Source organism: Frankia sp. CoBUL1 (genome assembly GCF_978021245.1).
This window is the reverse complement of record NZ_CDXDOS010000006.1, coordinates 1-45,686: the sequence shown is the minus strand read 5'-3', so window position 1 is coordinate 45,686 and position 45,686 is coordinate 1. Positions and strand designations below refer to the sequence as shown.

The window sequence follows — 45,686 nt, the reverse complement described above, 5'->3', positions numbered from 1 at the left end:
TTAGGTTCGCAGGATGCGTAGTCGAGACTACGGGCCGGACGTCCTGGCTCCCGCCGCCCGTCCGCGCCCGGTGCGCCCGCCGGAGGTCGAGCTCGAGCGTGACCTCGTTGTCGAGGACGTGGCCACCGGTTTCTGCGGGGCCGTGGTAGGCAGCGAGAACGGTGGGGTGACGCTGGAGGACCGCCACGGCATCCGGAGGGTCTTCCCCCTGGAACCCGGCGCCTTCCTGATCGAGGGCGCGCGGGTGACCCTCGTGCGTCCCCGCCGCGGGACCCCGGCCCCCGCGGCGCGCACCGCGTCCGGGTCCGTGGCGGTGCCCCGCCACCGGGCCAGGGTCGCGCGGGCGAGCCGTATCTACGTGGAGGGTCTGCACGACGCCGCCTTGGTCGAGCGGGTCTGGGGTGACGACCTGCGCATCGAGGGGGTGGTGGTGGAGAGCTTGGACGGGGTCGACGACCTGCCGTCGGTGGTCGCGGGGTTCCGCCCGGGGCCCGGCCGCCGGCTCGGCGTGTTGGTGGACCATCTCGTCCCGGGGTCGAAGGAGAGCCGGATCGCCGCCTCCGTCGCCGGTGACCACGTCCTGGTGACCGGTCATCCCTACATCGACATCTGGCAGGCGGTGAAGCCGGCGTCGGTCGGCATTCCCCGCTGGCCCGAGATTCCCCGCGGCCAGCCCTGGAAGGAAGGGGTCTGTCAGGCCCTCGGTGTGGAGGACCCGGCGCAGATGTGGCGCCGGATCCTGGCCTCGGTGGACAGCTACACCGACCTTGAGGTGGGCCTGCTCGGCGCGGTGGAACGACTGATCGACTTCGTCACCGGCTGACGGCCGGGCCCGGGCGGCCCCCGTACGCGCGCCGCGCAGCCGACCGCGTACGGTCACTTCCGGCGGGGACGGGCCCCCTCCGTAGGCGGGAGACACCGAATGCCGGCACGGATCAGACCATCGATCCTGCTTCGGATCGTCGGTGCGGCCGTCGTGGCCCTGGTCGCCGTGGCCCTGGTCGCCGGGGTGGCTCTGCATCTCGTGGTGGGCGGGTCCGCCGGGGCGGGCGCACCCGGCCTCCGGCCCGGCGTGGACGGGACCTCACCAACCGCCCTGTCCGGCCGGAAGGTCGTCCTCGATCCCGGGCACAACGGAGGAAACGGCGCCGCCGCGGGGTCGATCAACCGGCGGGTTCCGGCCGGCGGTTTCGACAAGGAATGCGACACCGTCGGCGCCGAGACCGACAGTGGTTACCCGGAGCACGCCTTCACCTTCGACGTCGCTGGGCGGGCGGCGGCCATTCTGCGCTCCCGGGGCGCGAGCGTGATCCTGACGCGCGACAACGACTCCGGGGTGGGCCCGTGCATCGACGAGCGGGCCCGCATCGGCAACCGGACCTCGGCTGACGCGGTGGTGTCGATACATGCCGACGGGGGACCGGCGGACGGGCGCGGCTTTCATGTCATCGCGCCCGCGCTCAGCCCGGACCGGGCCAACGCACCGATCCTAGCCCCGTCGGCACGTCTCGCGGCGATGGTACGATCCGCCTTCGGCCGGGCCACCGGGCAGCCACTGGCGGACTACCTGGGCGAGGATGGTATGACAATCCGCTCCGATCTCGGTGGGCTCAACCTCTCGCGGGTGCCGAAGGTCTTCCTGGAGTGCGGCAACATGCGCAACCGCACCGATGCGGCCGAGCTCGCCAACCCGGCCTGGCGGGCCCGGGCGGCGGCGGGCCTTGTGGACGGGATCACGTCGTTCCTGCTGGGGGACGAGGCGTCCTCGCCCGGCCCGGGCTGACCCGGCTTCGTCCGGCGATGGGCGCGGCGGGCGGCCGGGCCCATCGCCGGATTTCCGGGCGGCCCACCGCCCACCGGCCGTCGCACACGCAGAGGGCCACCCGTGACGGGCGGCCCTCATAGGACGGTCAGAATGTGTCTCGCGGTGGGCGATACTGGGATTGAACCAGTGACCTCTACCGTGTCAAGGTAGCGCTCTCCCACTGAGCTAATCGCCCGCGAAAGGATCAGAGGCGGAGGCGGGAATCGAACCCGCGTACAGGGCTTTGCAGGCCCTTGCCTAAACCACTCGGCCACTCCGCCGTGGGAGGCCGCTGGGGACGGACCTCAAGCCTCTCTGTTCCCGAGCGGACGACGGGATTCGAACCCGCGACCCTCACCTTGGCAAGGTGATGCTCTACCAACTGAGCCACGTCCGCGCTGCTCCGCGCTTCTCGGCGGTGCAGGTAGCACTCTAGCGGACGATCGGGCCAGACGTCGAACCGTCCGGCGGGCGTCGCTGAGATGTTGCGTTGGGTCAAGTTTCTCCGGATGAACACCGGCTTTCGCCCACGGCACGTCCATGCGGCCGGCGGCCGTCGAGGGGCTGGTCCATGCCCTGGGCGGCGGGTCACCTCGGGCGGCGGTAGCGTGATCGGAATGAGCGAGACGAACGTGGCGGCTCGGGAGACGAGCCCTCTCGGGCGTGTGGCACCGTCACCCCCGTGGGATGCCTCCTCGTTCCTGCTCGCCGGCGGCCGGTTCGCGACCGAGGTCGTGGAGATCAGCGATGACGCCGCGGTGCTGGATCGAGATGGCTTCTGGGCGGTCGTCGTCGACTTCAAGGGGGCCGTCCGTTGCATCCGGTTCGCCGACGTGCGGCCGGCACCTCCCGGTGGTGTCGCGGCGCTGCGGCGTGGCCCCTGGCTCGGACCGTCGCGAGCCGCATGGGCGACGACCATGAACCGGGCAGCCTACCTTGACGGGGTTGCGGCGATCCGTGAGCGTATCGCGGCGGGGGAGGTCTACCAGGTCAATCTCTGCCGATTGCTGTCGGCGCCCCTGTCGGCGCCCGCGGCGGAAGGCGCGGGGGGTCCCGGTGTCGGTGCTGCCGGTGTCGATCTTGGTGCCCTGGCGGCCGTCGTCGCCGCCGGCAATCCCGCGCCGTACGCGGTCGTCCTGGACGTGCCGGAGGCCGGGGTGCGCATCGTCGGCGCCTCCCCGGAGCTGTTCCTCTCCCGCCAGGGCGACGTCGTGAGCTCCAGGCCCATCAAGGGAACCGGTCGGACGGCGGCGGATCTGCGGGAGAAGGACGTCGCCGAGAACATCATGATTGTCGATCTTGTTCGCAACGATCTCGGGCGGGTTGCCCGCCCGGGAGGCGTGACGGTGCCTTCACTCTGCGCTGTGGAGAAACACCCCGGTCTCGTGCACCTCGTCTCGACCGTCCGGGCCCGGCTGCGGCCGGGAGTGGGCTGGCGGGACCTCCTGGCGGCGACCTGCCCGCCTGGTTCCGTCTCCGGTGCGCCGAAGTCGAGTGCGCTGCGGATCATCCGAGAACTGGAACCGGCCTCTCGGGGCTACTACTGCGGGGGGATCGGCTGGGTGGATGCCGACCGGAACGTGGGTTGGCTGTCTGTTGGTATTCGTACGTTCTGGATCGAGGACGACCGGATCTGGTTCGGTACCGGCGCTGGTATCACGTGGGGGAGTGATCCGGACTCGGAGTGGCGTGAGACCGAGCTGAAGGCCGACCGGCTGGTGGGGCTGGCGAGCCGATCGGACGATAAGCCGGGCACCGGCGGTGGGCCGAGGACAAAAGAACCCGCCTGGCGGCGCTAGGCCGGCCAGGCGGGCGGGTGCTCTGTGTGTGACTGGTCTGTGTGTGACCGGGTGGAAGCTACCTCGGATGCAGGTGGGGAAGGGCCTCCCCTGGTCGCAAAATGCCCGCACCGGCTTACCGGGATCGGGCAGCGGTCCCGACCCCGGTGAGATCACCGCTCGGGGCCGCCCCAGATGAGGAGGGCGAGTTCGGCGTCAAGATCGATGATGTCGCTCTCCCCGCCGAGGGGGACGGCTGAATACGTCCGCCGTAGGAAGGCCAGCACCTCGGACCGCGGCATCTCGAACAGTGCATGCCCGGACGGGCTGGACAGGGACAGGCAGACGATCCGTCCCCCGGACTGGGCGGCAGGCCACACCTGCACGTCGCCATCCCCGGCAGGTCGGCGCACACCGTCGCTGAGGAGCTGGCGTGCGAATGTCCACTCCACGACCTCGTCCGCACCGGTGCGGAAGCCGATGCTGATCGCGTACGGATCGGCCGGCTCGTACCGGACGGTGGCGGCGACCGGCACGGGCGCCCCGCCGGGAACGACAAGGCGGAGGGCGAGTTCTGCGGTGATTGAATCGTGACGAATAGTCATCGGGTGGCCTCTCATGGTGCGATGGTGCGGGCGAGCACCCGTGTAACGGGATAGTTCCCTCTCCGAGTCCCGTTGGAAACAAGATTATGCCAAGACAACATCCGTTACGGTAGTTCGGGCGAGTTGCCTGGCCCGGAAGGGTGAACCTGCTTCGAGTGATCATGGTTCGGTCGACTATCGGACGGATCTTCTACTTAAATCCTATAGATGATTACTGTCCGTAGCGTCCGAGCGTCCCCGGGCGCCAGGTCATCCCGCCAAGGCCGTTCCCCCCTGAGTCTTCCCCATCGGGACCCTTCCCAACCACGGCCAGTCGCGGCGAACCTGGTCCAGTCCGGCCACCGGACAGGACGGTGGACATTGCCCCATCCGTCCGTCGACCCCCCGCTGCCGACCCCTTCGTCGGCCCGTATCCCCGGCGTGTAGGGTGGTCCCACCAGCAAGGGCGTATAGCTCAGTGGTAGAGCGCTGCCTTCACACGGCAGAGGTCCGTGGTTCGAAACCACGTACGCCCACGCGATTGGGCTTGCCATGCTCCGCTCCCGGGTCGGGAGCTTGTTGTGCTCCCATGAGATATCTGTCCAGTGGATGATCTTCGCGCCCCTCGCGATGCGGCGTTTTTCCTGGTCCGGGCGGTTTTGTCGGTGCCTGGGAGGGGCTACCCCAAACGGGTGGTGCAGCTCGGCGGTGTCCTCTCCCGCCGGCGGGACTCGGCACGTTTCCCCCGGTAGCAGGCCGTCTCGGTCCCGTCCGAGGTCTGCCCGGGTGTGCCCCCGGCCCTCGCGGCGTGCTGTGGCTCGAAGGGTGGTCGGAGCTGTCCGCTGCCGGTGGGGCGCCTGCCTCAGGGAGTGGTGCGAAATATCCCCGATTGGCCGGTTTCTGGGTGTCTGGGCCGCGACGTCGTGGGCTGGCGACGAATCGACATCTACCCCCACTTTGGTGGGGACATCGCCGATGGAGGCGGATCCCGGAGGGGGTCCCGGCCGATGCTCCAGCCCGGGCGACAGTGTGGGCGACGAGCGCGTCGATACCTCGACCCGGGGTCGGCTCCGAGCCTCGTTCTTCACGGAAAGTGACGTCCAAGCCCGCGTCGCGGTGCCCCCGGGTGCATCGCGCGAGCCGCCGCCGCGATGCATCGCGGCCCTTGGGGGCGGGACTGCCCATCTTTCGGGCGCATGCTGTTGATTCGTGGTGCCCGTGGAGTTCCGCGCGCTGGGGATGGTCGACGCCGTGCGTCGCCGTGGAACGATTCCGGTGGTCGTTGATATACCGGTTGGCCCATGGTTGATCGGCATCGTTGTGCGTCCCGCCCCTTTCCGCAGGTCAGGTCACTGGTTTGCGAGCTGGGTCCACGCCGGGTCCGATTAGCGTTTTCCCCCATGAAGGTGCCGCTGACGCTGTACAGATTGGCTTAACGTCCGCTAAGCTGGCCGGGCAGGGCGTAACGGGCTCGGGCTGTCGCAAGGTTGTCGCGATGGCTTCTCGCGGGGTTGCGCCGGGAGGGCTCCTCTCGGTCGCGGACCCCTCGTGCGCATCATCCGCGCGTCAGATCCAGGGCGCCGTGGTTCGAAACCGATTACGTCACTCGAGGGAGACCGGCGGCGACCCCCCCACGCCGTCAGTCTCCCTCTTCATGCGCCGGACCGCACCCGCACGCGAGCCTCCTCGCCTACCGGGGGCGTCTCTCGTCGCTCAGATCCTGATAAATTGACGAGATGATATTGCTCCCCCCTGGGGAGCTCGTCCCGGGGAGGCAGCGCCCTTGCTGATGGCCGAGCAGGTTCCGGTATCCATGGCCCGCTCGATGGGCGCTGCCTGCATGTTCACTCGGCTCGGCCGGGGCGGTGCCGTGGCGGTCGCCCCGTGACGGCCGAGCTCTCACCCGAGGGGGTTCCCCTGGAGGAGCAGGCGGGGGTCGGCGGTCCGGATGCTTTCCAGCGGCTCTACACCCCGCATCGCATGGCTTATATCAGGGGTGAGGGCCGCTCCCGTGACGATGAATGCCCATTCTGCTCCATTGTCGGGATGTCCGACGAGGACGGCCTCGTGGTTGCCCGGGGTAAAAGCGTCTACGCGGTCCTCAACCTGTACCCCTACAATGCCGGGCACCTTCTCGTCGTGCCCTATCGCCACGTCGCGGACTACGCCGACATGGACCCCGAAGAGATCGTCGAGATGGCATTCTTCGTTCAGCACGCGCTCCGTGCGCTGCGGGCCGCCAGCGGGGCCCACGGGTTCAACACCGGCATGAACCTGGGGGATGTCGCCGGCGCCGGGATCGCCTCGCACGTGCATCAGCACGTGGTGCCGCGGTGGGGCGGTGACACGAACTTCATGCCCGTGGTGGGCGCGACCAGGGTGCTGCCCGCCCTGCTCGGGCAGACCAGGCAGATGCTCGCCCAGGCCTGGGCGCAGACCGCGTCCGACGAGCAGGGCGGGTAGCACCGGGCCCGGTGGAGGCCGCAGCCGGGTCGGGGCACCACCGTCGGGGCTGCCCGCCGCACCGGGTCCCGCCCGGCGTCCTGCCCGGTGCGGCGGGTGTGCGGTCGCGGATGTCTCCCGTCGGCGATCCTTCCTGAACTGGGCCGAAGGTTGCCGATTGTTCGCCTTTACTACTTTATGTATGATTCCTGCTTTATGCTGTTTTTTCGCTTCACGCCGACAGGGCATCCCCAAGCTGTGGTGGCATCGGCTCGTAGCCGCGATGGTTCCGCGTGAAGCTACCCGTGCCGTGGCTCAAGGACCGTAGTTCAATCGCATATCGGATCATTTCGCTCGCAGGGACCTCTGCGTGAATGACCGCCCGGGGGGTGGCCCCGGGCCTGCCAGGGACGGGTTCCATCCCGACGACCCGTCCTCGGCGAGTGGACAGGTCGCCCATCACGGCCCCGACGTACTCGTCGGGTACCAGGACGTCAACGGCCAGGATCGGCTCGAGCACGACGACGCCGGCGGCCCGGGCCGCGTCCTTGAGCGCCAGTGCGCCGGCGATCTGAAAGGCCATGTCCGAGGAGTCGACGCTGTGCGCCTTGCCGTCAACGAGGCGGACCCGTAGATCAACCATGGGATGGCCGGTGCGGACGCCCTGCGCCATCTGCGCCCGGACGCCCTTCTCCACCGACGGGATGAAGGCCCGGGGAACCGCGCCGCCGACCACCTCATCGACGAACTCGAAGCCCCCACCCGCCGGGAGTGGTTCGACCTCGATCTGGCATACCGCGAACTGACCGTGCCCACCGGACTGCTTGACCTGACGGCCGAGTCCGCGTGCCGGGGCACGCAGTGTCTCCCGCAGCGGGATCCGGGGCGCGATCCGGTCCACCGCGGCGCCGTAGCGCTGGGCGAGCCGTTCCAGGACCGTGTCGCTGTGGGCCTCGCCCATGCACCACAGGACGAGTTGGGCGGTCTCGGGGTTCTGCTCGATCCGTAGCGTCGGGTCCTCCACGGCCAGCCGGCCGAGTGCGGTCGACAGCCTGTCCTCGTCCGCGCGGCTTCGGGCACTGATCGCGACGGGGAGCTGCGGTTCGGGCATCGACCATGCGGGCAGGTAGCGCGGGTCGTCGCGATCGGAGAGGGTGTCGCCGGTCTCGGCGGTGCTGAGCTTCGTCACCACGCAGATGCCGCCGGCCGGGCACTCGCCCACCGTGTGCAGAACCGAGCCGTACGGCCGGGAGAGCGCCCCGACCTGCTCGTCGTCGTCGTGGTCGGCGTGCCTGGCCGTGGCTCTGCCGTGCCCGCTGACGTGCCCGCTGACGTGCACCGCATCGTCGGGATGCAGCGTGCCGGAGAACACCCGAACCACCGACATCCGGCCCACGTAAGGGTCCGTGGTCGTCTTCACGACCTCGGCCACGAGCGGCCCGGCCGGATTGCCGTGGCTCTGCTCGCAGGGGGAGCCGTCAGGGCGGCTCACCGGCGGCAGGAGATGCTCCCGCGGCGAGGGGAACCCCTGCACGAACAGGTCCAGCAGTTCGACGGAGCCGAAACCGCCGGCCCGCCCGCCGCCCCGATCGCTCCCTGCACCGGCGCCCGGACCCGAGGTCGAACCCGGAAGCAGACCGGCCGGCAACACCGGGAAGAACGTCCCGCGGGCGACCGCGGTCTCCAGATCGCCGAGCAGGAGCTTGGTGTCGGGCTCATCACCGGACAGGTACCGGTCGAGGAGGGCCTCGTCCTCGCTCTCAGCGATGATCCCCTCGACCAGGGCGGCGTGGGCGGAGGCGTACCGGCCGGTGAGGTCGGCCGGGGTCGCGAGTTCCCGGCAGCCGCCGTCCGGGTACTCCCGCACCCGCCCGGACAGCAGATCCACCAGCCGCATCGAGGCGCCGGCCTCCCGCTCGGGCAGGTAGGCCGGCAGCACGCCGGCCCCGAAGGCCCGTTGGCAGCCCTCGACGGCCGCCGCGAAATCGGCCCGGGGATGGTCGAGATGGGTGAGCACGATCGCGCGGGGCATGCCGACCCCGGCGCACTCCGCCCACACCATGCCGGTCGCGCCATCCACCCCGTCGATCGCGCTGACGACGAACAGAGCGGCGTCGGCGGCCCGCAGGCCCGCCCGCAGCTCGCCCACGAAGTCGGGATAGCCCGGGGTGTCCAGAAGATTGATCGTGAGACCGCGATGACTGACCGAACACAGGGTGAGGCTGACCGACCGTGCCGGGCGACGCTCGGGATCGGCATGGCCGACGTAGCTGGTCTGGGTAGTCTGACGGTCGCCGTTCTGGCGGTCCGGCGGCCCGTCGGTGGCGAGCAGACGGTCCACCAGAGCCGTCTTGCCCGCGCCGGTGTGGCCTACCAGGACGACGTTGCGCACATCGCACGAGGCTGATGACATCCTCGCCTCCTTGACTGGGAGGTAACGGCCTGTTCGGTAACGGCAGAGTCCTCCCCTGTTACCTGGGACACAAGCCCGAGGGCGGCCGTGGTCGGGAATGCGCGGATCGTGGCGGCTGTACTGTGAAGACCGCCCGAAGTCGGGCGCACGCGGGACGACCACGCGGGACGACGGGACGGACATGCTCGCTAGCAAGGCACGACCGCAGATCCAGAAGTTGCTCGACCCGGTGAGCCAGTGGGCCGCCCGGTCGTCGGTGTCGCCGGATGTCGTGACGATCATCGGCATGGTCGGGGTCGCGGGCGGGGCTCTGGGGTTCTTCACCCGCGGGGTGTTCTTCCTCGGCACCGTGGTGATCACGCTGTTCGTCTTCTCGGACCTGCTCGACGGGGTCATCGCCCGCGCCCGCGGTATCTCCTCCAAGTGGGGGGCCTTTCTCGACTCCACGTCCGACCGGGTCGGCGACGGCGCGATCTTCGGATCGCTCGTCCTCTGGTACGCTGGCGACGGCGATTCCCTGCCGTTGGCGGGTGCGGCCCTGATCTGCCTGGTCGCCGGGTCGATCACCTCGTACGTCAAGGCCCGCGCCGAGGGACTCGGCTTCACCTGTGACGTGGGGTTCGCCGAACGGGGCGAGCGGTTGCTGATCCTGCTGGTCGCCGCCGGGCTGTACGGCCTCGGGGTGCCTTACCTCCTGCCCGCGGCGCTGTGGTTCCTCGTCGGTGCCACCACGCTGACGGTCGTCCAACGGGTCGTCCACGTCTACCGGCAGTGGTACCGCGCGGGGGACCCTCCCTCCCCGTTGACGTCAAGGGCGGCCCCGACCACCGCGTCCCGGACCGCGGCTGCGTCCCGGACCGCGACCACCTTCGGCCCCGGCCGCAACGGCCGCTGAGCGGTCATCGAGACGACCCGACGAAGAGCCGAGCGTTGACGACGGGCGGGCGGGCGGCGGCAGCCGGGCGGTTCACCGACCTCGCCTACGCGCTGGGCTGGCGCGGCGTCCGGCTGCTCCCGCAGCCCGTGGCCGCCGCGGCGTTCCGGTTCGGCGCCGACCTGGCCTACCGCCGCGACGGGCGGGGGGTGCGCCGGCTGCGGTCGAATCTCGCCCGGGTGGCGCCGCCGGGAACCGATCTGGACCGGTTGACCCGGGCGGCGATGCGCTCCTACGCGCGGTACTGGCTGGAGGTGTTCCGCTTCCGGGAGATCGGTCTGGACCGTGTCGTCGGCCGGCTGCGGCTGCTGGACCAGTATCGGTTGTGGGATGCGCACGCCCGCGGGAAAGGGACCATCGTGGCGCTGCCGCACATGGGCAACTGGGAGCAGGCGGGCGCCTGGCTGGTGGCGAATGGCGTGCCGTTCACGACCGTCGCCGAACGCCTGCGGCCGGAGGCGCTCTTCGAGCGGTTCTTGGCCTTCCGCTCGGAACTCGGCATGGAGGTCGTCCCGCTGACCGGCGGGCAGGCTCCTCCGTTCGACCTGCTTACCGACCGCCTGCTGGCCGGGGGGATGCTCTGCCTGCTCGCGGACCGGGATCTCTCCCGCGGCGGGATCCCGGTGAGGTTCTTCGGCGCCACGGTCACCATGCCCGGCGGGCCCGCGGCGCTCGCGTTGCGCACCGGAGCGGCGCTGCTGCCCGCCACGCTCTGGTTCGACCATGACGGGTGGAGCGGGCGGATCCATCCCGCCGTCGAGCCGAGCGACATCCCGACGATGACGCAGGGACTCGCAGACGCCTTCGCTGCCGGCGTTGCCGCGCACCCCGCGGACTGGCACATGCTCCAGCGGATCTGGCGCGACGACGGATGACGCCGCCGTGAAGATCGGTCTGGCCTGCCCCTACGCCTGGGACGTACCGGGTGGGGTCCAGGCGCACGTGCGTGACCTCGCCGAGACCCTGATCGCCGCCGGTCACGAGGTGTCCGTCATCACCCCGGTGGACGACGAACGGACCCTGCCGCCCTACGCGGTGGACGCGGGTCGGGCGTTACCGCTGCCCTACAACGGCTCCGTCGCCCGGCTCCTGATGGGCCCGGTCTCGGCCGCCCGGGTCCGCCGTTGGCTGCGTGAGCACGACTTCGATGTCCTGCACGCCCACGAACCGACCGCGCCCAGCGTCAGCCTCCTGGCCTGCATGCTGGCCGACGGACCGATCGTCGCCACCTTCCACACCGCCAACCCCCGGTCGCGGTTCCTCACCGCGGCCCAGGGCGCGCTGCAGCCGTCGTTCGAGAAGCTGCGGGCTCGGATCGCGGTCTCCGAGGCGGCCCGGCGCACCCTCGTCGAGCATCTGGGCGCCGACGCCATCCTGATCCCGAACGGGGTGGCGGTGCAGAACTTCGCCGGCGCCCGGCCCCTGCCCGACTACGACAACGGGCGGCCCACCGTCGTGTTCCTCGGGCGCATCGACGAGCCGCGCAAGGGCCTTGACGTGCTGCTCGCAGCCCTGCCGGCGCTCGCCGCCGAGATCGACGGTGTCCGGCTGCTGGTGGCGGGGCCCGGTGACGGGGCGGCGGTGCGGGCCCGGCTGGAGCCCACCCTGCGCTCGCGGGTCGACCTCGTCGGCATGGTCTCCGACGCTGACAAGCCCCGGGTCTTCGCCTCCGGGCAGGTCTACTGCGCCCCGAACACCGGTCAGGAGAGCTTCGGGATCGTGCTGCTCGAGGCGATGGCGACCGGGACCCCGGTGGTGGCCAGCGACATCGACGCCTTCCGCCGGGTCCTCGATGACGGGCGCGCCGGCAGGCTGTTCGATGTCGGCGATCCCGCGCGGCTGGCCGCGACCCTGGCCCAGGTGCTGCGTGATCCCGCCGGCGCCGCGCGGCTGGTGGAACGCGGTCGCGCCGTCGTCGCCGCCTACGACTGGCGGGCCATCGCCGAGCGGATCGTCGGGGTGTACCAGATGGTCTCCGGGGACATGCGGGTGTCGGTCGCGACGGCGACGCGGTTGCCGGTCCGGGGCGACGCGAGGAGTGGGGACTGACCTGCCCCGGTAACTGACCTGCCCCGGTACCAGAGCCACGTCATATTCGGCCGTTGGTTACGCTGCGCGGGATGACCGTCGTCGTGGTGGTGGTCGCCCTGGTGGTGGCGATCGCGACCTATCTGACCTGGCTGGCCACTCGGCTCGACCGACTCGCGGCCCGGGTCGCGGACGCCCGCGGTGGGCTGGTGGCGCACCTGGTCGCCCGCGCCGACGCCGCGCGCGAGCTGGCCCTGCGGTGTGAGCTGGCCGAGCTGGGCGAGAGCGTGGCCCGGGCCCGAACGGCCTATCCGGACCTGCTCGCCGGGGGGGCGTTGGACGCCGCGGTCGAGCAGAGCGAGAATGCCCTGAGCCGGGCGTTACGGTCCGCCGAGGTCGCCGCGGCCGGCCAGCACCACCCCGCCGAGCTGCATGCGGTCGACTCCTGCGCGGCCCGGGTCGCGCTCGCCCGGCAGTTCCACAACGACGCGGTCCGCGACCTGCGGGCACTTGCCGGCCGACGCGTGGTGCGGATGGCGCACCTGGCCGGCCGCCGGCCGCCGGCCGGCTACTTCGAGATCGACGACGCCCTGCCGATCCGTGGCGAGGGCGTCCCTCACGACGACCTGCCGGGGCTGGCCTCCTGACGGCCCGGCCGGTCGCGAGATCGCCGTACCATGGAAAACCGACCCACCCGTACGGGAACCATCCGGTGGGGTAGCCGACATGCAGGTGCCAGACATGCCGGTACCCCGCGGCCCTGGCGACCCGACCCAGTGAAAAGAGACGGCACATCATGTCCGAGGGCCAGACTGCCCCCGCCGCCGGCCCGGCGACCGACTCCGCCCGGCATGCCGGTACCGCCCGCGTCAAGCGCGGCATGGCGGAGATGCTCAAGGGCGGTGTGATCATGGATGTGGTCACCGCCGAGCAGGCCCGCATCGCCGAGGACGCCGGCGCCGTCGCGGTGATGGCGCTGGAGCGGGTTCCCGCCGACATCCGGGCGCAGGGTGGGGTGGCGCGGATGAGTGATCCCGACATGATCTCGGAGATCATCGAGGCGGTCTCCATCCCGGTCATGGCCAAGGCCCGGATCGGGCATTTCGTCGAGGCACAGGTGCTGCAGGCGCTCGGGGTGGACTACGTCGACGAGTCCGAGGTTCTCACGCCTGCCGACCCGCACCACCACATCGACAAGTGGCGCTTCACGGTGCCGTTCGTCTGCGGAGCCACCAACCTGGGGGAGGCGCTGCGCCGGATCGCCGAGGGCGCGGCGATGATCCGTTCCAAGGGTGAGGCGGGCACCGGCGAGGTGTCCAACGCCGTGGTGCACATGCGTACCATCCGGGCGGAGATCGCCCGGCTGTCGGGGCTGCCCGCCGAGGAGCTCTACGCGGCGGCCAAGGAGCTGCGCGCCCCGATCGAGCTGGTCGCCGAGGTGGCCCGGCTCGGTCGGCTGCCCGTCGTGCTGTTCACCGCCGGCGGTATCGCCACCCCGGCGGACGCGGCGCTGATGATGCAGCTCGGCGCGGACGGGGTGTTCGTCGGGTCCGGGATCTTCAAGTCCGGGGACCCGGCGCGCCGCGCTCGGTCCATCGTCGAGGCGACCACCATGTTCAAGGACCCCGACGTTCTGGTGAAGGTCTCCCGGGGCCTCGGCGAGGCGATGGTGGGCATCAACGTCACCGAGCTTCCCCCGGAAGCCCGCTACGCCGACCGCGGCTGGTGAGTGGCCCGCGGATCGGCATCCTCGCGTTGCAGGGGGATGTGCGCGAGCACGCCCGGGCGCTCACCGAGGCCGGCGCGCGGCCGGTGGCGGTGCGCCACGCGGTGGAGCTCGCCGAGGTCGACGGGCTCGTCCTGCCCGGAGGTGAATCCACCACGATCGGCCGGTTGCTGCGCGTGTTCGAGCTGTTGGAGCCGTTGCGGGCGGCGGTGGCCGCGAGGTTGCCCGTGTTCGGTTCATGTGCTGGCATGATCCTGCTTGCGCGGGACGTCGTGGGCGGTCGGCCGGATCAACCACTGATCGGCGGGCTGGACATCGTCGTCCGGCGTAACGCCTTCGGCCGGCAGGTGGACTCGTTCGAGGCACACCTCGAGGTCGTCGGGGTGACGGGGCCACCTGTGCACGCGGTCTTCATCCGGGCACCATGGGTAGAAAAGGCAGGAGACGCGGTCGAGGTCCTGGCCCGTGTCGCCGAGGCGCCGGTGACGGTCCGCCAAGGACCGCTGCTGGCCACCGCGTTCCATCCGGAGCTGACCGGTGATGCCCGGGTGCACCGGCTATTCGTCGACAGCGTCCGATCGTCCGGGTCCGGTCGATGATCGGGCGCAAGAGAGGCAGGTCATGAGCGGCCACTCCAAGTGGGCGACCACCAAGCACAAGAAGGCGGTCATCGATGCCCGCCGGGGCAAGCTGTTCGCCAAACTGATCAAGACGGTCGAGGTGGCGGCCAAGACGGGCGGCGGAGACCCCGCGGGCAACCCGACGCTCGCCGACGCCATCGCCAAGGCGAAGTCGCAGTCCGTGCCGAACGACAACATCGAACGGGCCGTCAAGCGGGGTTCCGGCGAGCTCGCCGGTGGGGTGAACTACGAGGACATCACCTATGAGGCGTACGGCCCGGGCGGGGTGGCGATCCTCGTGGAGTGCCTGACCGACAACCGTAACCGGGCGGCGTCGGATGTCCGGGTGGCGATCACCCGTAACGGCGGCACGGTGGCCGACCCGGGGTCGGTGTCGTACCTGTTCAACCGCAAGGGTGTCGTGCTTATCGAGAAGACCGCCGGCCTCACCGAGGACGACGTACTGCTCGCAGTGCTCGACGCCGGCGCGGAGGAGGTCAACGACGTCGGGGAGGCCTTCGAGGTGGTCTCCGAGGCGACCGATCTGCACGCCGTGCGGGTGGCCGCCACCGATGCTGGCCTGGCGGTCACCTCCGCGGACATCTCCTGGCTGCCGAGTGTGAGCGTGTCGCTGGAGGCCGAACCCGCCGCCAAGGTCCTCAAGCTCATCGAGGCGGTCGAGGATCTCGATGACGTCCAGAACGTCTGGTTCAATGCCGACATCTCCGATGACGTGATGGAGCTCGTCGGCAGCTGATCGTCCTCTCGGGCGATCCGTTGGGCGTGTCGTGGATGTCCGGTTGTGTCGCCGCCCCTAGAATCGAACGAATGTTCTTGTGAACGTGCGGTCGGGAGGGTGGATGCGGGTGCTGGGGGTCGATCCGGGGCTGACCCGGTGTGGCCTGGGGGTCGTCGACGGTGGCCTCGGCATCCGGGCCCGCCTGGTCGAGGTGGGGGTGGTGCGCACCCCCGCCACCGCCGAGGTCGCCGAACGGTTGTGCGCCGTGTCCGATGGCATCGACGCCTGGCTCGATCGCACCCGCCCGCAGGCGGTCGCGGTCGAGAAGGTCTTCAGCCAGGCGAACATGCGTACCGTGATGGGTACCGCGCAGGCCGGGGCGGTCGCCATCGTGCTGGCCGCCCGGCGGGGCCTGTCGGTGGGTCTCTACACGCCCAGTGAGGTGAAGGCCGCGGTGACCGGCAGCGGCCGGGCGGACAAAGCGCAGGTCAGTTTTATGATCACCAGATTGCTCGGGCTGACCGAGGCGCCACGCCCGGCCGACGCGGCGGACGCCCTCGCGTTGGCGCTCTGCCACCTGTGGCGCGGGCCGGCGCTGGCCCGGTTCCGTTCCGCCGCGCCGGGCGGACCCACCCGATGATCGCGTCGTTGGCCGGCACGGTCACCGCGCTGACCCCGCTGTCCGCCGTCATCGAGGTCGGCGGGGTGGGCCTGCTCGTCCACTGCTCGCCGTCGACGCTGTCGCGGCTACGGGTGGGGGAGTCCGCCTCCCTCGCCACCACCCTGATCGTGCGCGAGACCGAGCTGACCCTCTACGGCTTCGCCGACGCCGATGCGCGCGACGTCTTCGAGATCCTGCAGAGCGCGGCCGGAGTCGGGCCCAAGCTCGCCCAGGCCGTGCTCGGGGTGCACGATCCCGACACGGTGCGCCGCGCCGTCGCCGAGGAGGATCTCGCGGTGCTGACGAAGGTCCCCGGTATCGGGCGCAAGGGCGCGCAGCGCATCGTCCTGGACCTGCGGGACCGGCTCGGTCCGCCGGGTGACGGTGCGCCGCTGCCCGGCCCGCGCCCGACGCCGGGACCGGAACCGATGCCGGCCGATACCGTCGGGGTCGCGGCGACCGTGCGGGAGGCGCTGGTGGGCCTGGGCTACTCGGGTCGTGAGGCCGACGACGCCGTGTCCCGGGCGCTCGTGGTCCTGGCCGCGCCCGCGGGCGAGGGCGCCGCAGCCGGTGGCGAGCAGGCCGCCCCGGGCAAGGGAGACGTCCCGGGAAAGGAAGGCGCCCCGGGTTCCCGGGCCGGGGCCGACTCGGGAACCGGCGGCGCTCCGCCCGACGCCGCGACCCTGCTGCGCGCAAGTCTTGCCGTGCTACGCAGGTGAGGGCCGTTATGACGCCGCCATGCGGCGCGCGACCGCGTCGGGCGGTGGTCAGCCGGGGCGGTGGTCAGCCGGGGCGGTGGTCAGCCGGGGCGGCGGTCAGCCGGAGCGGCGGTCAGCCGGAGCGGGGGTACGCGGAGGTGGGACATGAGTGACGACGGCCTGGTGTCCGCCGCGGCGAGTCCCGAGGAGCGCGCCTTCGAGGCCGGGCTGCGTCCGCGCACCCTGGCCGAGTTCGTCGGCCAGCGTAAGGTGCGCGAGCAGCTCACAATCATGCTCGAGGGGGCGCGGGCGCGTGGTCGCCCGCCGGACCACGTCCTGCTGTCGGGCCCGCCCGGTCTGGGCAAGACCAGCCTCGCGATGATCATGGCGCAGGAGCTCGAGGTTCCGTTGCGGATGACCAGTGGGCCGGCGATCGAACGCGCCGGGGATCTCGTCGCGATCCTCACTGCCCTCTCCCCGGGAGAGGTCCTGTTCCTCGACGAGATTCACCGGATCGCCCGGCCAGCCGAGGAACTGCTCTACGCCGCGATGGAGGACTTCCGGGTTGACGTCATCCTGGGCAAGGGCCCGGGCGCGACCGCGATCCCCCTCGACGTGTCGCCATTCACGCTGGTCGGGGCTACCACCCGGTCGGGCCTGCTGACCGGCCCGCTGCGGGATCGGTTCGGGTTCACCGCCCATCTGGACTTCTACGACGCCGACGAGCTCGCCCGGGTGCTGACTCGCTCGGCCGGCCTGCTGGGGGTCACCCTCACCGCCGAGGGAGCCGCCGAGGTCGCTGGCCGGTCGCGTGGTACGCCCCGCATCGCCAACCGGTTGCTGCGCCGGGTGCGCGACTACGCGGAGGTGCGGGCCGACGGAGTGGTCACCCGCGAGATCGCCCAGGCGGCGCTGCGGATCTACGACGTCGACGGGCTCGGACTGGACCGTCTCGACCGGGCCGTGCTGGAGGCGCTGGTCACCCGGTTCGGCGGCGGTCCGGTCGGGCTCACCACGCTCGCCGTGTCGGTCGGGGAGGAACCGGAGACGGTGGAGGACGTGGCCGAGCCGTTCCTGCTGCGTGCCGGCCTGCTGATCCGTACCGCCCGGGGCCGGATGGCCACCCCCGCCGCCTTCGAGCACCTCGGTCTGGACCCCGTCACCGATCCGCTCGGTCGTACCCAGGTCTCGCTGTTCACCGAGGGAGAATGACTGTGAGAGGGTCGGTCGGGGAGTAGTCACTGAAGGTGATTAGTCCGTCCGGGGTGAGTCGTCCCCGTAGCATCGGCCATTCCGGCCGGAGGAGGTCCTGAGTGCCGGGCACAACCGCCCTGCCCACCACAGGCATCCGATCGATACGTACGATCGCCGCAACACATCAGGAGGGCAGGACGTGCACGTACTCGTGGCAGCTTCGGTGGCGGCCGGCAAGGACGGGGGCAGTTCGATCAGCGGGCTTCTGTTCCCGCTGATCCTCATCCTGGTGATCGTCTACTTCTTCTCGATGCAGCGGCGCCGCGCCAGGGCGCAACAGCAGCAGATATCGCGGATCGTTCCCGGTACCCTGGTGATGACCACCGCTGGTCTCTACGCCACGGTCGTCGAGATGGAGGACGGCGACCTCCTGCTGGAGGTTGCGCCCGATGTCGTCTGCCGCTTCTCGCGCAGCGCGGTCGCTCGGGTGATCAGTACGCCCGACGGAGCCGGGGACGGCGGGGAGTCCTCCGGGGAACCGCGGTCGCACGACGACGGTTCCGACGGCCCCGGTGGCGCCGAGGCGTCGCATCCCGGCGGTGGCCTCCCCGGTGGGGACGGTGGCACGGGCGGTGAAACGACACACCCGCCCGGCAAGGAGCTGTGATCGCCGGTCACCTGGCCGAGCACTACCGTTCGGGGAGCGGAACGCACCCTCGGTGACATTCGTTCGGATACTTTAGGCACCGCCGGTCCGGGCAGCGGCGAGACGAACGAGCGCCGGCACACCGGCGCGTGAGGAAGGGACTCGCAGGTGGCACGCGGCTCGGCACGGGTACCCAAGGGGATCTCCGTCTGGACCCGGCTGGGGATCCTCGGCGGTCTGATCGTCGTCCTCTACGGCCTCATGGCCGCTACCGGAAACTGGAAGCCCCGGCTCGGGCTCGACCTGCAGGGCGGGACGAGCGTCATCCTCACGCCTCGTGCCACGCAGGGAAACAACGTCGACAGTGGTGCCGTCAACCAGGCCGTCGACATCATCCGGCAGCGCGTTGACGGCTTGGGCGTTGCCGAGTCCGAGGTTCATCGTACCGGCAACCAGATCGAGATCTCGGTGCCCGGCCGCGGCCGCAACGACGTCGTGGATCTGGTCGGGCAGACCGCTGAACTGCGTTTCCGTGAGGTCGCCACGTCCGGCCAGGCCACCCCGGTGCCCACCCCCACTGGTGCGGCCTCCGCATCCACGCCGGGTGCGACGGGCCAGCCGGCCCCGACGGCCGGCCAGAGCACGCCGAGCATCGCGCCGTCATCCCCGGCACCCGCCGCGTCTAACAAACCGGCCGCACTCGGTGACGGCACGGGCCGCGGCCTGATCGCCCAGCCGGTGTCGCTGGCCGCCGCGGGCACACCCGCGGTGGGCGCGGCCTCGGCTTCTCCGGTGGCCTCGGCTTCTCCGGTGGCCTCGGCTTCTCCGGTGGCCTCGGCTTCTCCGGTGGCCTCGGCTTCTCCGGTGGCCTCGGCTTCTCCGGTGGCCTCGGCTTCTCCGGTGGCCTCGGCTTCTCCGGTGGCCTCGGCTTCTCCGGCCCCCGCGCCGGCGGCGACCGGGTCGACCGGGTCGACCGGGGACAGCCCGCCTGCTGACGTGTTCGCTCGCTACGAGTCGCTGACGTGCGCAGCGGCCGACGTCCGCAAAGCCTCGGTCAGCACCGACCGCCCGCAGGACTGGACCGCCGCCTGTGACCGGACCGGGACGACGAAGTACCTGCTCAAGCCGGCCACGGTGGTCGGGACGGATGTGAAGACCGCCTCCGCGGGCCTGCAGGGCGGCGGCGGGACCACGGGCATCACCACCGGGCAGTGGGTCGTGAACGTCGAGTTCACTGGTCCGGGCCAGAACAAGTTCACCAAGCTGACCGAGAGCACGATCGGCAAGCAGGTTGCGATCGTGCTCGACGGGGTGGTGCAGTCCGCGCCGCAGACCAACGAGCGTATCCCCGGATCGGCCCAGATCTCCGGCGGCTTCAGCCAGTCCGACGCCGAGGACCTCGCCAACGTGCTGCGCTACGGTGCCCTTCCCCTGGCCTTCGAGCGCTCCCAGGCCGAGTCCATCTCGCCGACCCTCGGTCGTGACTCGCTGCACGGCGGACTGCTCGCCGGCGCCATCGGACTCGTTCTCGTCATCGCCTACTCCTTCCTGTACTACCGGGCGCTGGGCATGGTCGTGATCATCTCCCTCGCCGTCAGCGGTCTGCTGATCTACGCCTCGGTGGTGCTGCTCGGCGTGGCGATCGGGTTCACGCTGACCCTGGCCGGCATCGCCGGCCTGATCGTGTCGATCGGTGTCACGGCGGACTCGTTCGTGGTCTACTTCGAACGGATCAAAGACGAGGTTCGGGCCGGTCGCACGGTCCGGGCGGCCACGGATCGTGCCTGGCCCGCCGCGCGGCGCACGATGCTCTCCGCGGACACGGTTTCCTTCCTGGCCGCCGCGGTCCTCTACATCCTGTCGATCGGCTCGGTGCGCGGCTTCGCCTTTACGCTCGGGCTGTCGACGTTGAGCGATGTCGTGATCATGTTTATCTTCACCCGGCCGTTGGTGACGTTGCTGGTGCGGCGCAGACTGTTCTCGGTCAGCCGGTACTCGGGCCTGAGTCCGAAGACCCTCGGCGGGCGTGGCGGTGGCGTGGCGCAGGCCGCTTCCACCCGGGCGCGACTGGCCAAGCGGCCGGCGCCGGCCGGGCAGAGGCGGGAGAGCTGAGATGGCACTGGTCGGGCGGATCTACCGCAGCGACTTCAACGTCGACTTCGTCGGCCGGCGCAAGGCCTGGTACGCCGTCTCCGGCGTCGTGGTCGCCGTCTGCATCATCAGCATGATCTTCCGTGGCTTCACCTTCGGTATCGAGTTCTCCGGTGGCGCGGTCTTCCAGCTACCCAGCGGTGGCGGTACCGTCGCGCAGGTCGAGGACACGCTGTCCGGCATCGGGCTCGATCCGGCGGACAGTGTGGTCCAGCAACTGGAGACCTCCCACCAGTTCCGGATCCAGACGCCGACCCTCTCCGACGCCCAGACCCGTGAGCTGACCGGCGCGTTGGCCAAGCGCTTCTCGGTGTCGAACCCGGACCGCGACATCGCCGTGTCGACCGTCGGCTCGTCCTGGGGATCGACGATCACGAACAAGGCCCTCCAGGGCCTGGCCGTCTTCCTCGTGCTCGTTGTGATCTACCTCTCGGTACGGTTCGAGTGGAGGATGGCGCTCGCGGCGATGGCCGCTCTCGTTCACGACCTCGTCGTCACCATGGGTGTCTACTCGCTGGTAGGTTTCGAGGTGACGCCGTCGACGGTCATCGCCGTGCTGACGATCCTCGGATTCTCCCTGTACGACACGGTGGTGGTGTTCGACCGGGTGCGGGAGAACACCGCGGGCATGGGCACGTCGACGCGGCGGACCTACGCGGAGGCGACGAACGACGCGCTCAACGAGACGTTGGTGCGTTCGCTGAACACCTCCCTCATCGCCCTCATCCCGGTCGCATCCCTCCTCTTCGTCGGCGCCGGTCTGCTCGGTGCCGGCACGCTGAAGGACCTCGCGCTCGCCCAGTTCGTCGGTATCGCCTCCGGTACATACTCCTCCCTGTTCTTTGCCACGCCGCTGCTCGTCGACCTCAAGCGCGGCGACCCCGCCGTGCGGGCGCTGGATGCGCGGGTCGCCCGTGAGCGCGCCAGGCGGGTCCGGGCCGCCGCGGGTGTGCCGGGCACGGCTGTTCCCGCCGGCGCGGCGGTCGATCCGGCCGGCTGGGGTGAGGACGCTCCCGTCTCCGGCGCGCGTGAACCGGTTCCGGCCGGGGCGAACCTGGGCGGTGCCGCCCGACGACCGTCGGGCGCGCCCCCCGCTCGGCGCGCCGCGGGGCGCAAACCCGGCCGGCGCGGACGGCCGAGCGGTAAGAAACGCCGGTGAGCCAGGTCGCCGGCCGCGCGGATCTGGGCGGGGCTCCGATCGGGTGGCGGCGGATCTCCGGACGATCTTGATGTCAGGACGATCTTAATGTCCGGGCGACCCTGAAGTCCAGACGACCCTGAAGGTGGGAGAAGCGGCACGATGACGAGCATCGACGACGCACCGCAGCGGTCCGCCGCGCACGACGCGGTCGCCGAGGTCCTACGTGGCCACATCCGCGACATTCCCGACTGGCCGCAGCCAGGGGTCGTGTTCAAGGACATCACCCCGCTGCTCGCGACGCCGACCGCCTTCGGGGTGGTCATCGGTGCGCTGGCGGACGCGGCCCGGGAGCTGGGGGCTACCACGATCGCCGGCATCGAGGCGCGGGGCTTCCTGCTAGCCGCGCCGGTCGCGGACCGGCTGGGCACCGGCCTCGTGCCGATCCGCAAGCAGGGCAAGCTGCCGGGGCCGACCCGAAGCGCCTCCTACGACCTGGAGTACGGCGCCGCCACGATCGAGATCCACGCTGACGCGGTGCACGACGGCGACCGGGTCCTGCTCGTTGACGACGTGTTGGCCACCGGTGGCACCGCGGCCGCCGCACACAGCCTGCTCGCGGCTGGCGGCGGGGAGGTCGTGGGGCTGGCGGTCCTCATGGAGCTGTCCTTCCTGCCGGGCCGTGATCGGGTCGCGCCGCTCGATGTCGTCTCCCTTCTGACGATTTGACCTCGCCCGGGCGAGGTCCGCGGAAGGCTTCTGACCAGTGCGGCGTTAGGCTCGGTGTCTAGTCCTTACGCAGGAGCGGTCCGTGCCCGAGGCAGCGCCGGTGACCACCGGAGTTTCGCCGCCCGCCGTCACTCCCTTCCGGGAGCCCCGGCCGGTGGGCGATGCCGCGCGGGCCACCGCCGGATCGGTGGCGCGTGAGTCGGCAGCCCACGGGCCGGCAGCCCACGGGCCGGCACAGCCGCCGGCTGCGGATGGTGGCGACGTCCGCGGGCAGGAGCCACCGGCTGGATCCCCGGGGGGGTCCGAGCTGGTCACCGCGGTCGGCATGGGACGGCGTCCCGAGGACGGTTCCCCGGTCGTCCCCCGGTTGGGGCACGAGTCGCCGCCGCTGCCGCGTCGGGTGCGCGGTCGGCTCTCCCGCCTTGCGACGCACCGGGCGACGCCTCCCTCGGCTCTCGACCCGGTGCTGCGTGGGCTGCTCGCGAACCACCCGCGCGCCGACATCGCCCAGGTGCAGCAGGCGTTCGAGGTCGCCGACGCCGCGCACGCCGGCCAGGTGCGCTTCTCCGGCCACCCGTACATCACTCATCCGATCGCGGTCGCGAGCATCCTCGCCGATCTGGGGATGGACACCGCGACGCTGTCCGCAGCGTTGCTGCACGACACCCCCGAGGAGACGACGCTTACCGTCGATGCAATCCGGGACACCTTCGGTGACCATATCGCGCTCATCGTCGACGCGGTCAGCAAGCTCAACCGGGTCAAGGTCGGCGAGGCGGCCCAGGCGGAGACCATCCGCCGGATGGTCGTCGCGATGGCCCGCGACCCACGCGCGCTGGTGGTCAAGCTCGCCGACCGCCTGCACAACATGCGTACCCTGCGCTTTCTGCCCGAGCACAAGCAGGAACGCAAGGCTCGGGAGACGCTCGAGGTCTACGCCCCGCTCGCCCACCGGCTCGGCATGAACTCGTTGAAGTGGGAGCTGGAGGACCTCTCGTTCGCCGCGTTGTATCCGAAACGGTACGACGAGATCGTCCGGCTGGTCGCTGACCGGGCCCCGAGCCGGGACGTCTATCTGGCCGAGGTGATCGGGCAGGTGCAGGTCGGCCTGCGGGACGCGCGGATCAAGGCGGTCGTCTCCGGGCGGCCGAAGCACTATTACTCGATCTACCAGAAGATGGTGGTGCGCGGCCGTTCCTTCGACGACATCTATGATCTGGTCGGCATCCGCGTCCTGGTCGACTCGGTCCGGGACTGCTATGCCACGCTGGGTACCGTGCACGCGACCTGGAAGCCGATTCCCGGCCGGTTCAAGGACTACATCGCGATGCCCAAGTTCAACATGTACCAGTCGTTGCACACGACGGTCATCGGTCCCGAGGGCAAACCGGTCGAGCTGCAGATCCGCACGCACGCGATGCACAACCGGGCCGAGTACGGCATTGCCGCGCACTGGAAGTACAAGGAGGACGGGGTTGCGGCCCGGCCCTCGGCGGGGACCCCGGAGGGCGGGCGGGCCGGTCGGCGCAAGGGCGGACCCGATGCGGACCTCATGACCTGGCTGCGTCAGGTGCTCGACTGGCAGCGGGAGACCGCGGACCCGGGAGAGTTCCTCGACAGCCTGCGGTTCGCCGCCGAGACCGACGAGGTTTTCGTCTTCACCCCCAAGGGCGACGTCATCCCGCTGCCTGCCGGGTCGACCTCGGTGGACTTCGCTTACGCGGTGCACACCGACATCGGCCACCAGTGCGTCGGGGCCCGGATCAACGGCCGTCTCGCGGCCCTGGACACCCCGCTGGACAACGGCGACGCGGTCGAGATCTTCACCTCGCGGGCCCATTCGGCCGGCCCGAGCGAGGACTGGTTGATGTTCGTCCGTTCGTCGCGGGCCAGGACGAAGATCCGCCAGTGGCACGCTCGTGGGCGCCGGGAGGACGCGATCGTCGCCGGCCGCGACGCGATCGGCCGCGCGATGCGCCGCCACGGCCTGCCGCTGTCCCGCCTGATGAGCGGGGACGCGCTGTTGAACCTGGCCAAGGACCTGCGCTACGCCGACGTGGCCGCCCTCTACGCGGCCGTGGGGGAGAACCACGTCAGCGCCCAGTTGGTGGTCTCGCGGCTGCTCGTGGCCCTCGGCGGTCCGGAGGGGGCCGAGGAGGACGCGGGTGAGACCGAGCTGCCGATCCGCACGCTGCGTCGCTCGACCGGGGAGGCGGGGGTGCTCGTCACCGGTGCTCCCGACGTGTGGACGAAGCTCGCCCGCTGCTGCACCCCCATGCCCGGCGACGAGATCGCCGGTTTCGTCACCCGGGGCAAGGGAGTGTCGGTCCACCGGACGGACTGCTCCAACCTGTCGGGGCTGCGCGGCGGGCCGCACGACCGCATGATCCAGGTCGAGTGGGCGCCGTCGTCGGGCTCGGTGTTCCTCGTCGTGATCCAGGTCGAGGCGATGGACCGTACCAAACTACTTTCGGATGTCACCCGGGTACTGTCCGACCGGCACGTGAACATCCTGTCGGCGTCGGTGGCCACCACACGGGATCAGGTGGCGGTCAGCCGCTTCACGTTCGAGATGGGAGACGCCAAGCATCTCGGGCACATCCTGAGTGCGGTGCGTGCCATCGAGGGCGTATACGGCTGTTTCCGCGTTACCTCGGGCGTACAGGTCTAACGGGTCGAATCAGGGGGGCGCCGTGGATGCTGAGACCGTGGGTGCGGGTCTGCCGGCCGGCGGCGGTCTGACCCCCGCGCTGTCCCGGGCCGACGGCGGTGCCGACGAGGCCTCCCGGGCCCTGTCGGCGGCCCGGCAGGCGAGCGTGCGTCTCGCCCACCTGGCCAGGCGGATGGCGACACCGCGGATGTCCCAGGTGCCGCCGGAGCTGCGTGACATCGTCGAGGCGCATCGCGACTATCATCCGCGCGCCGACATCGGCCTGCTGGTGCACGCCTACGGCGTCGCCGAGCGGCTGCACGCCGGTCAGATGCGGCGCAGCGGGGATCCGTACATCAGCCATCCCCTCGCCGTCACCGAGGTCCTCGCGGAGCTGGGGGTGGACACGACTACCCTGATCGCTGCCCTGCTGCATGACACGGTCGAGGACACCGGGTACACCCTCGACTCCGTCACCCAGGAGTTCGGCGCGGAGGTGGCCAACCTCGTCGACGGTGTCACCAAGCTGGACAAGATGCGGTTCGGGGAGGCTGCGGAGGCCGAGACGCTGCGCAAGCTGATCGTGGCCCTGGCCCGGGACTACCGAGTACTGGTCATCAAGATCGCTGACCGGCTGCACAACATGCGCACGCTCGCCTTCATGTCCCCTCCCAAACAGGTGAAGATCTCCCGGGTCACGCTTGAGGTCCTGGCCCCGCTGGCCCACCGGCTCGGCGTCAGCGTGATCAAGCGGGAGCTGGAGGACCGGGCGTTCGCCGTGCTCCATCCCGCCGAGCACGCCCGGATTGCCGCCACGGTGGACGAGTTCACCGCCGCTGAGCGCGCGGCCGGAACCGTCGCGGCGCTGGTGGCACGGTTGCGAGCCGGGCTCGCGGGGGCTCGCATCGACGGCGCCGTCTCCATCCGGGTCAGCCACCTGTTCTCGATCTACAAGCGGGCGCAGGAGCGCAACCGGCCCGTCCAGGACTACACCGACCTCGTCCGCGTCCTCGTGCTCGTCGACGAGGTGACGGATTGTTACGCGGCGCTGGGTGTCATCCACGCCCTGTGGCGACCGGTGCCCGGCAGGCTGCGCGACTTCGTGGCTACCCCGAAGTTCAACATGTACCAGTCCCTGCACACGACGGTGACCGACGGCGCCGGCCGCTCCCTCGACATCCAGATCAGGACGCCGTCGATGCACCGGCTGGCCGAGACCGGGATCGTCGCCCGACCGGTCGGCCCCGGCGCGGACGGCGCCCGTCTGGAGGGCCTGTCCTGGTTGCACAGCCTGCTGGACTGGCAGGAGGAGGTCGACTCGGACGAGTTCCTCGAGTCGCTGTACTCAGACCTGGATGCCGACGAAGTGCTGGCGTTCACGCCCAAGGGCAGGATGCTCGCACTGCCGGCCCGGTCCTCCCCGGTGGACGTCGCCTACGCCGTGCACACCGACATCGGGCACCGGGCGATCGGCGCCCGGGTCAACGGTCGGCTCGTCCCGTTGCATACCCGGCTGCGCAACGGCGACGTCGTCGAGATCCTGACCTCCAACCTCCCCGGCGCGGGACCGTCGGAGGACTGGTTGCACTTCGTCAGGACCTCCCGGGCCCGGGTACGTATCCGGCGCCGGCTGGCCCGGCAGCGCAGGGACACCGCGGCCGGGGCGGCCGAGCTGGGCGTCACGACCACCCGGTCCGGGAGCGGCGGCGGGGCGCGGACCGCCGGCGGCGCGGACGGCGCCTCGTCGGGCCCGCCGTCGCCGACCCGTCCGATCGCCCGGCGTGGGGTGCCCAGCCTCGCGGCTGTGGCAGACGACGGGGTGGGTGGTCGGGTGCCGGCGAGGCTGGCGCGATGTTGCCTTCCGCTGCCCGGAGACGTGGTCGTCGGCTTCGCGACGCACGGCAGCACCGTGTCTCTGCACCGCCGGGAGTGCATGAACGCCACCGAGGCGGGGTCGGACCGCGAGCGCGTCGCGGTGGCGACCTGGTCGGCACCACAGGCGCAGATTTTTCCCGCGGAGATCGTCGTCGAGGCGTTCGACCGCTACGGGCTGCTCGCGGACATCACCGAGGTGCTCTCGGAGATCTCGGCGTCCGTCCGCGCGGCCTCGACGACCACATCCGATGATCGGGTCGCGCATGCGCGTTTCACGATCGAGGTCACCGGGCCGGAGCAACTGGACAAGGTGCTCGGCGCGGTGCGCGGCGTCGGCGGTGTCTACGACTGCTACCGCGTGTGCCAGACCCAGGGGTCGTCGGCTCACGGCGCGCCCGCCGGGGACGGGTGAAGCCAGCGCAGGGCGGCGGTGGCACCGACCCGGGCGGGGGACCGCGGCAGCGGTAGGACCAACCGGTGGGTGAGACCAGGCTGGTTACGGGAGCAGGCCGGTCTTCTCCGGTCGGCGTGGGGTGCTGTCTCTTGCGCCCAGCGCGGCCTTTCCGCGCCGGAATGTACCCTCCCGATCAACCGGCGGTAAACGGCTTGCGACTGAACCGCCCATTCCGGGTGGATCCGGGTGGAATGTCACGCGGAGAATACGTCCGATCCTCCCGGGCGCCGTAAATTCAACGGCTACCGCCACTGATCGATGTAGGGTATCTTGCGTATCCATCGTTTTAGAGATGGGAGTGCGCGTGGGTCACCTTCAGGTCATCGTGAGTATCGACTCCCGGGAAAGCGCTGACCGTATCGGCAGGCTCCTGGTGGAGGCGCGTCTGGTCGCCTGTTTCCAGGTGATCGGACCGATGAGCAGCACCTACCGCTGGAAGGGCCAGATCGAGCAGGCCGAGGAATGGCTCTGTCTGGCGAAAACGACCACCGAACGATTCGATGAGCTACATGAGCGGCTCGTGGTCCTCCACCCCTACGAAAATCCCGAGATCATTGCCACGCCGATCGTCGCCGGCCATGCCGACTATCTGGGCTGGATCAGCGCCGAGACGGCACCCACCGTCAGGTGAGTGCCCGCAGCTGCTCATCGAACTCGCGCACGGCCTGGGTGTGCTGCCAGGGCCGCAGGTGCTCCCGGGCGTGGCGGATACGGGCCAGGCCCAGCGAGAAGTCCGTCTGGAGCACGATCGCGAGGGACTCGGCCGCGAAGTGGCAGGCCGCCTCGATCTCCCGCCGCTGGATGTGCACCTCCGCGATGTCGCTCATCAGCAACGACCGCTTCTTCGTCGCACCGGGAGCGGCCGCCCGCAGTGCCTCGGTGGCCGCGGCGTAGGCCGCGGCGGGTCGCCGTAGCCGCGTGTAGGTGGTGACCTTCAGGCCATCGAGCCGGCCCCGGTCGAAGAACTGCGTCCAGACCCGGTCCCCGTCGCTCTCGCCCCGGTCGAAGGCATCCTGGGCACGGTCGAGGGCGGCCAGCGCCGCCCGGCCCTCGCCGCGAGCAGCCTGCTCCTCGGCCTCCCGGGCAGCCAGCCAGGCCCTGGTCATCACCGTGCTGCCCGTGGCGGCTCGCCGCTGGGCTTCACCGAGCAGCGCGCAGGCCTGGTCGTGGCGGCCACGGCTGGCGGTCTGGTAGCTCTCGTAACCGAGTACGCAGGCCCACAGGGCGTTGTCATCGGCCTCGCGGGCGGCCTCGATGGCCACCCGGTAGTAGGCGACGGCCGCGGGCAGGTCGTTCATGTCGAACGAGAGCCATCCGGCGAGCGCCGCCGTCTCCCCGGCGGTGGAGGTCAGCTCACGGCGCACCGGGGACCGGCTTGTGGTCTCCAGCAGCTGACTGAGCCTGTTCAGATGCCCGGTGACCCGCTTTATCAGGATTCGGGCGGGAACGCGTTCCTCCAAGCCGTACAGCCCCGCGGTGAGCTGGCCCAGCTCGTTGACGAGCTCCGGGGTCACCGTGCTACGGCGACGCAGCGCCGCCGAGAGGCGCTCCCAGGGCGGAGTGTCCGTGACGCCGTTCATGGGCACGACGGCGACGCCGCCCGCCGCGGCGAAGAGTCGGAGAAAGTCCCGACGTTCCACGGGAATACCGTTCGTGTCGATCATGTCGGTGCCGGAGTGAAGTACGAGTGTGCCCGCGGCGCCCGTCTCGCAGGCCGCCTGTTCAAGGTTCATCGACGCGGCGACGGCCGTACCCTGACCGGTTCCGCCCCGCAGTGCTCCGACGGCGGCGGGAAGCGCTTCGTCATCCACAAAACCGAGCTCCGCCGACGACCGGCCGAATAGCGCCCGCAACAACCGCTGATAACGCAGGCTTGGTTTCTTGTCGCCCTTCTCCCACTTACAGATCATGTTGCCGGTCACCCCGGCCTCGCGACCCTCGTGGATGACGGAGAACCGACGGATCTCGGTGGCGAGCCGTTCCTGCGACCAGCCCCGTTCCTCCCGACTCAGTCGCAGCCGGGTGTTGGGCGTGCGGGTGTTGGGTGTGCGGGTGTTGGGCGTCCTGTCGCCACCGGATACCTCAGGTGTTGGCGCGGGGGCCACCGGTGCGCGGGGAACTGCCGAAGGACCGGTCGTGAGCTGCATCGGGGCCTCCGAAGTCGATCGGTTGACTCCAGGAGCTTAACCCTCTGTGAGATAAGACGGTCATGCTCGGGCGTGGTCCCTTCGGGACCATCCACGGCAAAAGTGTGGTCATCCCGACGCGCCTGCGGCCGCCAGCGTCTTCGCCGAGTGCCGCCTTCTAGAGTGTGATGGCGTGAGAGCCGGCCCCCTCGACCGAAGCCCTCGTCCACGACGTCCCGTTCCACCAGCCCGACCGCTGCGCGCGTGGCAGCGTGCGGCCCTGGAGATCTACCGGTCACGGTCGTCGTCGGGCGCCCGGGACTTCATGGCGGTCGCCACCCCGGGCGCCGGGAAGACGACCTTCGCCCTGCAGGTGGCCGCCGACCTTCTCACTGCTGGCGAGATCAGTCGGATCACCGTCGTCGCACCCACCGAGCACCTCAAACGCCAGTGGGCCGTGGCCGCGGCGGAGGTTGGTATCGACCTCGATCCGGACTTCCGCAACTCGGCCGGGGCGACATCCTCCGACTACACCGGTGTCGCCGTGACCTACGCCCAGGTGGCGGCGCATCCGGCCCTGCACCGCGCCCGGACCGCCGCGCGCCGCACCCTGATCGTCCTGGACGAGATCCACCACGCCGGCGACGCGCTGTCATGGGGTGAGGCGATCCGGGAGGCGTTCACCCCGGCCGCGCGGCGCCTCGCCCTGACTGGTACTCCGTTCCGCTCCGACGTCAACCCGATCCCTTTCGTCACCTACCTGCCGGGCCCCGACGGGGTGATGCGCAGCATCGCGGACTCCTCCTACGGCTATGCCGAGGCGCTGCGCGACGGGGTCGTCCGCCCGGTGCTCTTCCTCGCCTACTCGGGCGAGATGACCTGGCGGACCAGTGCCGGCGCGGAACTGAGCGCCCGGCTCGGGGAGCCGCTCACCAACGAGCAGACCGCCGCCGCGTGGCGCACTGCGCTCGACCCGGGCGGGGACTGGATGCCGGCGGTGCTCGCCTCCGCCGACACCCGGCTGTCCCAGGTGCGGGCCGGCGGCATGCCCGACGCGGGCGGGCTGGTCATCGCCACGGATCACGCGGCCGCGCGCGCCTACGCCGCGCTGCTCACCCGGATCACCGGCACCTCGCCCGTGCTGATCCTCTCCGACGATCCGACCGCGTCGACCAAGATCGACAACTTTCGCCGGTCGGCCGACCGGTGGATGGTGGCGGTACGGATGGTCAGTGAGGGCGTGGACGTGCCTCGCCTGGCGGTCGGGGTCTATGCGACCTCGGCGTCAACCCCGCTGTTCTTCGCCCAGGCCGTCGGGCGGTTCGTTCGGGGCCGCGGTCGCGGGGAGACGGCATCGGTCTTCCTCCCGAGCGTGCCGTCCCTGCTGGCGCTGGCTGGCGAGATGGAGGTCCAGCGGGACCACGCCCTGGAGAAGTCCCCGCGCGATCCGGACGCCTTCGACGACGACGCGCTGCGGGACGCCAACCGGCGCAAGGATATCCCCGACAAACCGGACACCTTGTTCACGGCGTTGGGATCCTCGGCCCATCTCGACCGAGTGATCTTCGATGGCGGTGAGTTCGGCACTCCGGCGGCCCCCGGGTCCATCGAGGAGGAGGACTTCCTGGGCCTGCCGGGCCTGCTGGAGCCCGATCAGGTCGCGGTTCTGCTGCGCCAGCGGGAGGCCGCCCAGCAGGCCGCCACGCGCCGTGCCGCCGCCCGTGCCGCGGATTCGCCGGCCGTCCCGCTGGCCCGCGAGGGCGTGCAGCCGGCGGCCGAGGCGGCCACCCGGCCCGTGCACGAGGTGATCGGCGAGCTGCGCAAGGAGCTGAACCGGCTTGTCGGCGCACACTTCCACCGCACGGGCAAACCGCACGGGATGATCCACGCCGAGCTGCGCCGGACCTGTGGCGGTCCGCCGAGCGGCCAGGCCACCGCAGCGCAGCTCCAAGCCCGCATCGACACCATCCGTCGCTGGGCCGGTTGACCGGCGGGTCAGCTGCCCTGGGTGATCGTGATCGAAAGAATCTTCGGTTTGCTCGCCGGGGCACCGTCGGAGCCGCCGCCCTCGACGCCGGGCCCGGTGAGCTTGTCGAGCACGCCGAGTCCCTTGGTGATCTTCCCGAAGACGGTGTAATTGCCGGCGAGCGCCGCCGCGCCCTGCGGGGTCGGGTTCTGGTAGTTGATGAAGAACTGACTGCCGTTGCTGTCCGGCAGTTGGCTGTGCGCCATCGCCAGCACGCCTCGGTCGTAGGTCACGCCCTGGGTGTTCTCGTTGGCGTACCCGTACCCCGGGCCGCCGTTGCCGGTTCCGGTGGGATCGCCGCACTGCAGGACTGAGATGCCTGCGTCGGATCCCCCGGTCTGGCGGTGGCACGCGGTGCCGTCGAAGTACCTGGCGTCGGCGAGCGTGCGCAGGGCGTGCACCGTGCATGGTGCCTTCTGGGCGTCCAAGGCGGCCGTGATGGTGCCGGCGTCGGTGATGATCACCATTGTCGCCGGGGACGTGCCGACGGTGGCCGCAGCCGCCGGCAGGGTGGCGCCGCGGGCCGGGGCCTCCCCGTTGGAGGTGTAGGTGCACTGCCCGACCTTGCTGCTCTGACGGGGGGCGGCCGATGGTGCCGGCTTGGTCGCGGTGGGTGCAGTCGCGGTGGGTGCAGTCACAGTGGGTGTCGTCGCGGCACCGGCGGCGGCCACGTCGGGCTGGTCGTCCTTGCCGGTGAGCAGGATCGCGGCGATCGTCGATGCCGCGACGACGATCGCGATGAATCCGGCGACGATCGCAAGCCGCTGCTGACGGCGGCGATGGGCGAGCCGGCGCCGCTGCGCCTGCCGGGCCGCCCGGGCCTCGGCGAGCTTGCGTTGACGTCGCTCCTTCGAACTGGCCACCGTCGCCGGCCTCCCTCGCTTCTGATGTGGTCTGCTGGTTCTGGTGTGGTCTGGTTCTGGTGTGGTCTGTGCACCGTAACCGGTGAGCGGCGGATCGCCCCGCATGGTGCCTGCCGGGGCGGGTGCCCGCCGGGCCGGGAGCGGACCGGTGCGCGGGCCGGACGGCTGGTAGCGTTACCGCAAAGCACAATGCGGTACCGATCAGAGGCTGACGCGATTCCATGCTCGATAAGCGCTTTATCCGGGAGAATCCGCAGGCCGTGAAAGACGCGGTCGCGGCCAAAGGCATTGATCTGGATGTCGATGAACTGCTGCAGCTCGACCGGGACAATCGCAAACTGCAGTTCGAGGTGGACGAGGCGCAGGCTCGGCGTAAGAGCTTCGCGAAGCAGTTCGCCGGGGCCGACGCAGCCCGGCGGGCCGAGCTGCGGGCCGAGCACGAGGCGTTCGACCGCCAGCTGAAGGACCTGCGCGAGCAGCTGGCCCGGACCGGGGGCCGGCTGTCCGAGCTGATGCTGCTGGTACCGGGCATCCCGTGGTCGGGTGCGCCGGTGGGAGCCGACGAGTCGGCCAACGTGGTGTTGCGGACCGTCGGCGAGCCGCCGGAGTTCGACTTCACCCCGCTCGACCACACGGCATTGGCCGAGAAACGAGGGTGGGCGGAGTTCGCCCGGGCCCGGCGGGTTGCGGGGGAGCGGGCGTACGCCCTCGCCGGTGACATGGTCATGCTGGAGCGCGCGGTGCATTCCTATGCGCTCGATCTGCTGCGCGGGCTGGACTTCACCCCCGTGTCGGTGCCCGCCCTGGTCCGGGAGGAGCCGCTCGTCGGCACCGGGATGCTACCCAAGGCCCGCGAGGAGATCTATGCGATCCCCGCCGACGACCTTTACCTGGCGGGGACTGCCGAGGTGGCTCTTGTCGGCCTGCATGCCGGGGAGATTCTCGATGTGGGCCGCCTGCCGATCCGCTACGCCGGCATCTCGCCGTGCTTTCGCCGGGAGATCGGCAGCGCCAGCCGGGACGTCCGCGGTCTGCTGCGCGTCCACCAGTTCGAGAAGGTCGAACAGTTTGTGCTGTGCGCCGCTGACGAGGCCGAGTCGGCCCGCTGGCATGCCGAGTTGCTGGCCACTGCCGAGCGGATCCTGTCCGACCTCGGGCTGTGTTACGAGGTCGTCGAATGCGCCACCGGGGACATGGGCGTCGGCAAGTTCCGGATGAACGACATCAACACCTGGTTCCCCTCGCTCGGTCGATTCCGCGAGACGCACAGCTGCTCGACGCTGCACGACTGGCAGGCGCGCCGGGCGAACCTGCGCTACCGCGACACCGACGGCACCGTGCGTTTCGCGCACACGCTCAACAACACCGCCGTAGCGACCCCACGGCTGCTGGCGGCGTTGCTGGAGAACTTCCAGACCGCCGACGGCGAGGTACGCGTTCCCAAAGTGCTGCGGCCCTACCTGGGGGGCCGTGAGCTGATCTGAGGCATCCCGTGGCCCTGGCCGTGACGCGCCCGGACGGCCCGGACCAGGGCGGGTCCGGCGACCGCCAGCCGGCGTGGGAGCCCGACTGACACGCGGCGTTCGAGCACCCGGTAGTCGGCGCGCTCGACCTCGTCGAGGATGCCCCGGTAGAGGACGAACGCCGTCCGCAGGCAGTCGCGTGAGGTTGGGTGCAGCAGGCGGATGCCGGGCTCGGCGGCGCGGAACAGCTCCCGCGCCCGGCTGATCTCGAAGGCCAGCAGGCGGCGGACCGGCCCGTCAACGACGCCGGCGGCCAGCTGCTCCCGGGTGACCCCGAACAGGTCCAGCGAAGCCCGGGGCAGATAGACGCGGCCGCGCCGCAGATCCTCGCCGACGTCGCGGATGAAGTTGGCGAGCTGGAAGGCCATCCCCAGGTCGCGGGCATAGGGCAGGGCGCTGTCGTCCACTGGCTCGAGGATCGGCACCATCTGCAGGCCGATCACCGCGGCCGATCCGTGCATGTAGACGGTCAGCTCGTCCCAGGTCGCGTACTCCGTCACGGTGAGGTCCATCGCCATCGAGGCCAGGAACGCCGCGAAATGGTCCGAATCGATCTTGAAGCGGTGAATGGTGTCGACCACCGCGGGCAGCACCGAGACCTCCGCGCGGTGCCGGTCCCTCCCGGTGCCGGGCATCTCGGTGCCGGCCATCTCGGTGCCGACGTCAACGGCGGGTGTCCCCGCCCGTAGCGCCGCAAGGAACCGGCCGCCCCACTCGTGCAGCCAGCGCGCCCGCTCGGCCTCGGTCAGCGTGGAGTCGAGATCGTCGACGATCTCGTCCGCGTAGCGGGCGAAGCCGTACAGCGCGTGGACGTGGGGCCGCTTCCACCCTGGCAGCAGCAGGGTGGCCAGGTAGTACGTGCGGCCGTGGGCGGCATTGAGCGCCCGGGCCCGCGCGTAGGAGGAACGTAGTCGAGGATCGATGATTCCGGCCGCGTCGAGCTCCCCCACGTTAGTCAGCGTAGCCACCCAGCGAGGCGGATAGCGACGGCTCCCGCCCGATCGGGGTCGGCCTGCCCCGGTGAGTCCGGTTGACCCCTTCATCGGCGTCGATCCCCTCAGGGAAGCCGGGACGCGAACGCCAGGGACGTCGCCGCCGCGGCGAATCCCAGCCCCAGGGACAGCCCGAGGAACCAGGTGGTGACCTCCCGGTATTCGGTCCGGTAGCCGATCGAGCTACCGAGCCCCCAGTAGACCGAACGCAGTTCGTCGCCGGAGGTGGCCCGATGGTACGAGCCGCCGGTCTGCTCCGCGATGTCACGGAGCGCCTGTTCGTTGACCGGCACCGGCACCTCCTGACCGCCGACGTCGAGCGTTCCGTCGGCGGTGCCGTAGGCGATGGTGTCCACCGGGATACGGGCTTGCCGCGCCGCCTCGATCGCCTGGTTGTTCGGCCGCCCACGGGTGGTCTCCCCGTCGGAGAGCAGCACGATGGCGGCCGGAGGCGCGCTCTGCCCCGTGCCGGAGAACCGTTTGCCGGCGGTGGTGATCGCCTGGAGCGAGGCGAAGATTCCTTCGCCGACGGCGGTCGCGGGACCGAGCTGCAGGCCGCGGATGCCGGCGCGGACCGACTCGCGATCGGCGGACGCGGGTACCAGGACCGTCGCGCTGCCGGCGAACGAGACCAGCCCGAGGTTGATACGGGGAGGGAGCTGGTCGACGAATGCCGAGGCGCCCTGCTTGGCGGCCGCCAGCCGGGTCGGGGCGATGTCCGTGGCCGCCATCGAGTTGGAGACGTCGATCGCCAGGATGATCGTCGCGCGTTCCCGGGGAACCCGCTCGGCCCGCGCCGGTCGCGCCAGGGAGAACACCAACCCGGCGAGGGCGAGCAGCAGCAGCGCCGCCGGGACGTGACGGCGCCACCACTGCGGTCGGCGGGGAAGCACCGAGGACAGCAGCGACGTCGACGACAGCCGGGCGGCATACACCCGCCGCCGCGCCGAGACCACGACATAGGAGATCAGCAACGCGCCGACCCCCAGGTACAGCCACAGCCAGTGCCCGGCCAGGAAGCTCACCGGCTGCCTGCCCGACTGGTGGCGGGCGCCGCCGTGCCACCCTGGTCGGTCCGACCCACGGGCGGGCGGCGGCCGGCTCCCCGGCCGCGCCGGTTCGCCGAGGCGAACCGGACGATGTCGACCAGCCAGTCCGAGTCGGTGCGCAGGACCAGATGGTCGGCGCCGACCCGGCGCAACGCCAGCGAGACCGCGCTGCGGTGGGCGACGGCGGCCGCGGCGTAACGTTCCCGCAACCGCCGCGACGACGTCGGGACCTCGACGAACGCCCCCGTCTCGGCGTCGACGACGGGCAGCAGCCCGACCGGCGGCAGGGTCAGCTCGAGCGGGTCGACGATCTCGATGGCGAGCACCTGATGCCGCGCCGCGAGCACCCGCAGCGGCCGTTCCCAGCGCAGGTCGGTGGACAGGAAGTCGGAGACGACGACCGCGAGCCCCCGGCGGCGCGGCGGGCGCAGCAGGCCCTCCACCGCCGCGGCGAGGTCGGTGGCCGCCGCCGGATCGGGCCGGCGGCGGGGCCGGTCGTGCGCGCCGCGAGGCGCGGTGATGAGCGTGTGCAGCAGCGCCCGCAGCCCGTCCCGGCCGGGCCGGGCCGGGATCGCCCGTGGACCGGTCTGGGTCAGCGCGATCGCGCCCATCCGGTTGCCGGTGCGGGCGGTCAGGAAGCCGACCGCGGCCGTGGCGGCAATCGCCAGATCACGCTTCTGCCAGGTACCGGTGCCGAACTCGGTGCTGGCGGTGAGGTCCACCAGCGCCCAGGTCTCGAGCTCCCGGTCGGCGATGAGATCGTGGACGTGGGGGACGGTGGTCCGGGCCGTGACGGCCCAGTCCATCCGGCGCACGTCGTCACCGACGGCGTACTCGCGGCTCTCGGCCTTCTCGCTGCCCTGACCGGGCAGCAGCCCGAGATGATCGCCGAGGAGCATGCCGTCGAGACGGCGGAGCACGGTCAGTTCGAGCCGGCGCAGGGTCCGCTCCACCGCCGGATCGGTCGCCGACACGGAGCCGGCCCGGAGCCGGTCCGCGGGGTCCGTCATCCGGACGCACCCTGGTCGAGGTATTCCGGGAAGCCCGAACGCGGGTTCGTCCCCCACCCGCCGGCATGCGGACCGGTGGGGTAATGGGGGCCCTGCTGGCGGGGCGCCACCTGAGGCTGCGGGACCACGCCCAGGATCCGGGCGGCGATCGCGTCCGCGGTCAGCCCCTCGGCCAGCGCCTCGTACGAGAGCACCAGGCGGTGGGGCAGGACGTCCAGGGCGACCGCGGCGACGTCGTCGGGTACGACGTAGTCGCGCCCGCGCAGCAGGCCGAGCGCGCGGGCCGCCGCGACCAGTCCGAGCGAGGCGCGCGGCGAGGCTCCGTAGGCCAGGTGGCCCTCGAGTTCGGGTAGACCCGCCTCGCCGGGGGACCGGGTGGCGAGCACCAGCCGGACGGCGAACTCGATGATGGCGTGATGGACGAACACCTCGTCGGCCCGGGTCTGCAGCCGGGTCAGCGCCTGCGGGGTCAGGACCCGCTCGGGGAGCGGTGGCGAGGTGCCCATCCGCCGGACGATCTCGAGCTCCTCCGCCGGGTTCGGGTAGGGGACGTTGACCTTCATCAGGAACCGGTCCCGCTGCGCCTCCGGTAGCGGGTAGACACCCTCGGATTCGATCGGGTTCTGGGTGGCCAGTACCAGGAACGGCTCGGGAAGCCGGTGGGTGACCCCGCCGAGCGAGACCTGCTTCTCCGACATCACCTCCAGCAGCGCCGACTGCACCTTCGCGGGTGCCCGGTTGATCTCGTCGGCGAGCACGAAGTTCGCGAAGACCGGGCCGAGCTCGACGTCGAACGCCTCCTGACTCGCCCGGTAGATGCGGGCACCGACGATGTCGGAGGGCACGAGGTCGTTGGTGAACTGGATGCGGACAAACGAACCGCCGACGACGGTCGCGAGGGTCTGCACGGCCAGCGTCTTCGCGACCCCGGGCACGCCCTCCAGCAGGCAGTGGCCCCGGGCGAGCAGGGCGACGAGCATGCGTTCGACCATCCGGTCCTGTCCGACGATCACTTTTTTGATCTCGAACAGGGCGCGTTCGAGCAGCGCCGCGTCCGACGTGGTGTCCGGTACGGCGAGGCCGGCCGGGCTGTGCCCTTCGTCCATGGCAGCATTGTCCCAGCCGCATCGTGGAACAGGGTGCCAAAGGACTCGGCACGGCCTGGCCGGAAGCCTCATCTAAGCCGCTCTTCAGCAACTTCTCGGCGGTGGGAAATGTTCGGGGCACCGGGGTGCCGGGGTGCGTCACGGGTCAGCACAGGGCGCGGGAACGGTAACCCCGGTCAGCGCCGAGGATCCGCTCCGCGGCCAGCCGGCCGGAAATGAGGACCATCGGGACCCCGACGCCGGGCCGGGTGCCGCTGCCGGCGAACACGACGTTCGCGAGGCCCGGGGCCAGGTTCGAGGGGCGGAACGGACCGGTCTGGCGAAAGGTGTGGGCCGCCGCGAACGGGGCGCCCGCCGCCATCCCGCGGGCCCGCCAGTCGGCGGGCGTGGTCACCTGCTCCACCTCGATGGCGTCGCCGAAGCCTCGATAGCCGTGGCGTTCGCAGGTGGCGACCACCTCGTCGCGGTAGCGCGAGCGCAGCACCGACCAGTCGAGCGGGGCGGTGAGGTTGGGTGTGGGGAAGAGCACGCAGTACGTGTGGCCGCCGGCCGAGGCCATCGCGGGTTCAGTGCGTGAGGGGGTGGTGACGAGGAAGGACGGGTCGCTCATCAGCTCGCCGCGATTGATGATCTCGCGGAAGGTCGACCGCCAGGCCCGGCCGAAGTGGATGGTGTGATGCGCGGTGTGCGGGTACTCCACGCGCGCCCCAGCCAGCAGGAGGAAGCACGAGGGCGAGTACCGCAGGCGGCGCAGGCGGGCCGGCGCCGTCGAGGGAGGCAGCAGTTCGGTGTAGGCGATCGGCAGGTCGGGGTTGAGTACCACCACGTCGGCGCCGATGCGCTCCCCCGCCGCGGTGTGCACCGCGACCGCCCGGCCACCCCGCACCTCCACCCGCGTCACCGTGGTCTCGTAGCGCAGGGTGGCACCGTGCTTGGCCGCGGCGCCGGCCAGCGCCTCGGCGACGGCGTGCATGCCGCCGGCCGGGTGGTAGACCCCGGCGACGCAGTCCATGTAGGAGATGACGGCATAGAGGGCCAGTGCGTCGTGCGGGGCGAGCCCGGCGTACATCGCCTGGAAGGAGAACATCCGCCGGGTCCGCGGGTCCCGTAGATGGCGGCCGACGACGGTGTCGAGCCGGCGGAAGCCGCCGATGGCGGCCAGCCGGGCGAGCTGCGGGCGCAGCAACGACAGTGGGGAGTCGACCTGCGCGTCGATGAAGTGGCGCAGCTGGGTGCGGAACATTGCAGTGACGATTCCGACGAACCGCTCGAAGCCGGCCGCCTCCGCCGGGCCGCACAGCGCCCGGATCTCCTGTGCGGTGTCGGCGGGGTCGGCGCGGATGTCCAGCGACGAACCGTCGGCGAAGAACCCCCGGTACATCGGGTCGAGCCGGGTCAGCGACAGCCAGCGGTCGAGATCCTCCCCGACACAGTCCAGGGCGTCGGCAATCAGCTCGGGCATGGTCAGGACGGTCGGTCCGGTGTCGAAACGATAGTCGCCCAGTGCGAGCAGGCCGGCCCGACCGCCGGGGGTCGCATCCCGCTCGAGCACCGTCACCCGCCGGCCGGCTCCGACCAGGCGCAGCGCGACCGACAGACCGGCGAGACCGGCCCCGACGATGACGACGTGATCCGTCGCTCCGGTCACCGTGCGCACCTGCCACCTGCTTCCTGGTCGATGGACTTCCTGGTCGATGGTGCGGTTACCCGATGTAGTCGGTTGCTCAATGTGATCGTGAAGTCGCTGCCATGGCGAGTTCCGTCAGGGCGGCGAGGGTTGTGACGTCCAGATCCGCCCGTCGGGCCGCCTCGACCGCCGTGGCGGTCCGGGCGGCGATCCGTTCCTCGGCGGCGGCCACCGCTCCGCTTGCGGCGATGATGTCGCGGGCCTCGGCGACCCGGGCGGCGCGGGCCGCGGGGTTCTCGGTGGGCCCGAATCCCGGGGAGCATCCGGGTCCCCCGGAATACCCGGAATACCCGGGATTCTCGGGCTGTCCCGCATCCTCAGAGTGCCCGGCGCGCCGGACCGGCGGGGAGATCAGCGCGCGCAGCCGGGCCGCCGCGGCCGGCTGCGCGCGGGTCAACGCGAGCGCCAGCAGGCCAGTGGGCCGCCCGTCACGCAGATCCTCCCCGGTGGGTTTTCCCGTCACCGCCGGATCGCCGAACACGCCCAGGAGGTCATCGCGGAGCTGGAACGCCTCGCCGAGCGGCAGGCCGAACGCCGCATAGGCCGCCAACAGGTCCGGCGGCGCGCCCGCGAGCAGACCGCCGAGCTGCAGGGGACGGACCACCGTGTAACCGGCGGTCTTGTACCGGGCGATGCGGACCGCCCGCCCGGGATCGAGGCCGCCGTGCGGACCGGCCTCGGCCTGGCCGACGAGGTCGAGGTACTGCCCCGCCATCAGCTCGCTGCGCATCCGCCCGTAGGTGGGCCAGGCCCGGACCAACGCCTCGGGTGGCATCCTGCTGGCCGCGAGCAGTTCGTCGGCCCAGGCCAGGAACAGATCGCCGAGCAGGATCGCGGCCGAGCGGCCGAAGTCGGCGGGCTCACCCTGCCAGCCGGCGGTCCGGTGGACCCGGGAGAAGCGCCGGTGCGCGGCCGGCCTGCCGCGCCGTGTGTCGGAGGCGTCCATGACGTCGTCGTGGATCAGCGCGCAGGCGTGCAGCAGCTCGATGGCGGCGGCGGTCACAATCTCGTCGCAGTCCGGGCCGCCCGCGCCCCGCCACCCCCAGTAGCAGAAGGCGGGACGCAACCGCTTGCCCTCCGCCAGCAGGAATTCGGTGGCGATACGGACGAACGGGATCAGATCGTCGTCGATTCCGCGCAGGAGCGCTCCGCGCGAACCGGTGAAGCGCCGCAACACGGCGGAGACCCGCCCGCGCACATCCACCGTGGTGTGGTCCGGCACCGTGGTGTGGCCGGGGATTGGCCGGCGTCCTGGGTACCGTGCGGTGTGCCCGTGTTCGACACCGCCGTCGTCGTGGTCGCCGTTCTGCTGGTCGCCGCCGCACTGGGCGGATGGACCCTGTTGCGGCTGCCACCCGCGGAGCTGACTCACACTGTCGACGGTATCGACGCCGTGGAGATCCTGGTGGCCGCCGGCCGCGTCGAGATCTCCGGGCGGGACCGCGAGGACGTGCACGTCGCGCTGACCGTGCGGCGTCGTCCCGGTCGGTCCGTGCCCGCGCTCACGAGGGCCGGGAGCACGCTGCGGATCGACGGCCGGGCCAGCGACGTGCGGGTCAGGCTGACCGTGCCGCCACGGGTCCGGGTGCGGGCCGAGGTGCTCGCCGGCGAAATCACGCTGTGGGGGGTCGGCGGTGAACTGTCCCTGGTCACCCGCGATGGCACCATCGCCGGGCGGGAGCTCACGCGCGGTCCGGTCGCCGCGCGCAGCCGGGACGGCGACGTCAACCTGCACTTCAGCGAACCGCCGGACGGTGTGCGGGCGCAGAGCGAGACGGGCATGGTCACCGTCATGCTGCCCGACGGCGAGTACGGGGTGGAGGTGGAGACCGCCGATCCCGGGGCGGCCGACGTGGAGCTGACCCCGTCGGCGCACGCGGCGTGCCAGGTGGTGGCGCGCAGCGTGTCCGGGCGGGTACGGGTCGGTCTCGCCGCGCCGCTGGGACCCTTGTCCATCTGACGCCTCTTGTCCATCTACCGCCCATCTGGGTTGTCCCAGCTGGTCCCGCCCAACGAGCCCTTTTCAGCCGGGTTGCTCACCCACGTTGGTGGAATCGACGGATCATGACTCTCGCGTGATCACGTTGGGGATTCGTGGGATCACGCCGGGGAAATGTTGCTGCCCGCTGTCGGGGCCTGATCGGTCGTGTTTCCGATCGGGGGTCCGTCTTCGATCGTGGCCACGCTCGGTCTACCCTCGTGCCATGGCGGCGGTCCGGAGTCTGAGCACGCAACCCACGACGATGGGCGAGTACCTCGCCACCGGTCGTGCGTCCTTTTCCTTCGAGTTCTTTCCGCCGAAGACGCCGGACGGCGAGCGGCAGTTGTGGACGGCCCTGCGCCAGATCGAGGCGCTGCATCCCTCGTTCGTCTCGGTGACGTACGGGGCGGGCGGGTCGACGCGCGAGGGCACGATCCGGATGACCGAGCGGATCGCCACCGACACCACCCTCACGCCGATCGCCCATCTCACCGCGGTCAACCACTCCGTCGCCGAGCTGCGCCGGGTCATCGGCAACTACGCCGGCGTCGGGGTGCGCAACGTCCTGGCCCTGCGCGGCGACCCGCCAGGGGATCCGCAGGGCACCTGGACTGCCCATCCAGCGGGCCTGCGGCACGCGGACGAACTCGTGCGCCTGGTGAGGTCGGTCGGCGGCTTCTGCGTCGGCGTGGCAGCCTTCCCCGACAAGCACCCACGATCGGTCGACTTCGACAGCGACGCGCGCTACCTGGTGGGCAAGTTCGACGCCGGCGCGGACTACGCCATCACCCAGTTCTTCTTCGGCGCTGACGACTATTTCCGTCTCGTCGACCGGGTCCGCCGGCTGGGCTGCGACAAGCCGATCATTCCTGGGATCATGCCGGTGACGAACGTCGCGCAGATCGTCCGGATGGCGCAGCTGTCCGGTGCGGCCTTCCCGCCGGCGCTGGCCTCCCGGTTGCAGGCCGTCGCCGACGACCCGGCGGCCGTGCGGGCGATCGGGGTCGAGGTGGCGACCGAGTTGTCCCGTCGCCTGCTGGACGGCGGTGCACCGGGCCTGCACTTCATCACCCTCAACCGCTCCAGCGCCACCCGGGAGATCTACCAGGCGGTCCGATAGCCGGCCGCGGTCCGCTGGGTGGCCGGTCCGCGGGGTGTCCCGGTGGCGCATGACGGGTGGGCCGCTCGCCCGACCCGTCCGCGCTCATGCCGCCGGGCTGGCATTCAGTCGTGCTCGTCGTAGGCATCGAAGACGCACAGCAGCCATTCGTCGCGGAGCGAATGCTCCCGGACCAGCGCGAACCCGGCCTGGTTGGCGGCGTCCACCACCGCCGTCACCAGGCTGAGATCAAGGGTGTTGAAGATCGGGGTGATCCGTACCGCAAGGATCACCTGGTCGCGATGGGCGGAGAAGACCGCCCGCGGGTCGAGGTCCTCAAGGGTCTCCACTACGCCGCCTACCTGTTCGGACACGTCACTCCCGCCACGTCTGGGTGGCACCGCTGTTCTCTCGTGACACCGCTGTTCCTCCGACACCGCGTCTCCCGACCTCGGGCCGGTCCGGTGACCGATCGACGCCTTCGGTTTTGGTCGCCGGCCGGACGCAGGGTGCCGCTACGGCTCGCGGTAGGGGACGACGAGACTCTATGTCCCAGCATGTCCCAGCGCGAGACGGCGTACCGGACGGATGGCGGCGTACCGGGCGGGGCGCTGGCCGTACCGGGCGGAACGGGATGGCGGAACGGGATGGACGACGGGCACGATGGACGACGTGAGCACCCCGCTACCTGGTCGGGACACCTACCTTGCCCAATGGTCGGCCCTGCACGGCGGCTACGACCTGGCGCGCGGGCTATGGCTCGTTCGTGCCTGGTTGACGGTGGTCTACTGGCTGGCCAGGCCGCTCGCCGCCCGCCGGGTGCGCCCGTCGGCGGTGACCGCCGGGGGGCCGTGCTCACCGCCCTCGCGATTCCCCCGGCCGTGGCCGGTGGCCGGTGGCCACTGCTAGGGGCTCTGGTGATCGTGCTCAGTGGCCTGGCCGACAACCTCGACGGAGCGGTGGCGATCCTCACCCGACGCGCGAGCGCCTGGGGATATGTCCTGGACTCCGTCGTGGACCGCTGCGGTGACCTGGCCTACCTGCTGGCCCTGTGGTGTCTCGGCGCACCCGGCGGCCTCGTGATTGCGACAGGCAGCATGCTGGGACTGCTGGAGTACACCCGGGCCCGGGCCGGCAACGCCGGCTTCGACGAGATCGGTGTGGTGACCGTCGGGGAGCGGCCGACCCGGATCATCATCGCCGCGGTTGGCTCGTTCGGAGCGGGTCTGGTACCCGGCCTCGCGAACCTCGCCGCGAGTATCGCGACGACCGCGATGCTGGCGGTCTGCGCCATCGGCCTCCTTCAGCTCACGGCCACGGTCCACGCGGCCCTGACAGCCGGGTCAGGCCGGGCCGATGAGACCGGCGACGATGCCGGCGGAGAGCACGACGAGCGGCAGCCCGCCGCCGGGATGGGTTGACCCACCGACGAGGAACAGGCCGGGTACCCGGGATGCGTTCGGAGGCCGCAGGAAGGCCGCCCGCACGCCGTTCGAGGATCCACCGTAGATGGATCCGCCCACCGTCCCGGTGCGCCGTTCCAGATCCGCCGGGGTGATGGTCTCGTACCAGCGCAACCGGGAGCGGACGTCGAACCCGCGGGCGGCGAGCACATCGAGGATGCGCCGGGCGTAGCCGTCGGTGAGCCCGGGACGGTCCCAGTCCAGGGTGCCTGCGCCGTCGTGGCCGCCCGTGCCGCGATGTGGGGGCGCGTTCACCAGGATGAACCACGCCTCGCAGCCTGGCGGCGCGCAGGCCGGGTCGGCGGGCGCGGCAAGATAGATAGTGGGATCGGCCGCCAGCCGGCCCGCGAAGACGGCATCGAACTCGGCGTCGTAGTCGGCGGGGAAGGTGACCGTGTGATGCCCCAGCCCGGGCGTGCGACCCGTCAGGGCCAGCAGCAGCACGAAGCCGGACATCGACGGTACCGTCCGCCGCAGCCGCCGGCGGCCGACCCGATCGTTCACCAGCCGGCCGTAGAGCGCCGCCGCGTCGGCGTTCGCGACGACGACGTCCGCGGGCAGCCGGATACCGTCGGCGAGACGGACCCCGTCGACCCGGCCGCCGGGGGTCCGGGTCACCGCCAGCACCGGCGCGTCGAGCAGGATCCGGACGCCGCGTTCCTCGGCGCGGCGGGTGAGCGCATCCCCGAGGCGGCGCAGGCCGCCCGCGACGTACCAGCCCCCGAAGCGCCGTTCCGCGTGGATCACCGACACCAGAGCGGCGGGGGCGTGCCGGGGATCGGACCCGGAGTAGGTGGCATAGCGGTCCAGGATCATCCGCAGCCGGGGATCACGCAGGTAGCGCAGGCCCAGCCGGCGCAGGCTCCGGCCGGGCGCGATCGCGGCGATGTCACCGGGTGCGGACCAGGCGAGCCGAATCAGCCCGGTCGCCGACACGGGACTGGACAGGAACGGTCCTTCGGCGGCGTCGAAGACCCGGCAGGCCCGGTCGGCGAGCCGCCGCCAGTCCTCGCCCGACCCGGGGGCGATCCGATCGTCCAGTTCGGCCACGAACGCGTCGTCGTCGGCATGTGCGGTGAGCGTCGTGCCGTCGGCGAACCGGTAGGACGCGATCGGGTCCAGCCGACGCAGCTCCACCTCGCCGCGCAACGGCCCGCCGGTCGCGGTAAACAGGTCCTCGAACACGCCGGGCATGGTCAGCAGGGACGGACCGGTGTCGAAGCCGAACCCGTCGCGCTCGTACCAGCCGAGCTTGCCTCGCGGTCCGCGACGACTGCTCGCAGAGCGTCACGTCATGCCCGGTGGCGGCGAGCCGGGCCGCGGCTGCCAGCCCGCCCACACCGGCGCCGATCACCACAACACGGGCCATGCGACGACTGTACGAGCTGCTCCTTCCCGGTTATCCACGAGGAAGGAAACGGGCATCGAAGCCTCGGGAAGAAGAAGGAAGCCGCCGGAAGGGTAAGGGAAGCTCCTGGTGCGGGGTGCGGGGTGCGG

The 45,686-nt window shown here is 71.1% G+C and carries 38 protein-coding genes, 4 tRNA genes and 1 pseudogene; 28 read left to right on the top strand and 15 right to left on the bottom strand.

Annotated features, from left to right (window positions below):
- Positions 1 to 13 precede the first annotated feature (13 nt).
- Together AC08OX_RS01710 and AC08OX_RS01705 are read left to right on the top strand one after the other, a co-directional pair.
- Entirely contained in the window at positions 14 to 823 is an 810-nt protein-coding gene (locus AC08OX_RS01710; RefSeq protein ID WP_011435799.1) for a DUF3097 domain-containing protein, read from the top strand.
- Between the two features lie 99 nt (positions 824 to 922).
- Complete coding sequence (locus AC08OX_RS01705; RefSeq protein WP_476606171.1) at positions 923 to 1,783, top strand: N-acetylmuramoyl-L-alanine amidase; 861 nt, start codon at positions 923 to 925, stop codon at positions 1,781 to 1,783.
- 145 nt (positions 1,784 to 1,928) lie between these two features.
- Here the strand turns inward: AC08OX_RS01705 and AC08OX_RS01700 are convergent.
- From AC08OX_RS01700 to AC08OX_RS01690, 3 genes are all read right to left on the bottom strand, one after another.
- A tRNA-Val gene (locus tag AC08OX_RS01700) sits at positions 1,929 to 2,000 on the bottom strand.
- Between the two features lie 13 nt (positions 2,001 to 2,013).
- Positions 2,014 to 2,085: transfer RNA gene (locus AC08OX_RS01695), tRNA-Cys, on the bottom strand.
- A gap of 43 nt (positions 2,086 to 2,128) precedes the next feature.
- Positions 2,129 to 2,201: transfer RNA gene (locus tag AC08OX_RS01690), tRNA-Gly, on the bottom strand.
- A 220-nt stretch (positions 2,202 to 2,421) separates the two neighbouring features.
- Here AC08OX_RS01690 and AC08OX_RS01685 point away from each other — a divergent pair.
- Positions 2,422 to 3,603: a chorismate-binding protein gene (locus AC08OX_RS01685; RefSeq protein WP_476606170.1), complete on the top strand. Its 1,182-nt coding sequence runs from the start codon at positions 2,422 to 2,424 to the stop codon at positions 3,601 to 3,603.
- Positions 3,604 to 3,755: 152 nt separating this feature from the next.
- Here AC08OX_RS01685 and AC08OX_RS01680 read toward each other — a convergent pair whose 3' ends face one another.
- Positions 3,756 to 4,187, bottom strand: coding sequence for an SsgA family sporulation/cell division regulator (locus tag AC08OX_RS01680; protein WP_009739629.1), 432 nt, complete (start codon positions 4,185 to 4,187; stop codon positions 3,756 to 3,758).
- 443 nt (positions 4,188 to 4,630) lie between these two features.
- Between AC08OX_RS01680 and AC08OX_RS01675 the strand changes: the two genes are divergently transcribed.
- Both AC08OX_RS01675 and AC08OX_RS01670 read left to right on the top strand, forming a co-directional pair.
- Positions 4,631 to 4,702 (top strand) — tRNA-Val (locus tag AC08OX_RS01675).
- A gap of 1,348 nt (positions 4,703 to 6,050) precedes the next feature.
- Positions 6,051 to 6,629 carry an HIT family protein gene (locus tag AC08OX_RS01670; protein ID WP_011435802.1) on the top strand — a complete coding sequence of 193 codons (579 nt, stop codon included), beginning with the start codon at positions 6,051 to 6,053 and terminating at the stop codon, positions 6,627 to 6,629.
- A gap of 211 nt (positions 6,630 to 6,840) precedes the next feature.
- Here the strand turns inward: AC08OX_RS01670 and AC08OX_RS01665 are convergent, their stop codons facing one another.
- Positions 6,841 to 9,021 (bottom strand): elongation factor G-like protein EF-G2, encoded by a 2,181-nt coding sequence (locus AC08OX_RS01665; protein WP_476606169.1) that lies wholly within the window; start codon positions 9,019 to 9,021, stop codon positions 6,841 to 6,843.
- 181 nt (positions 9,022 to 9,202) lie between these two features.
- Here AC08OX_RS01665 and pgsA point away from each other — a divergent pair, with 181 nt between their 5' ends.
- The 17 genes from pgsA to cutA all read left to right on the top strand — a co-directional run bounded on the left by pgsA (position 9,203) and on the right by cutA (position 27,895).
- Positions 9,203 to 9,916, top strand: a complete 714-nt coding sequence (pgsA, locus tag AC08OX_RS01660; protein WP_476606168.1) for a phosphatidylinositol phosphate synthase — start codon at positions 9,203 to 9,205, stop codon at positions 9,914 to 9,916.
- A 35-nt stretch (positions 9,917 to 9,951) separates the two neighbouring features.
- Positions 9,952 to 10,830, top strand: coding sequence for a phosphatidylinositol mannoside acyltransferase (locus AC08OX_RS01655; protein WP_476606167.1), 879 nt, complete (start codon positions 9,952 to 9,954; stop codon positions 10,828 to 10,830).
- A gap of 7 nt (positions 10,831 to 10,837) precedes the next feature.
- Complete coding sequence (locus AC08OX_RS01650; protein ID WP_476606166.1) at positions 10,838 to 12,004, top strand: glycosyltransferase family 4 protein; 1,167 nt, start codon at positions 10,838 to 10,840, stop codon at positions 12,002 to 12,004.
- Positions 12,005 to 12,075: 71 nt separating this feature from the next.
- Positions 12,076 to 12,630: a LemA family protein gene (locus AC08OX_RS01645; RefSeq protein WP_476606165.1), complete on the top strand. Its 555-nt coding sequence runs from the start codon at positions 12,076 to 12,078 to the stop codon at positions 12,628 to 12,630.
- Positions 12,631 to 12,779: 149 nt separating this feature from the next.
- Complete coding sequence (gene pdxS, locus AC08OX_RS01640) at positions 12,780 to 13,712, top strand: pyridoxal 5'-phosphate synthase lyase subunit PdxS (RefSeq protein WP_476606164.1); 933 nt, start codon at positions 12,780 to 12,782, stop codon at positions 13,710 to 13,712.
- On the top strand, positions 13,709 to 14,308 hold the full coding sequence (gene pdxT, locus AC08OX_RS01635; RefSeq protein ID WP_476606163.1) for a pyridoxal 5'-phosphate synthase glutaminase subunit PdxT: 600 nt from the start codon (positions 13,709 to 13,711) through the stop codon (positions 14,306 to 14,308). The genes pdxS and pdxT overlap by 4 nt, the downstream gene beginning before the upstream one ends.
- A gap of 22 nt (positions 14,309 to 14,330) precedes the next feature.
- Complete coding sequence (locus AC08OX_RS01630) at positions 14,331 to 15,086, top strand: YebC/PmpR family DNA-binding transcriptional regulator (RefSeq protein ID WP_011435810.1); 756 nt, start codon at positions 14,331 to 14,333, stop codon at positions 15,084 to 15,086.
- 103 nt (positions 15,087 to 15,189) lie between these two features.
- Entirely contained in the window at positions 15,190 to 15,708 is a 519-nt protein-coding gene (gene ruvC / locus AC08OX_RS01625; protein ID WP_476606172.1) for a crossover junction endodeoxyribonuclease RuvC, read from the top strand.
- Entirely contained in the window at positions 15,705 to 16,448 is a 744-nt protein-coding gene (ruvA, locus tag AC08OX_RS01620) for a Holliday junction branch migration protein RuvA (protein WP_476606162.1), read from the top strand. The genes ruvC and ruvA overlap by 4 nt, the downstream gene beginning before the upstream one ends.
- A 144-nt stretch (positions 16,449 to 16,592) precedes the next feature.
- Positions 16,593 to 17,639, top strand: a complete 1,047-nt coding sequence (ruvB, locus tag AC08OX_RS01615; RefSeq protein ID WP_011435813.1) for a Holliday junction branch migration DNA helicase RuvB — start codon at positions 16,593 to 16,595, stop codon at positions 17,637 to 17,639.
- A gap of 181 nt (positions 17,640 to 17,820) precedes the next feature.
- Positions 17,821 to 18,288 (top strand): preprotein translocase subunit YajC, encoded by a 468-nt coding sequence (yajC, locus tag AC08OX_RS01610; RefSeq protein ID WP_476606161.1) that lies wholly within the window; start codon positions 17,821 to 17,823, stop codon positions 18,286 to 18,288.
- A gap of 147 nt (positions 18,289 to 18,435) precedes the next feature.
- Positions 18,436 to 20,379, top strand: coding sequence for a protein translocase subunit SecD (secD, locus tag AC08OX_RS01605; RefSeq protein WP_476606160.1), 1,944 nt, complete (start codon positions 18,436 to 18,438; stop codon positions 20,377 to 20,379).
- A 1-nt stretch (position 20,380) separates the two neighbouring features.
- On the top strand, positions 20,381 to 21,577 hold the full coding sequence (gene secF / locus AC08OX_RS01600; protein ID WP_011435816.1) for a protein translocase subunit SecF: 1,197 nt from the start codon (positions 20,381 to 20,383) through the stop codon (positions 21,575 to 21,577).
- Between the two features lie 141 nt (positions 21,578 to 21,718).
- The gene (locus AC08OX_RS01595; RefSeq protein ID WP_476606159.1) at positions 21,719 to 22,285 is read left to right on the top strand and encodes an adenine phosphoribosyltransferase; all 567 of its coding nucleotides are present in this window, start codon (positions 21,719 to 21,721) and stop codon (positions 22,283 to 22,285) included.
- A gap of 82 nt (positions 22,286 to 22,367) precedes the next feature.
- Positions 22,368 to 24,956: a RelA/SpoT family protein gene (locus AC08OX_RS01590; RefSeq protein ID WP_476606158.1), complete on the top strand. Its 2,589-nt coding sequence runs from the start codon at positions 22,368 to 22,370 to the stop codon at positions 24,954 to 24,956.
- A gap of 22 nt (positions 24,957 to 24,978) precedes the next feature.
- The gene (locus tag AC08OX_RS01585) at positions 24,979 to 27,222 is read left to right on the top strand and encodes a RelA/SpoT family protein (RefSeq protein ID WP_476606157.1); all 2,244 of its coding nucleotides are present in this window, start codon (positions 24,979 to 24,981) and stop codon (positions 27,220 to 27,222) included.
- Between the two features lie 334 nt (positions 27,223 to 27,556).
- Complete coding sequence (gene cutA, locus AC08OX_RS01580) at positions 27,557 to 27,895, top strand: divalent-cation tolerance protein CutA (protein ID WP_476606156.1); 339 nt, start codon at positions 27,557 to 27,559, stop codon at positions 27,893 to 27,895.
- Here the strand turns inward: cutA and AC08OX_RS01575 are convergent.
- On the bottom strand, positions 27,888 to 29,411 hold the full coding sequence (locus tag AC08OX_RS01575; RefSeq protein WP_476606155.1) for a helix-turn-helix domain-containing protein: 1,524 nt from the start codon (positions 29,409 to 29,411) through the stop codon (positions 27,888 to 27,890). The two genes, cutA and AC08OX_RS01575, sit on opposite strands and share 8 nt — an antisense overlap.
- 172 nt (positions 29,412 to 29,583) lie before the next feature.
- Here AC08OX_RS01575 and AC08OX_RS01570 point away from each other — a divergent pair, with 172 nt between their 5' ends.
- Positions 29,584 to 31,377, top strand: a complete 1,794-nt coding sequence (locus tag AC08OX_RS01570) for a DEAD/DEAH box helicase (protein ID WP_476606154.1) — start codon at positions 29,584 to 29,586, stop codon at positions 31,375 to 31,377.
- An 8-nt stretch (positions 31,378 to 31,385) separates the two neighbouring features.
- On the opposite strand, the gene AC08OX_RS01565 is transcribed toward AC08OX_RS01570, so the two are convergent.
- On the bottom strand, positions 31,386 to 32,279 hold the full coding sequence (locus AC08OX_RS01565; RefSeq protein WP_476606153.1) for a peptidylprolyl isomerase: 894 nt from the start codon (positions 32,277 to 32,279) through the stop codon (positions 31,386 to 31,388).
- A gap of 221 nt (positions 32,280 to 32,500) precedes the next feature.
- Here AC08OX_RS01565 and serS point away from each other — a divergent pair, with 221 nt between their 5' ends.
- The gene (gene serS / locus AC08OX_RS01560; protein ID WP_476606152.1) at positions 32,501 to 33,763 is read left to right on the top strand and encodes a serine--tRNA ligase; all 1,263 of its coding nucleotides are present in this window, start codon (positions 32,501 to 32,503) and stop codon (positions 33,761 to 33,763) included.
- Here serS and AC08OX_RS01555 read toward each other — a convergent pair.
- From AC08OX_RS01555 to AC08OX_RS01530, 6 genes are all read right to left on the bottom strand, one after another.
- Positions 33,736 to 34,770 carry a phytoene/squalene synthase family protein gene (locus tag AC08OX_RS01555; RefSeq protein ID WP_476606151.1) on the bottom strand — a complete coding sequence of 345 codons (1,035 nt, stop codon included), beginning with the start codon at positions 34,768 to 34,770 and terminating at the stop codon, positions 33,736 to 33,738. The two genes, serS and AC08OX_RS01555, sit on opposite strands and share 28 nt — an antisense overlap.
- An 89-nt stretch (positions 34,771 to 34,859) precedes the next feature.
- Positions 34,860 to 35,819, bottom strand: a complete 960-nt coding sequence (locus tag AC08OX_RS01550; RefSeq protein WP_476606150.1) for a VWA domain-containing protein — start codon at positions 35,817 to 35,819, stop codon at positions 34,860 to 34,862.
- A complete protein-coding gene (locus AC08OX_RS01545; RefSeq protein ID WP_476606149.1) occupies positions 35,816 to 36,853 on the bottom strand; it encodes a DUF58 domain-containing protein in 1,038 nt (345 codons plus the stop codon). Before AC08OX_RS01545 ends, AC08OX_RS01550 begins: the two co-directional genes overlap by 4 nt.
- Positions 36,850 to 37,959, bottom strand: coding sequence for an AAA family ATPase (locus AC08OX_RS01540; protein WP_011435828.1), 1,110 nt, complete (start codon positions 37,957 to 37,959; stop codon positions 36,850 to 36,852). The genes AC08OX_RS01545 and AC08OX_RS01540 overlap by 4 nt, the downstream gene beginning before the upstream one ends.
- Before the next feature lie 145 nt (positions 37,960 to 38,104).
- Positions 38,105 to 39,616: a phytoene desaturase family protein gene (crtI, locus tag AC08OX_RS01535; protein ID WP_476606148.1), complete on the bottom strand. Its 1,512-nt coding sequence runs from the start codon at positions 39,614 to 39,616 to the stop codon at positions 38,105 to 38,107.
- A gap of 67 nt (positions 39,617 to 39,683) precedes the next feature.
- Entirely contained in the window at positions 39,684 to 40,868 is a 1,185-nt protein-coding gene (locus AC08OX_RS01530; protein ID WP_476606147.1) for a polyprenyl synthetase family protein, read from the bottom strand.
- Between the two features lie 51 nt (positions 40,869 to 40,919).
- Between AC08OX_RS01530 and AC08OX_RS01525 the strand changes: the two genes are divergently transcribed.
- Positions 40,920 to 41,606, top strand: coding sequence for a DUF4097 family beta strand repeat-containing protein (locus AC08OX_RS01525; protein ID WP_476606146.1), 687 nt, complete (start codon positions 40,920 to 40,922; stop codon positions 41,604 to 41,606).
- Between the two features lie 244 nt (positions 41,607 to 41,850).
- Entirely contained in the window at positions 41,851 to 42,747 is an 897-nt protein-coding gene (gene metF / locus AC08OX_RS01520) for a methylenetetrahydrofolate reductase [NAD(P)H] (RefSeq protein ID WP_476606145.1), read from the top strand.
- Between the two features lie 104 nt (positions 42,748 to 42,851).
- On the opposite strand, the gene AC08OX_RS01515 is transcribed toward metF, so the two are convergent.
- Positions 42,852 to 43,100 (bottom strand): hypothetical protein, encoded by a 249-nt coding sequence (locus AC08OX_RS01515; RefSeq protein ID WP_011435832.1) that lies wholly within the window; start codon positions 43,098 to 43,100, stop codon positions 42,852 to 42,854.
- A gap of 289 nt (positions 43,101 to 43,389) precedes the next feature.
- On the opposite strand from AC08OX_RS01515, the gene AC08OX_RS01510 reads away from it, so the two are divergent.
- Positions 43,390 to 43,635: a hypothetical protein gene (locus tag AC08OX_RS01510; RefSeq protein ID WP_476606144.1), complete on the top strand. Its 246-nt coding sequence runs from the start codon at positions 43,390 to 43,392 to the stop codon at positions 43,633 to 43,635.
- A gap of 8 nt (positions 43,636 to 43,643) precedes the next feature.
- Entirely contained in the window at positions 43,644 to 44,147 is a 504-nt protein-coding gene (locus tag AC08OX_RS01505; RefSeq protein ID WP_476606143.1) for a CDP-alcohol phosphatidyltransferase family protein, read from the top strand.
- On the opposite strand, the pseudogene AC08OX_RS01500 reads toward AC08OX_RS01505, so the two are convergent.
- Positions 44,070 to 45,558 (bottom strand): annotated as a pseudogene (locus AC08OX_RS01500) (phytoene desaturase family protein). The gene AC08OX_RS01505 and the pseudogene AC08OX_RS01500 overlap by 78 nt on opposite strands.
- Between the last annotated feature and the right edge of the window lie 128 nt (positions 45,559 to 45,686).

Bases quoted from the DNA above. Each gene is read 5' to 3' on its own strand.
- AC08OX_RS01705 (WP_476606171.1), top strand. From the start codon at position 923: ATGCCGGCACGGATCAGACCATCGATCCTGCTTCGGATCGTCGGTGCG.
- AC08OX_RS01545 (WP_476606149.1), bottom strand. From the start codon at position 36,853: ATGACGGACCCCGCGGACCGGCTCCGGGCCGGCTCCGTGTCGGCGACC.
- ruvA (WP_476606162.1), top strand. From the start codon at position 15,705: ATGATCGCGTCGTTGGCCGGCACGGTCACCGCGCTGACCCCGCTGTCC.
- AC08OX_RS01595 (WP_476606159.1), top strand. From the start codon at position 21,719: ATGACGAGCATCGACGACGCACCGCAGCGGTCCGCCGCGCACGACGCG.
- cutA (WP_476606156.1), top strand. From the start codon at position 27,557: ATGGGAGTGCGCGTGGGTCACCTTCAGGTCATCGTGAGTATCGACTCC.
- AC08OX_RS01680 (WP_009739629.1), bottom strand. From the start codon at position 4,187: ATGACTATTCGTCACGATTCAATCACCGCAGAACTCGCCCTCCGCCTT.
- AC08OX_RS01510 (WP_476606144.1), top strand. From the start codon at position 43,390: ATGGACGACGTGAGCACCCCGCTACCTGGTCGGGACACCTACCTTGCC.
- ruvB (WP_011435813.1), top strand. From the start codon at position 16,593: ATGAGTGACGACGGCCTGGTGTCCGCCGCGGCGAGTCCCGAGGAGCGC.
- AC08OX_RS01645 (WP_476606165.1), top strand. From the start codon at position 12,076: ATGACCGTCGTCGTGGTGGTGGTCGCCCTGGTGGTGGCGATCGCGACC.
- pdxS (WP_476606164.1), top strand. From the start codon at position 12,780: ATGTCCGAGGGCCAGACTGCCCCCGCCGCCGGCCCGGCGACCGACTCC.
- AC08OX_RS01575 (WP_476606155.1), bottom strand. From the start codon at position 29,411: ATGCAGCTCACGACCGGTCCTTCGGCAGTTCCCCGCGCACCGGTGGCC.
- metF (WP_476606145.1), top strand. From the start codon at position 41,851: ATGGCGGCGGTCCGGAGTCTGAGCACGCAACCCACGACGATGGGCGAG.
- AC08OX_RS01630 (WP_011435810.1), top strand. From the start codon at position 14,331: ATGAGCGGCCACTCCAAGTGGGCGACCACCAAGCACAAGAAGGCGGTC.
- ruvC (WP_476606172.1), top strand. From the start codon at position 15,190: ATGCGGGTGCTGGGGGTCGATCCGGGGCTGACCCGGTGTGGCCTGGGG.
- AC08OX_RS01710 (WP_011435799.1), top strand. From the start codon at position 14: ATGCGTAGTCGAGACTACGGGCCGGACGTCCTGGCTCCCGCCGCCCGT.
- pgsA (WP_476606168.1), top strand. From the start codon at position 9,203: ATGCTCGCTAGCAAGGCACGACCGCAGATCCAGAAGTTGCTCGACCCG.
- AC08OX_RS01540 (WP_011435828.1), bottom strand. From the start codon at position 37,959: ATGGACGAAGGGCACAGCCCGGCCGGCCTCGCCGTACCGGACACCACG.
- serS (WP_476606152.1), top strand. From the start codon at position 32,501: ATGCTCGATAAGCGCTTTATCCGGGAGAATCCGCAGGCCGTGAAAGAC.
- AC08OX_RS01685 (WP_476606170.1), top strand. From the start codon at position 2,422: ATGAGCGAGACGAACGTGGCGGCTCGGGAGACGAGCCCTCTCGGGCGT.
- AC08OX_RS01665 (WP_476606169.1), bottom strand. From the start codon at position 9,021: ATGTCATCAGCCTCGTGCGATGTGCGCAACGTCGTCCTGGTAGGCCAC.
- secF (WP_011435816.1), top strand. From the start codon at position 20,381: ATGGCACTGGTCGGGCGGATCTACCGCAGCGACTTCAACGTCGACTTC.